Raw genomic sequence first — 56,439 nt, 5'->3', positions numbered from 1 at the left:
GCGGCGCTGCAATGCACGGAGCGTCTGGTGCGCATTGCTCGTGAAACCGGGGCACGTATTCATGTGCTGCATATTTCAACTGCGGAAGAAATAGATTTTCTTCAGAACCACAAGGATGTGGCAACCTGTGAAGCCACCCCGCACCACCTCACATTGTCGGCGGATGAATATGCAAGGCTCGGCAATCTTATCCAGATGAACCCTCCGGTGCGTGACAAGCGTCATCGTGATGGTGTCTGGAAGGGTATTGATCAGGGTATTGTCGATGTCCTTGGTTCTGACCATGCACCGCATACATTGGAAGAAAAGCAGAAGCCTTATCCGGCATCACCCTCCGGCATGACCGGCGTTCAGACGCTGGTGCCGATCATGCTTGATCATGTCAATGCTGGCAGGCTTTCGCTGGAGCGCTTTGTCGACTTGTCGAGCCATGGCCCGAACCGTATTTTTGGTATGGCGCGTAAAGGTCGCATTGCTGTTGGTTATGATGCTGATCTTACAATCGTAGATATGAAGCGCCGTGAAACCATCACCCATGAGCAGGCAGGCTCAAAAGCAGGCTGGACACCCTATCATGGCAAGACTGTCACTGGCTGGCCGGTTGGCACTTTTGTGCGTGGCATCAAGGTCATGTGGGAAGCTGAGATCGTTAATCCGAACAAGGGTGAACCAGTTGAGTTTCTGGAAGCCTTGCCACAGCAGCGCTAACAACTCATAGATTGGCGTGATCTGTCCTATCTTTGTCCGGGAATAATCTTTCGGCCTGGATTGCCGGGAGTATTGTCTTCTTGTATAAATTTACAAGGAGCACAAAATGTCCGCCAATCACACCGCCTTGCTGGTGATCGATGTTCAGGAATCCTTTCGGCATCGACCTTATTATCGAGAAGAAGAGGTTGCCGCTTATATCGAGCGGCAGCAGGCTTTGATTGACGGTGCAAAACGCAAAGGGATTGCGGTCGCGCAAATCTTTCACGTTGAGAATGAGGGTTCATTTTCGGAAACGTCAGGTTTTGTGAAGACACTTGCGCCGATTATGATCGAGCCGGATGCTGTTTTCCGTAAGCGTCGCCATAGCGCATTGGTGGGATCAGGTCTCGATGTCTGGCTGATTTCCAACCACATCAAACGGGTTATCGTTTCAGGTATCCGCACCGAGCAATGCTGTGAGACCACCACGCGTCATGCATCTGACCTTGGCTTCGATGTTGATTATGTCGGCGAAGCGACACTGACTTTCCCCATGACTGACGTAAGTGGTCATGTGTGGAGTGCTGCTGAAATCCGTGCGCGCACCGAACTCGTGCTTGCGGATCGCTTTGCAAGGATAGCAAGCGTGGAACAGGCCCTTGCAGGCAGTGCAGATCGGAAAGCTGCATGAACCAAACTGCCGACAGCCATAAAACTGTCCGGGTCTTTGTTGTCATCCCGCCGCGCACGCTTCTGCTTGACGTGGCGGGGCCGATGGAGGTTTTGCGCAAGGCCAATCTGGAGCAAAACAGGGTGCAGTTTGAAGTGACGTTTATCGGGCCTTCCGAAACGACGCTCAGTTCTATCGGCCTGAAACTTGCCAATATTGAGCCTCTGCCTGATTACCTGCCCGATGATGCGCTGGTGGTGATATCCGGCTCGGCTGACATCCCGCTTGGGTCCGCTGTGGCTAATCGCGACGAAGATATAGTGCTTGAAACGCGAATCGTGAGCTGGATGCGCCGTACGATGCGTCCGGGTATCAAATTGGTCTCAATCTGCTCTGGTGCACTTCTGGCAGCACGCGCGGGTTTGCTTGAGGGCTATGACTGCACCACGCATCATATGGCGATTGATGAGCTGCACCGGCTCGCACCGACGGCGCGTGTATTGCAAAATCGTTTGTTTGTTGAGGATCGCGACAGGCTGACCAGTGCGGGCATTACTGCTGGCATTGATTTGATGTTGCATATTCTGGCCGGGATGGCAGGGCATGCATTGGCTTTGTCAGTGGCGCGTTATCTTGTGGTTTATCTGCGTCGCAGCGGTGGCGATCCGCAGCTTTCGCCGTGGCTTGAAGGCCGCAATCACATGCATCCTGTGGTGCATCGTGCGCAGGATGCTGTGGCTGCAAATCCGGCTGAAAATTGGTCTGTTGAGAAACTCGCAGAGGCTAGCGGGGCAAGCCCGCGTAATCTTTCACGCCTGTTCAATGAACATACAGGCATGAGCGTTACAGATTATGCCAATCGGCTGAAAATATGCCTTGCTCGCGAAATGCTGCTGAATTCAACTCTCGATATGGAGAATATTGCTGCGCGAGCAGGGTTCGCATCAGCCAGACAATTCCGCAGAGTGTGGGAGCGGATATATGACACTCCACCCAGTCACATGCGTGGATTTGCGACAGATCATATTGCCTATTGAAGAACACGGTTTTGCAGAAATGTACCGGCAATAATCTGTTCGCGCATTTTTTCAATAAGATCGAGTGCGCTGTCTTCGCCTGTCGAACGCATGAGTTCGGTCAAAGCAGTCGTAAAAGCTGCTTCAGCCAATATTTCAGGTTCTATGCCTTCGGAGATGCCATCCGCCCAGGCTTCGTTCTGGTACTCTATCGCCACGAGCTTCTTTTCGCGGGCGATCATCTCGTCCAGATCGGCTGGCATATGTTCCATAGATTTCATCCTGGCTTGCGCCCTTCTTGCTGCATCGCTTGCAGCCTGATTGTCACTTTTAAGACAGTGTTAACAGATTCAAATGGATTTGAATGAGGCAATTTCTGCCCATACGCACAAGACTGAATAATTGGTTAATTTCCATAGCGCATTATAAGTTCATTCGACAAGTTTTCTCCCTCTTTCATGTAGCGCTCAATCGCCGCAAGGGCAGATGGCGTGCAGCGGGCATAATTGTCGCTGAAGGCGCGGTATCCATGGTTGAAGCTGGAAACAAGGCGTACCCGCTCGGCTTCATCGGGCTTTTCGGCAGCAATAATGGCATCCATATGCTCCCGCCATTCATTGCTGGTTTCTCCGCAAAGGTTGCGCAGATAGTGAAGAGAGCCGAGTACCTCCGCAATTCTGAGCATCTTGCCTTCATAAGGAGAGTTTTGAGCAGAAAAGGCCGGGGAGCAAACGCTCAGCCAGATTGCTATAGCCCATATGGAGAATTGCTTTCCCTGCATTATACGCCCCTGTGAATGAAAAAAACTCCTGACCAGGAATAGGGACCAGTTCAAGGCGATATGGACTTCAGCTCTGTACTGTCTTCAATTTTTGCAACCGACCGCGCCACGTCTAGAGTACTGTCCGTTACATTTGCATGGGCCATTTCGTCGATGTTCAACCAGTGAATTGCGGCTGCATCATCGCCTGCCTGTTCCACGCCGGAAATATCAAATGCACGATAGACGGACAGGAAATAGCTTTTTGCGTAAACCTTGCCTTCAAGCGCCAGATCAACCGTAATAACGTGGCGGAGCGAACCGGCATCAAGTGCCGTTTCCTCTTTCAGTTCGCGATGAGCTGCTTCTTCCGGCGTTTCGCCCATTTCGATACTGCCGCCCGGAAATGCCAGCCAGCCTTTCCACGGCTCCTTACCGCGTTCGACCAGAAGAAAACGGCCATCGCGACGGCAGATAAGAGAAACCCCGTGTATCTGAACAGGGACAGGAATGACCGGAATTGTAACCATAGACAAGCTATGATCCGACAATCCGCATTTGGCAACACTAAAGCCCACTTGACGGTTAACGCAAAAGTCTGAACATGGCCCCATGTGTGGACGATTTTCTCTGACTGCCAGCTGCGAAGAAGTTGAAGCCTTGCTCGGTGCAATGATTGGGGAGGATTTTCCTCCACGCTACAATATTGCACCAACCCAGCCGATACTTTCTATCCTTGCAGGCGAAACACCACTACCGGGAAGCAACAGGCCTGATCGAATTGGCATGTTGGTACGCTGGGGTTTCATACCGTCATGGGTGAAAGATCCCAATGACTGGAATCTTGTTTTTAACATTCGCTCTGAAACGGCTGCTGAGAAAAACTCTTTTCGTGCTGCACTTAATCATCGGCGTGCATTGATTCCCGTATCCGGCTTTTATGAATGGCGACGAGAGGGAAAGAACAAGGTGCAGGCTTACTGGGTCAGACCGCGCAATGGCGGCATTGTCGCCCTTGGTGCACTGGTTGAAACATGGAGCAGTGCAGACGGATCGCAAATCGATACAGCGGGCATTCTGACAACAGGTGCAAACGGGCTTCTGCGTTCTATCCACGAGCGCATGCCTGTGGTGGTCAAACCTGAGGATTATGCCCGTTGGCTTGATTGTAAAAGCGTGCTCCCACGAGAAGTCGTCGATATTATGCAGCCGGTTCAGGATGATTTTTTCGAAGTCATTCCGATATCGGATAAGGTCAATAAAGTTGCCAATACTTCGCCGGATATACAAACGCGCGTAGAGCCGGTTTTGGATGTTGCCCGGCCCGGCAGAAAAAGCAAGAAGAAGGTTGATACAGATAATGATTCTGGTGATCAGCTTTCTATGTTTTGACTTTATATTCAGGAAGATGAAGTGTTATCAGCAGCTTTTTCAGGGTTTTTCCTTGGTGCATCTCTCATTATCGCGATAGGAGCACAAAACGCATTCATTCTGCGGCAGGGCTTGTTGCGGCAACATGTTTTTATTCTCTGTCTTATTTGCGCACTATCGGATGCAATTTTGATCATTGCGGGTGTTGCGGGGCTCGGAACCCTGATCGCCCAATCACCCGGGCTGATTTCATTTGTGACAATTGCAGGAGCCGCTTTCCTGTTCTGGTATGCGTCTGTTGCTTTTCGCCGTGCATTTCATCCCGAAGCAATGCAGGTGCAATCAAGTGGCAGTGTCAGCCTCAAAGCGGCAGTGGCCACTTGTCTGGCGCTGACATTTCTCAATCCGCATGTCTATCTGGATACGGTCATATTGCTGGGAAGCCTCTCGGCTCGCTATCATGATCATGCCCGTATGGCATATGGTACCGGTGCGGTCCTTGCATCATTCATATGGTTTTTTGCACTTGGTTATGGTGCGCGGCTGTTGCAGCCAATTTTTGCAAAACCGGCTGCCTGGCGTGTGCTGGACTGTATCATCGGCGCTGTTATGACGCTGATCGGTCTGAGCCTGTTAGTCCGTCTGTTTAACAGCTAGGATTGAATTGCTATTATTGTGGCGGCGGACTGCGCCGATACGTGAATTCTTGCTCATCAAGGCTGCAACCAGAACGGCTGGTCCAATTTCACGATATTGGTCAATAAGTTTTTCTTGTCGTGATTGCAGTTCATTTTTAGACATTGGTCTATCCTCTTCCAATCTACCCCCACTATTGTGTGACTGATTGGGACGGAATGAAGGCTGTTTAGGGTCAGGACCCATTAATTTGATGAGAATGGCATCTGAAATGACCAGATATGCCCAAGTATTCAAAGCGAGAGACGTGAGGACCGGGGTGGTTCCCCCGGTTGAACGGCTTGACGCAGCAGATCGTCAAGTCATTTCGATGTCCGAAGGATGTGGTCCATCCGCCCGGCCTACTTCGTCGGAAAAGCTTGAAAATGAACCACATTTCCATCGCCTTTCCTTCTCATATCCGAACGGATGGCCTCACACCATTCCCGTTAAATTGATGAGTCCTGACCCTAAGGCCGGTTCTGAGGAATCCCGGTTAATCTTGATCCATGCTGTTTAAAGTGTCGGAAATGTCACAGCGTTTTTGATGCAAGCCTCTTGACTGTAATGCTTGTCATAAGGATAAGTGATGTCATGAAAACGCCGACCACGATCATTTGTACCGGTTCGATTATTATTGGCTAGCAGCCTGCTGGCCCGGCCGTTTTCGTCTCCCCTAAAATAAGACAGGATGATAACGCCCCGGCCAGATGGCTGTGGTCTTTCGTGCCCGTCTTTTCAGATCTTTTGGGGAATTACTATGGCTGATGCGCCGCAACTTCGTCTCTACAACACTGCCAGCCGCACAAAGGAGGTGTTTACTCCTATCGATGTGGACAATGTGCGCATGTATGTCTGCGGCCCGACCGTTTATGACTATGCCCATATTGGCAATGCGCGTCCGGTCATTGTCTTTGACGTTCTTTTCCGGCTGCTTCGTCATATTTATGGGGCAGAAAAAGTCACCTATGCCCGCAACATCACGGATGTTGATGACAAGATCAACGCGCGTGCTGTTCGTGATTACCCGGACTTGCCTTTCAACGAGGCAATCCGCCGTGTCACGGAAAGCACCAATGCCCAGTTTCAGGCCGATGTGACCGCTCTTGGCAATTTGCAGCCAAGCGTGCAGCCGCGTGCGACTGAGCATCTGGATGAGATGCGTGCATTAATTGAGCGGCTCGTGCAAAAGGGCGTGGCTTATGTTGCCGACGATCATGTGCTGTTTTCCCCTTCAACGATGAATGCGCTCAAAGGTCCGCGTTATGGCTCGCTGGCACGGCGTTCACTGGATGAAATGCTGGCCGGTGCCCGTGTCGATGTGGCTTCCTATAAGCGCGATGAAATGGATTTTGTGTTGTGGAAGCCTTCCAAGGAAGGCGAGCCGGGATGGACGTCCCCTGCGGGTATCAAAACGCTCGGTCGCCCGGGTTGGCATATCGAGTGCTCTGCCATGTCGATGGCCAAATTGCTTGAGCCCTTTGGCGGGGGTCTGAAATGTGATGATCCGTTGAAGAATCAGTTTGATATTCATGGTGGCGGAATTGATCTCGTTTTTCCGCATCATGAGAACGAGATTGCACAGTCATGCTGCGCATTTGGAACCGAGCATATGGCGAGCATCTGGATGCATAACGGCTTTTTGCAGGTCGAAGGACAGAAGATGTCGAAGTCTCTTGGCAACTTCATAACCATTCGCGATGTGCTCAATGCAGGTCTTCCACAGCTTGGAGCTTGGGATGACAAGGAGGCTCGTGATCGCTGGGTTGGCCTGGTTGCGCGTTTTTCAATGCTGCAAACGCATTATCGTGAGCCGATCAACTGGACGGCACAACGTCTGGCAGAGTCTGCGGAAGAGCTGTATCGCTGGTATGGTTTGCTTCGTGATGCAGGTTTTGCCGCGCCCTCTCACCTTTCGTCGGTTGATGAAGTGGTTGAAGCATTGTCAGACGATATCAATACATGGTCTGCAATCACTGTATTGCGCAAGGCGTTCAAGGCCAAAGACATTGACGCTTTGGGTGAGGGCATGGCCTTGCTGGGCCTGCTTGATCCATATTTTGTGACAGAGCAGGATGTGCCTGTCTTTGCTAAGGCGAATGTTGATACGGCTGCCATTGAGGCATTGATTGCTCAGCGTCTGCATTTGATTGCCAATAAGAACTGGGCTGAAGCAGATCGCATCCGTGATGATCTTCTGGCGCAGGGCGTGCAATTGAAGGATGGCAAGGACCCGGATACCGGCGAACGCATCACAACATGGGATGTGGTAAGCTAGTAAGCTTATGGAGTAGGGAGGACGCCATGACGTTTGATAACAAGCCACTCTATAGCGGTGGATGCCAGTGTGGTGCGGTGCGCTTTCGGGTTGAAGGCGCACTCGGGTCGGCTTCGATCTGTCATTGCCGTATGTGCCAGAAGGCCTTTGGCAATTTCTATGCACCATTGGTCTCAGTGGGTGAAGCAAAACTCATCTGGACCCGAGACGAGCCGAAGCGTTTTCAGTCCTCCAATCACGTCAAGCGTGGGTTCTGTCCTCAATGCGGAACTCCGCTCACCTATGAAGCACCGGATGGTGTGGCGCTTTCCATAGGTGCTTTCGATGCACCGGAGGAAATTGAGCCGACAGTGCAATGGGGTGTCGAAGTCAAGCTTCCCTATGTCGATGACCTCGCAAAACTGCCCGGTTTCGAGACCGAACGAGATCCGGAAAGTATTGAGTTTGTAAGAACCATGGTGTCCTATCAGCACCCCGACCACGATACTGAAAACTGAAAATCGATAAATTATAACGGCATACACCCACCGACAGGCAGGCAAAATGGCACGCGAACGCATCTATATCTACGACACGACGTTGCGGGATGGACAACAAACCCCGGGCGTTGATTTCTCTGTCGAAGACAAAAAAGCGATTGTCATTTTGCTTGAAGAACTGGGTGTAGACTATGTTGAAGGCGGTTATCCGGGTGCTAATCCAACCGATACCGCATTCTTTCAAAAGCGACAGACGTCTCATGCAAAATTTGCAGCCTTTGGCATGACAAAACGTGCTGGCGTCTCGGCTTCAAATGATCCGGGACTGACAGCACTTTTGCAGGCGTCAAGTGATGCAGTCTGTTTTGTTGCCAAAAGCTGGGACTATCATGTGCGGGTAGCACTTGGTTGCAGCAATGAAGAAAATCTGGAATCCATTACCGCTTCTGTGACAGCTGTTTGTGGGGCTGGACGTGAAGCGCTGGTCGATTGTGAACATTTTTTCGACGGATATAAAGCCAATCCGGATTATGCATTGGCCTGTGTAAAAGCTGCCTACGAAGCCGGTGCACGCTGGGTTGTGTTGTGCGATACCAATGGCGGCACGCAGCCATCTGAAGTTGAAGCGATTATCGCCGCGGTCAAGGCCGTGGTTCCCGGTGAAAACCTTGGTATTCATGCCCATAATGATACCGAACAGGCAGTTGCGGTTACGCTTGCTGCAATTGATGCCGGTGTGCGCCATATTCAGGGAACGTTGAACGGAATTGGCGAACGATGCGGCAATGCAAACCTTGTCTCTCTTATTCCGACACTGGCTTTGAAGCCTTATTGGTCTGACCGTTTTGAACTTGGTATAAAGCCGGATGCGCTGAAAGCCATTACCCGCATCTCACGTGCTTTTGATGATATTCTCAACCGTTCGCCCACAGAGCAGGCGCCTTACACAGGTACATCCGCTTTTGCGACCAAGGCAGGCATTCACGCCTCGGCACTGCTTAAAGACCCACAGACCTATGAGCACGTCCCGCCGGAAACGGTTGGCAATCGTCGTCGTGTCATGGTGTCGGATCAGGGAGGCAAATCGAACTTCATCGCTGAACTGGAACGCCGCGGTATTCGGGTCGCCAAAAATGATGCCCGGCTTGATGCGCTGATTTCGTTGGTGAAAGAGCGTGAAGCGGAAGGCTATGCCTATGAAGGGGCGGATGCGAGTTTTGAGCTTATGGCGAGAGCGATGCTCAATCCGCAGCCGGAATTCTTCAAGGTCGATTCTTTTCGCTGCCTTGTCGAGCGCCGCTTCGATGCCAATGGCTCATTAAGAACTGTGTCTGAAGCCGTGGTGAAGGTCGAAGTTGATGGCGAGATGCATATGTCAGTTGCAGAAGGGCAGGGACCGGTCAATGCTCTTGATATTGCGCTGCGCAAGGATCTGGGGCGTTATCAGGATGAGATCGAGGATCTTGAACTGCTGGATTTCAAGGTGCGTATTCTCAATGGCGGGACCGCGGCAATTACCCGTGTTTTGATCGAATCGGGTGATGCAACCGGCGCACGCTGGCGTACGGTCGGCGTTTCCGACAATATCATCGACGCATCGTTTCAGGCTTTGATGGATTCAGTCAATTACAAGCTGATGAAGAATCGTTCCCTTGCGGGACTTGTGGCTGCTGAATAAGCGTCTTCATTCACGCAGATTGATGCTTTGATCAGTTTAATTGAATGGATTTTATGGATTGATCGGCGCATAGCAGTCTTATCAGCTCGGAAAAATCATTCTCTTTTCCGAATGATTTTTTGATGCGGAGATAAAAATGACCGAGCAAACCTTATCTGGAAGCCAGCTTTCAGACGGAAGTCGTGGCTTTTTAATGGCTATGGGTGCTTATGGTCTTTGGGCTGTTTTGCCTTTTTATCTCAAGGCTTTATCGCATTTACCCGCACTTGAAATCGTTGCGCATCGCGTGATCTGGTCGGTGCCGGTTGCAGCTGTTTTGCTGGTGCTTATCGGGCAGTTTCGCTCGGTTCTCAACGCTTTGCGCAAGCCGCGCATGTTGGCGATGGCAGCACTGACTGCGGCACTGATAACAATCAACTGGTCCGTTTATGTGTGGGCAGTTGCCCATGATCAGATTATCGGCGCAGCCCTTGGCTATTATATAAATCCGCTATTCAACGTGGTGCTGGGCGGTCTGTTTCTAGGCGAACGGTTGACGAAAGTGCAATATGTTGCGGTCGGCTTTGCTTTTACAGCAGTTCTCGTGCTGACATTCAATGCCGGCGGCCTGCCATGGGTGTCTCTGGTTCTGCCGGTAACATTCGGCCTCTATGGGTTTTTCCGCAAATCATTGCCTATGCCGCCTTTGCAGGGGTTCACGCTTGAAGTTGTTATTCTTTCGGTGCCTGCGATCGGTTACGTTATCTGGTTGCTGGTGAATGGTCAGGACCATTTTTTCTCAGGTGCGGCGTCGGATATTTCACTGCTCCTGCTTGCAGGACCTTTCACCGCCATTCCGCTCATTCTCTATGCGGGAGGTGCCAAGCTTTTGCGTTATACAACGCTGGGGCTTATGCAGTATTTAACACCGACATTGCTGTTCATTTTTGCAATTTTCATTTTCCATGAGCCATTTTCACATGCGCAACTGGTGGCTTTTGTGCTGATCTGGGCAGGCCTGATCATCTATACATGGTCGTCTTTGTCGGCACATCGCAAGGCACGCAGCAACAGCTGATCAATTTAACTTGAGCCATTGTCTTGCAATTTTTGCTGAATTGCGGCCACAGAAGCCATAATTTAGCCGTGCTCTAACCCTGTGGTCCTTTTGTCATTTCAGGAGTTATTTGGAGCCGTTCGCTGCATGCTGTTTCGCACTGCCCGCAGAGATAAGCAGATTCATATTATTGCATCACCAGATTTTTTGACCCGGTCTGATGCTTCATATAATGGTAGTTCTGCTGTTTACACACAGCTTGCGCCGCTTTCTCAGCGTGTAATCAAGCCATTGGCATGCGTGCGTTTTTCAATCCATACGCACCGACGCGCCTGCATTGCGCTGGCATCAGTCCTTCTTCTGGCAGGTGGGGCAATGGCATTGATGACGGCTGGTCTTGTGCGTCATGGCCATGCATCCCAGCCGGAGATGATTAATCCTGCCACACTTGTTCATAGCCATGCGGCCATGAAAGAAGCGCGGCTGGTTCCTCTGGCTGATCTTGATGAAAACCGGCGCGTTGCCAGACGTATTGACATTGCCGAGGGCACGGATGAGGGAGAAGCGGCACTCTTTACCTATCAGCATGTCATTCTTGATCTAAAGAAAGACAAAAGGGGGCATGGCGCGTTCAATCCTGCGCAGCAACATGCCAAAAGCGCTAGCCCGAATATCGCTGACGGGCCTGATGACATATCTGCATTGGCAAATCAAAAAGGTGTGCCGCTCAATGTAAGTTTTGCGAAGCCAGCAGATGTGCCGCATCAGAAAATGCATGAAATTGTACTTGCTCCCCAATCGCGTGAAAAGCTGAGCGTGCTTATGCAGGCCGCAAATATTGTTGCGCAGGATGCGCAAAATCTGGAACAGGCATTGGGGCGCAAAGACCTCGTTCCCGGTGACAATCTGATGCTGCTTCTGGATCAGGTTTCTGACAGGCCTGCGCATGTGTCTGTGGCTCGGTTCAGGCACGGTGGCGCGAGTGATTCCGTTTACGGACGAACAGATGACGGCGTTTTTCATGCCAATAATAATCAGAGATTGTTTGCGCGTCTGTCTCATGAAGCTATGCTTTCGACATCCCGTCAGCCTGTTAAAATGCAGACTGACGGGTCTGTTCAGTCGCGTCTTTTAGCTGCCGGAGCACCGCGACTGGTTGCCGATGAAGTCAGGAAACTCGCAATTGCAAATAATATACCATTTCAAAATGCAGCGAATGGAATTGATAAAATCGACCTTTTGTTCCGTAAAAGCGTAGATTCTGATCCCGAACTGATATTTGTAGAATTCACCAGAAATGGTCAGGCCAAGCGATTGTACCGGCATGAGGTTGAAGGAAGCGCGGACTATTTCAACGAGGATGGCTCCTCGATGACCAAATATCTCATGCATAAACCGCTGCCGAATGGCCGTTTGAATGATGGATTTGGCTGGCGTATTCATCCGGTTCTGCATGTGCGCAAACATCATAACGGCGTCGATTATGATGCGCCGATTGGATCGCCCATTGTGGCTGCGGGTGATGGTGTTGTGGAGCTGATTTCATCGCAAAAGGGCTATGGAAAATATGTGCGTATCCGTCATCAGGGCGGCTATAGTACGACCTATGCGCATCTTTCAGCTGAGGCAAAGGGCTTGAAAGTGGGTCAGCATGTAAAGCAGGGCCAAACCATAGCCTATGTCGGATCAACCGGCTATTCGACCGGCCCGCACCTCTATTACGAGCTTAAAGTCGGTGATCACTATGTCGACCCGCTCAAGGCACAGCTCAATGCAGGGGAAAAGCTGACAGGCTCATCCATGACCAGTTTTCGATCAGAAATGGATCACGTGGATAAGGTTTTTAAACAGATGAATTTGACGCCGATAATCAGCGACGCCAAAGACAAGTTAAATCACACCGGTCGGTAAGCATTAGCCATTGCGACGAATTCTTCAACGCTCAGTGTTTCAGCGCGTCGACTGCCATCAATACCGGTCTTCTCCAGCAATTCTGCACCACCAACGGGTTTCAGGCTCTGGCGCAGCATTTTGCGGCGCTGCCCGAAAGCTGCATGGGTGATTTGGCCCAAAGCATCAGCACAGCAGGGGAGCGGCTCTTCACGGGGCGTGATATGGACGACCGAAGACATCACCTTTGGAGGAGGTGTAAAAGCCTGCGGGGGCACATTAAAGGCAATCATCGAATGCGTGCGCCAGCCTGCGAGAACGCCAAGACGTCCATAATGGTCCGTGCCCGGTGCAGCAACGATGCGTTCGGCAACTTCACGCTGGAACATCAATGTCATGGACGAATAAAAAGGTGGCCATGGCTCGCTTAGAAGCCAGTTGAGCAGCAATTGCGTGCCAACATTATAGGGCAGGTTGGCGACGATCTTTGGTTTTGGCCCTTCGGGAAATAATGCTTTGAAATCCTGTTCCAGCGCATCACCGGAAATGATACGCAGGCGTCCCGGATAATGGGCTTCGATCTCGGCAAGCGCAGCAAGACAGCGCTCATCGCGTTCAATCGCGGTAACATAAGCGCCCTGAGCAAGCAAAGCGCGTGTCAGACCGCCCGGACCGGGGCCGACTTCGATAACTGGCTGATCCTGTAAATTGCCTGCCTGTCGTGCAATTTTGGATGTCAGATTAAGATCAAACAGAAAATTCTGTCCGAGGGATTTTTTCGGCATCAGATCGTGCCGTTTTATTACCTCACGCAGTGGCGGAAGATTGTCGATGCTCATGATTTCCGCTTTGCTTCATTTATTGCGAGTTGTCGCGCCAGACGGATCGAGGCAATGAGGCTATCCGGGCGGGCAGTCCCCTTTCCGGCTATATCAAAGGCCGTTCCATGATCCGGTGATGTACGGATGAAGGGAAGGCCCAGCGTGACATTGACTGTTTCGTCAAAAGCAAGGGCTTTGGCCGGAATAAGTGCCTGATCGTGATACATGCATATGGCAACATCATAGCTCACCCGTGCCGGTGCATGGAACATGGTGTCGGCTGGCAACGGTCCCCAGGCATTGATGCCTTCGCGCTGCAATTGTTCAACTGCAGGCCGGATAATCGCATCATCTTCCTTGCCCAGTGCTCCACCTTCACCTGCATGCGGATTGAGGCCGGAAATCGCCAGTCGAGGAGCGCTGATGCCAAAGCGATCTGTCAGCTCCTGCGCTGTGATATATGCCACTTCCAGAATATCATCCTTGGTCAATAAGCGTGGCACATCAGCAAGCGGAATATGAATGGTAACCGGAACAGCCCGGAGTTCTGGACCAGCCAGCATCATCACCGGAATGACCGTGCGCCCAAGATGTTTGCTTGCGAGTTCTGCGAGAAATTCCGTGTGGCCGGGATGTGTGAAGCCTGCATCATAAAGCGGTTTCTTGGCAATCGGGCAGGTGACAATGGCAGATGCCTCACCATTCAATGACAGTGCTGCCGCGCGTTCAATTGCTTCAATTACGCCAGCTGCATTTTCTGGCAAAGGTTTTCCCGGACTTTCCTTATGTTTGTTTTCAAGCGGCAAAACCGGAAGATGTGTATCAAACTTATCAATGGCTTCGGCTGGTGTATTGATCAATGCAACCGGCACATCGAGGCCAAGATGCTGCGCACGGGCAGAAAGCTGTTCAGGATCAGCAATTACCAAAAATTCAGGCAGGTTGAGCTTATTGCGCTGATGCCATGCGCTTAAAGCAATATCAGGTCCTACACCTGAAGGGTCGCCAATACTGATGGCGAGCGGAGGAACTGAATGAGCGATCATGAGGGTTTTCTCGGTTGATGAAATAAGGGGGGCCAAAGCCCCCTTTAATTACCCGGTCTGCGCAATGCTGAAAAGTACCAATCAAAATCCTAGCGATTGATGATGGTGGCTTTTTTGCGTAGCTCTTCGACATATTTTTTGTTCAACTCGTCTGCTTTCTTTTCCTGTCCGGCCGCAGAATCTGCACCTTCCATGGAGAAAACAAGTTGTGCAACGCGATCATCCGACACTTTGCGGGTTCCACATACAGTGAGAATTTCAACGCCTTTTTCAGTGTCATGCGGAGGTGTCGCGCGCATAGGGCTGGTTGCCTTGACATCCTTTGCCCACTCTCCGGGGAGTTGCTGTTCTATAACACGACCCAGATCACGAACAGTGACGTCAATCATACCCTTGGTCAATTGACGGGTGGCATCGCAGCCTTGAATGCGCGAGCGCAGAGCATTTGCTTCCTGACGTCGTTTTGCCAATAATGCCGGTGAGCGCTTTGCACTTGGCACAACAAAGATAACCTGTTGCAAATGATATTCGGTTGCTACAGGTTTTTTACCACCATCTTTGAGCATGCGCTGTACCGCATCTTGTTCACTGACCATACCGGTGGCGCGGAAGCGTGCGCTTACAAGGCGACCCCATCCCATCTGGACCATGATATATTTCTTGAAATGGTCAGGAGTTATGCCTGCCTGGTTCATGAGCTGGTTGAGCTGGGCGACGCTCATATTGTTGCGCGTGGCAAAGCCTGCATAGGCTTCATCGACTTCCTTGTCGGAAATATTAATCCCGCGCGTCTTCATTTCGATGCGCTTGAGCATCTCGTCTGTCAGTTCTTGACGAGCAATCTGATTAAGATTGCCGCTCTTGCGCTGCAGCTTCAGAAAGTTGGCGCGGCGCTGAATATCACCATTGGTGATCGCGTTGCCTGAAACAATAATTTTAGCTTCTACAGAATTTGGAGCGGCGAGGGCTGGACTCAGACTCGCAGCCGTTCCAAGCGCCGTAAAGCAAACAGCAGCGCCCATCATGGAGGCGAAAAGAGGTCTAGCAAACATCATCTTTCTTTCCCGATTCATTCAGCTCGGCAATGCGGAGCTTCGCCGGATGTGCCCAATTGTTTCAAGCTGCGATATATTTGTCAGCACAAGACAATTCTTATCGGCAGCCAATCACATTCTGATGACTGTATAGAGTAGGCAGTGCGGCGAAACAATGACCCTTGAGCATTTTACAAGATATCACAAGAATGTATTTGATCTTGCTATCTTAGAACGACTGCGATCCGCTGCCAATATCTCCAAGTGTTCGGAATGATATATTGAAGCCAACACTATGGGTCGCTTTGTCTTCTCCTGGATTACGGGTTTGCACATAAGCCATTGAATATGTGAAGCACTCATCATCATAAGCAAGGCCGGAAGATGCACGAACCAACGTATTGGAAACAAGATCATAAGTTCCTGAGCCGAATGTGCGCCAGTTTTCATTGAGCTTGAACGATGCCGAACCACCGACTTCCTGACGTAGCTCAGAATAGCCATAAGCTGGCTGTGGTGCGATATAGGCATAACGAGCCGAGACACTAAGCCGGGACCAGTTTTGTTGTGCTTCGAGTTCACCGCGTTTAATTGCAAAATCGTCTTTATCAAAACGTCCGCGTGCAGCCAGTGCCAGCCCTGTCGAATTTGACGTGCCGATCATACCAACATAGTCAGAGCGTGAATCTTCCAGACCTGAATCTTCACCGACATTGACAAAATCGCTCGTGCCAAATGAATTCAATCCACCAAGCTGGAATGACTGGCCGCCAAGTGCATAGAGGTTCCAGTCGCTATTGTCGAAGCTGCCGGAATAGCGCAGGCCGAAATTGGCGCGTGTGCCACCTTCAACGCGATCATAGCCCGAGAACTTGTCGCGAGAGAACAGGTTTGTCGCATCAAATACGAAACTTTGGGCGTCCTCATTTGGCAGTTCACCCGCATAGGGTTCATTGTTGCGCATATAAATCTGGGCAACAGGTTCAAGAATATGCGTGGAGCTTGTCGTTGAAAACAGGATTGGCCAACGCAGTTCGAGCCCGGCAGTTGCCATGATTCGAAGGGCTTCAGACTTGACGACAGCATCGTGGAAGCCGGCAATAGCTGGATCAAAGTTTGTGTTTACATTAATCGCATCGGCACGCAGCGCCAACAAAGGCGTAATCACGAGACCGGCAGGCGTGATGAAGGTACGCTTCCATTCGGCTTCGCCCGTCAGTCGTGTATTCGTACCGCTGAAACCTGGAATGCGTGGATAAGGCTGAGCAACAAATCGTTCAAGGTTGGCGTCATAGACCTGCGATGCAGTGTGGTTCGCATTCTTACGATAAAGCGCCTGTAAATTAGCGGTGAAGTTCAGCTCACCGCCATAAACAGAATCCGGCGCCGTATATGAATAATCAAGGCTTGGGAAAACCCAGGGCTGCTTTGAGTACATTTCATTTTCATTGCCCGGAAGATATGATTCCTGAACATTGAAACGATAGAAATTCAGATCAAAATAATTACGGTTTTTAATACCACGCAAGTAGATATTGGAAACCTGCGTCTGGCTGCCATAACCGCTTATATCGTATGTACGACTGAAGTTTCGGTCGGTCTGGGCCATGATATCCCAGCCGAATTTCCAACGCGAATTGATATCGAAATCGCCCTTCGACGCAACCATTGCACGATTTTTTTTCTCGTGATCAATTGTATCCGCATCGAATTCACCCGGCTTCATCTGATGAATACCGGCGACTTGAAGATTATAGGTTCCATTTTCCAGACGATGACGCCACTCAGCCTGCGTCAGAAAACCCTGTTTCGTATAAGCTGTAGTTGAAAGTGTCAGGTCGTAATTTGGAGCCAGTGCCCAGAAATAGGAGTTCTTGATGCCAAAACCAAGATCGTCTTTGTAGGCAAAGCCCGGAAACAAAAAGCCGCTCTTGCGCTTGACTGTTGGATCAGCCATCTCGAAGGCTGGAAAATAGGCCAAAGGCATGCCGAACAGTTCAAACTTGCCGCGTTCAAAGCGGACAGTTTTGGTAGCGCTGTTCCAGATGATTTTTCGGGCTTTGATCTGCCAAAGAACAGGCTTGTCTGGGTCTTTTTCGCAAGCTTGACACGCAGTATAGACACCATTGTTGAATGTGGTGATTTCACCATTGCTGCGTTCGGCACTCTCGGCAGCAAAACGGGTATTATCAGTGGTTTCAACGCGCAGGCCATTTACAAAGCCATCGCGGAAACTATCCGTTACATCAAGATGATCGGAATAGATTTTATTACCGTCACGTTCAACGATCTCAACATTGCCGGTCGCAGTCATGCGACGGGTCTGCTGATTATAGGTTACCTGATCCGCAACAAGGCGATTACCGTCATACTCGATGCGAACTTTACCCTGAGCGGTAACGATATTCACATCGCGATCATAGACCAGCTCGTCTGCTTGCAGGAGCATGCGTGCATTTGGATCGCTCTGGTAGTTGGCCTGCAAAACATCCTGCGCCTGTGCCTGCAAAGGAAGGACTGCGACTGAAATAAAAGGTATAGCAAGGGCGCACACCAAAGCTGTCCCGCGTGAAAGACGCGTGAATCTATGGGGCAAAACCATGCGGGCGTTACTCGAACCCACTAACCATCCTCCTTATGCAACAAAAAGGAGACACCAAAAAATGTCGCAATAACCACTGGAACCCATGCCGCAACGAAGGGCGGAACGAATCCCGCATTTCCGAATGCCTTCACCAGGACCGAAACGACATAAAGCATGAAGCCGGCAACAACGCCACCCAGAATCATTGCCCCGGACTGACCAAATCGCACAAATTTCAGAGATACTGTTGCAGCAATGAGAGTCATGGCCATTAAAAGTGCAGGCAATGCCAGAAGTGATTGGTATTGCATGTCAAATGCATTGGCCGAATAGCCGAAAGAGCGTGCAACTTCGATCTTGTGTCGTAATTGTGTGAATGGGATTGTATCAGGAGAGGCTAGCTTTTCTTCCACATATTCTGGAAGAAGCTGTGTTGGAACCTTGATGTTCGCCAGCTTTTGCGGCTCTTCTCCACGAGAAAATCGTGTAACATCGCTCAATTCCCAATAGCCATTCATGAGCTTGGCGGTACGAGCATCAAGACGGTCTCTGATCTTCTTTTTCTCATCAAACTGAATAAAGGTAGCATCAACCAGCGTTGCTCCGCGGTCAAGAATGCTTTTAGCGCCGATAATTGTTTCACCATCATCGGTTTTTTGTCGAAGCCATGGATCGCGAAGCGCAGAAACATCCGTAACCTTACCGTTTTTCCATGTAGAGGCGATTTCCTCAGCCTTGGAAAATCCATAAGCGGAAAGCGGGTTGAGAATGAAAATGGTTGCGAGGCCAAACAGAAAGGCGCCTAGACAGGCTGGCAGCAGAAACTGCCATGCCGAAACCCCAACAGAACGCGCGACGACAAGCTCATATTTACGATTAAGTGAGATCAGTGTTGCCATTGCAGAGAACAGCGCCACAAATGGTATCATCTGCTGCATTATGAAAGGAACGCGCATCGCGGAGAGGGCAAGCGCTATCCACACTGAATAGTCGGGCAAATTGGCAAGCTTGCTGGCATTTTCAGTGAAATCGAGCAGCAGGGCGAGTGCGAAAATTCCCAGCAGGAAATAGAATGTGATCTGCACATAGCGCACAAAGAAATAGCGTCCGAGTGTCCAGCCAATCATGCGCGACCTCCTGTATCTCTGCGCAATCGTCCGAGAAAACGATTATAGGCAGTCGAAGCATGCTTCCTGAAACGGTCGAAGACATCAAGAATCTGGTCATTCCATTTGTCTGGAATCCCGATTCGGCGCCCGGTGACAAGCGCAAATCCCGTAACCAATATTACTCCAAGCGGTACCAGATACATCATAACAATGTAGGTTTCATCTTTATCCGCACGGTCGGCAGAAAAATACCCTGCCCAATAGACAAGAAGTGCTGTGCTTATCGCCGAGAAGGATGCTGAAACACGTGCTTCACGATGAGACCGGGAGTCACCCGCATAAGCGAGAGCAATCATGGCAAAAACAATAGGATAAAGCCATTCTGACAAACGCCGGTGCAGTTCAGCCTTGTAGCGTAAAGGTCGTGTCTGCAAAATTGGATCATTCGGATCTGGATTGAGCAGATAAGACAGTGGCCGGTCTTTGGCATATATGACATAGTCATCACCGGCGGATGTGAACTGGCTCAGATCAAATGCATATGAATTAAATTTGATGATCGAAACAGTACCGTCGGAAACATCGCGACGTTGAACTTCCCCATCCTTCATCAACAACATGTCACCGGCCGGTGTGCTGGCAATATTTCCATCGGCGGCATAGTAAATCAGATCAATTGCCGGATCGCGGGAATCAGCAATAAAAAGACCACCGATACTGCCATCTGCCCGGCGCTCTGCGATCTGGATATAAAGATTATCCGTGAGCTTGCGAAAATTACCCTCCTGCACCACGACATTGAGCAGATCTGCGCTTGCATTGGCAATCATGGCTCGCATGTTCATGCGTGCATAAGGGTCTACATAGTTTGCAACCAGAAAAGAAACGACCGAAATAATCGCTGCAAGCATCAATATGGGACGCATGACTGCGCTGCGGGGAGCGCCCGAAGCATTGATGACGACCAGTTCTGAATCCTGATTCATCGTCGAGAGCGTTTGCGTTATCGCAATGATCAGCGCAAAGGGCATCACGAGGGGGATCGCTGACGGGATAAGCAGTGAACTGAACTGGATGATTGTCTGGATCGATTGGCCGCTTGTGGTTAGAAAATCAACGCGCTGAAGTACCTGAACGGTCCACGTAATGCCGACGGCAGCGCCAAGTACTGCAAGGAACATAACCGTTACGCGGCGAAGGATGTATAACTCTATCAGTTTCATAAGTGGAGTGTACATCCCGGTTTCGTTGAGGGAGCCTGTTTCGGCTGAATCAGTGCTCGCGAATGAAAATGCAGATTAGTAGTCTTTGGCTAATAATAGCCGAATAAATTAGGTTAACAGCTTACTAAATATTCGCGTTGGATACCAGCACCTGCCCGATAGATAAGCGACTACTAAATGAGAGAAGCTTTGACCATGAGACAGATAGTTTCAGATGAAAAATCTGCATGAGCTTGCCATTGTTAACACAAAACTGATTTTGATAGTGCTCCGCTCTTGCCGTTTTGCCACATTCGTCTCACATGAGTAAGGAAAAGTCGCGACACAATCGTGTCATCTCATAATCAGACTTGTTTGGAGTTGTTATGCCAAAACGTCCCTCTATTTCCTTTAGTGAATTTTCAGCGCCGCAAAAAGGCGTCAGCATTGTACTGGTGGCCAAGGGTGGAGGCTTTTCGGAAGAGGCGGGACAGGCCGTTGGTGGGGCGGAAAAAATAACCCGGATCATCGAAGTTTCCGGCTTTTCCGGTGCTTTAGGCAAAACTGCTGAAGCAATTGAGACTTCTGACAGTGGCATCGACAAGATTGTTCTGGTTGGCACTGGTGAGCCGGGCGAACTTGGTAATGATGACTGGATCAGGATTGGCGGCGCGGCATTTTCGCGAATCGGTAAATCTGAACGGGCCACGGTAACGCTCGCTTTGCCGGAAACGACCATCGCTGGTGATGAAGCCGCTGATGTGGCGCTTGGTATGATTCTCCGTTCTTATGAATTCAAGCGTTACAAGACCCGCAAGAATGAAGAAAATGGTGAGCCCAAACACGCCGCCAAAGTCCAGATTCACGTGGCCGACACCCATAGCGCCAAGAAAGCTTTTGAAGTTGCCGAAGCTGTTGCTGATGGCGTGATTAAAGCCCGCGATCTGGTTAATGAACCTGCCAATATACTGGGCCCGGTCGAATTTGCTGAAGAGGCAGAAAAGCTCCAGAAGCTTGGCGTAAAGGTTGAAGTTCTCGGCGAAAAAGAAATGAAGAAGCTTGGCATGGGCTCACTTCTTGGCGTTTCGCAAGGTTCGCCTCGTCCGCCTCGTCTTGTCATTATGGAATGGCAGGGAGCAAAGGCCAAGGAAAAGCCGGTTGCTTTTGTCGGTAAGGGCGTGGTCTTCGATACGGGTGGCATCTCGATCAAGCCCGCTGCCGGAATGGAAGACATGAAAGGCGATATGGGGGGAGCTGCGGCAGTGACTGGCCTGATGCGCACCCTTGCAGGCCGCAAGGCCAAGGTTAACGCCATTGGCGTGATCGGCTTGGTGGAAAACATGCCCGATGGCAACGCACAGCGTCCGGGCGATATTGTTACCTCAATGTCCGGCCAGACGATTGAAGTGATCAATACGGATGCCGAAGGCCGTCTCGTGCTGGCAGATGCGCTTTATTATACCAATGATCGTTTCAAACCGCAGTTTATCATTAATCTTGCCACGCTGACTGGGGCTATTCTCGTGGCGCTCGGCACCCATCATGCTGGCCTGTTCTCCAATGATGATGAACTGGCAGACCAGCTTTATGAGGCGGGTCAGTCGACTGGTGAAAAGCTGTGGCGTATGCCGCTCGGCAAGGAATACGATAAAATGATCGATTCCAAATTTGCCGATATGAAGAATAGCTCTGGCCGTTATGCAGGCTCGATTACGGCAGCACAATTCCTCAAGCGCTTTGTTGGCGATACCCCTTGGGCGCATCTTGATGTTGCCGGAACGGCCATGGGATCACCAACCAATGAATATAGTCAGACATGGGCTTCGGGTTATGGTGTCCGTCTTCTGGACCGTCTCGTTCGCGATAATTTCGAGAGCTGAAACTGATTCAGAAACAATACATTGTGGCGAAGAGGTGAATCACTTTCTTCGCCACGCTGGTTGAGTTAAAGAAAGCATATGGCTGAAATCCTCTTTTATCATCTGACGGAATCGACACTGGATGAGGCTCTGCCGGGACTTGTGGAGCGTTCAATCTCGCGCGGCTGGCGTGTGACTATTCAGGCGGTAACGGAGGAAAGACGTGATTCTCTGGACAATCTTCTGTGGACGTTTTCGGATACATCTTTTGTGGCCCACGGTGCTGATACGGAACCATATCCCGAACATCAGCCGGTTTTGCTGACCACATCTCAAGCCAATCTGAATGCGGCAACGGTCCGCTTTCTCGTTGAGGGGGCGGCACTTGATGATGCTGGCCAATATGACCGGCTGGTTGTCATGTTTGACGGTCATAATCAGGAACAACTGGAACACGCCCGTGCGCAATGGAAGGCTTTCAAAACGGAGAACCATGATTTGACCTATTGGCAACAGAATCAAGATCGCCGCTGGGAGCGTAAAGCCTGATGCGTGCCATTTTTGTTGCTATGATCATTGCTGGTTTCAGCTTGGCACTTGGCTATCCGTGGTATATGCGCCATTTTACAGGCGATGAAATTGGCCGCTGGTCGCTGCTTGAAAGCCGTCAGACTGATTTCATCACGCAGGAAATCAAACTTGATGCCAGTGATGCACCCGTGCGCATATTTCTCGATGCCACACCATTGCCGGGTTACATTCCAGCCGAACGCCGTTCAGCGATAACTCTGGCTGTCAGTCGCGATGGTTTTCCTGTTCTCTCACAGGGAATGGATTTTGCTTCCAACAGCAGCTCGATTAATACAGATCGTCCACAGGATGGCACTGTGTTGCGGCAGAGTGCGGGCGATATTGATCCTGTATTGTCCGGAACATATGCCTTTCGTGCTGTTCGGGGCAATACGGATGGGCTGCAACTCTCAAAGCTTGATCTTGTACTCAGGCGCGGAGCAGAAGAAGCAGACGAGACCTATACGACAATTGGTCTCGTGATTGGCGTGCTTGGCGTTTATGCCCTGATGCGCACACGCATTCGTCGCCCTGAGGTTTAGTCAGCCACCTGAGGTTTACTTGATCATTGCCTCTTCATATTTGGAAGACATTTCCAGCCATTGGTCTTCAGCTCTCGCAAGCGCTGATTTGGCGTCACTCATTTCTTTATTGATACGGATCGCTTTTTGCGGTTCCTTTTCATAAAGAGCGGGGTCTTCCAGTTGCATCATGAAACCTTGAATCTGTTTCTGCAGTTTTTGCATCAAGCTCTCGGTTTCTTTGATCTTTTTGAGCAAAGGCGCAAAGGTTTCACGCTTCTGGGCAGCAAGCTTGCGCTGTTCTGCCTTGTTGATCTTCGGGCCTTCATCGCGTTCTGAAGTCTGATCACCCTTGGCGTCATTAAGAACAATCTGACGATATTCATCAAGATCACCGTCGAAGGCTTTCACACCGCCCTCGCGCACAAGCCAAAGCCGTTCCATCGTTGCTTCGATCAGGTGACGATCATGCGCAATCAGGATGACTGCGCCGTTGAATGCGTTGAGAGCGTGAACCAATTCTTCCCGGCTATCAATATCAAGATGGTTGGTTGGCTCGTCGAGGATCAGCAGGTTCGGGCCGTGAAAGGTCGCTAGCCCCATCAGAAGACGTGCCTTTTCGCCACCAGAAAGATCTCTGGCAGGGGGCAGCATTTTTTCGGTCGAAAGTCCCATCTGGGCAACGCGTGCGCGAGTTTTTGCTTCCAGCTCACCCGGCATGAGTTTGCGCACATGCTCGATAGCATTGTCTTCGGGAATCAGATCATCCATCTGATGCTGCGCAAAAAATGCCACTTTCAGATTGGGTGAAAGCGTTAATGTGCCTTTTTCGGGCTGCAACCGTCCGGCAATAAGCTTGGCGAGTGTCGATTTACCGTTACCGTTTGAACCGAGCAACGCAATGCGATCATCATTGTCAATGCGCAGCGTGACATTGCGCAGCACAGGTTTGCCCGGCACATAGCCCACATCTGCATTATCGAGCGCGATGATTGGTGAGGCGGCTTTCTTTTCTGCATCTGGAAAGCGGAACGGCTGCACATTGCTTTCGACGTAAAGATCTATGGGTTTAAGCCTCTCCAGCGCCTTCATACGCGATTGCGCCTGTCTGGCCTTTGACGCCTTGGCACGGAAACGCTCCACAAAAGCTTCCATGTGCTTGCGATGTGCTTCTTGTTTCACATGCGCTTTTTGCTGAAGCTCCAGCATTTCATGGCGCTGCCGCTCGAACTGATCGTAATTACCGCGCCAGAAGCTGATTTTCTTCTGGTCAAGATGCATGATCGACGAGGTGGCTGAGTTCAGGAGGTCACGATCATGACTGATGATGATGACTGTGTGCGGATAGCGCTTTACATAATCAACAAGCCACAACACACCTTCAAGATCGAGATAGTTGGTCGGCTCGTCAAGCAGTAGCAGATCCGGTTCAGAGAAAAGTACAGCGGCAAGCGCCACACGCATTCGCCAGCCACCGGAGAAGGCGGACGCCGGACGGCGTTGCGCTTCCGTGTTGAAGCCGAGGCCTGACAGGATCGCACCTGCACGCGCCTCTGCCGAATGTGCATTGATATCGGCAAGTCGCGTATGAATTTCTGCAATGCGATGCGGATCACGCGCAGTTTCGGCTTCCTCAAGAAGACTGCTGCGCTCCTTATCCGCTTTAAGGACGATTTCGATCAGTGCATCTTCCGTACCGGGAGCTTCCTGTGCCACCTGACCAATGCGCGTATTTTTAGGCAGCGAGATATTGCCAGTCTCGGGCGCAAGGTCTCCGGTGATAACGCGAAAAAGCGTGGATTTTCCAGTGCCGTTACGGCCAACAAAACCCGTCTTCGATCCCGCTGGCAGTGTGACACTGGCGTGGTCGATCAGGAGGCGTCCGGCGATGCGTACAGAGATATCGTCAAGAATAAGCATGGTGATAAGGCTTTTGCACGGCTTCCAATATTTGCGCAAGTATCAACTGATTGAATATCAGGCGAAGCGGCGTCCTGTTTCACTGCGCTGAAAGCGAATGAGATCAAGCGATGGCGCATCTGCACCCAAACGGGTAAGTGCTGCATGTATTTGTCCGCGATGATGCGTCTGATGGTTGAACAGATGCGCAAGGGCAGGTGCAAGACGCTGGCTGATCGTTCGTACATTGGTGGCTGTCATATAGGTGAAGCGTCCGGCAAGCTGTATGGCGTTCAAGCTTTCGACATAGTTGCAGATGCGTTCATCTTCAGCATTGCGCATCTCGCGCAGCTTTATAAAATCATCGGTGATAATGCTATCAAGCTGGCCCGGCTGGTCGCCTTCGCCGGTAAAGCGCTTCATCCATATACGATCTGCGACAAGCAGATGATTGAAAGTGCCATGGATCGAGCCGAAGAAAAGGCCGAGATTTATTCTGTAATCGACATCGCTCAGATCGGCAGCCGCGCAATAAAGCAGCCCATTGGCCCAGTGATTATAATGAGCGAGCATTTGAAAGTGCTGTTCCATGAGACCCCGCATCTGAATCGAATTTGCATTTATGAAGTCAATTTTTTGTCGTCTCAAGATGATAAGAGGTCTGAGCTGGGAAGCTACCCCTTGGCAATTGAGGCTATCAACGCTATAGAGCCTCACTTTCCAAATTTTCCATCATACCCAAATTTCCATCATACAAGGTGTCAAATGGCAATCGAACGTACTTTCTCCATGATCAAGCCTGATGCGACCCGCCGCAACCTGACCGGTGCCATCACCGCCAAGCTCGAAGAAGCTGGTCTGCGCGTCGTTGCTTCCAAGCGCGTCTGGATGAGCCTGCGTGAAGCAGAAGGCTTCTACGCTGTTCACAAAGAGCGTCCTTTCTTTGGTGAACTGACTGAATTCATGTCGTCCGGCCCAACCATCGTTCAGGTTCTTGAAGGCGAAAACGCAATTGCCAAGAACCGTGAAGTCATGGGCGCAACCAACCCTGAAAATGCAGAACCAGGCACGATTCGTAAAGAATTCGCCCTGTCGATCGGCGAAAATTCGGTTCACGGTTCGGATGCACCTGAAACTGCTGCTGAAGAAATCGCTTACTGGTTTTCAGGTACAGAAATCGTCGGCTAATTGCTGGCAGATCAATTGAAAAAGCCCGGTCGAAAGGCCGGGCTTTTTTGTGTTCAACACTGGAAATTATTAGAGCATGATCCGACCTTCGTTCATCGAGGATCGATAAGATTATGCTTAAGGTAGAAAGAGTTAGAGCGCCGATCTGATTCAATCGGATCGAAACGCGCTCTAAAGACTTTGAGAAAGCCTTGCCAACTCGTCTCCACTTTCATCGATCAGGACGAGCTTTCCTGCATCCAGTTTATATGAGCGTGTTTTACCCAGAGCATCGAGAAATTTGCGTTCCTGATTCATGAGCGCAGGTGGGCATTGCATATAGGTCGAGCCGATCTCACCGAAAGAAATATTGCTTCCGGAGATTGTTGCCTTGCTCATAAAACGGTTGCAGCCGCCTGAACCACTCACACTGCCGTCGGAATCCACCAGCAAAGTGGTTTGCGCGGTATCAACGACACCGCCACCTTGAATATCTTCTGCAAGCCAGTCTTTGCCTTCAATGCCGATAGCAACTGCTTCATCCGCACTTTTGCGAACCATGACGACTTTGAGTTCAATGGGTTCAGTAGGGCTTTTAGGATCAATCGTATAACGTTGATCCGTTACAAACCAAAGCGTATCGCCTGCAACAATACGCGCCTGAAGTGCATAGCTATGACCGGGTTCTATCATGTTCGTGTCATAATTGATCGCGAACATGATCGGCGATCCTTGAGCGGCTTCTATGCGCGTTTCACCAATGATTTTCGATGGTGCGTCTGCAAGCGAGACATCGCTTAGCTGGACGATCAGTCGCGCTTCTGGTGGCAGGGCGATTCTTTCGCGATAGATAACTTTTCCGCTGATTGTTTTTTCAGCGGCAATGCTCGCTGTTGGCATTGATGTCGTCACAAACAGAGCCGCTGCACCGATTGCGCCTATTCCTGCAGTGAGTGCTGCTACAATTGAAAGAGTTTTCGTCAGTTCTTTTAGCATTGCTAATCCGAAACTTTCGTTCCCCCAAACTTTGTTGTTCCGCATTTTGGGCAGCGCTGACAATCCGGTGATTGTTGCAGCGGCTGTTGCCCAAATATGTAAACATTCATCTTGTAAACAATAAGCGCGGCTTCGTGTGAAAATTGTGGCAGCGCGATAATGCACTCTCCAAAATACCCTATATTTTAGGGGGTTAAATAGTTAATTCCAAATTAAATAGAGCAGATAAAATATTTTATCTTAAAAAGAGTTCGTCTGCTGCACGAAGGCCAGTTACTATATTGCTTAGCTTTTTTTCCAGCGCTCACGGCTTTGGTGGTCTTCGGCTTTTGATTCGATCCAGCTACCGGCATTGCCGTCCAGTAAATGCTCGCGTTTCCAGAACGGCGCATCCGTTTTCATGAAATCCATAAGGAATGACGCTGCTTCAAATGCAGCGTGACGATGAACCGATGCCGTGGCAACAAGAATGATTTTTTCGCCGGGTCTGATCATTCCATAGCGATGAATGATCGTGATGCCTGAAAGTGGCCATCGCTTGCTTGCTTGTGCGGCAATGCGACGAATTTCAGCCTCCACCATGCCAGGATAATGTTCCAGTTCAAGGGCTGAAAGTTTTCCGCCTTCATCACGGCACAGCCCGGTGAAGCTGACGATAGCGCCTATATCTTTGCGTCCTTCGCCAAGTCTGCCAATTTCTTCTGCAATGTCGAAATCTGCGCTCTGGACACGAATGAACAGGGGGCACTGGTTGAGCCCATTCATTTCAGCCGCCTGTCATAGGCGGGAAGAGCGCAACTTCATCACCGTCTTTGACGAATTCATTATGTTCTGCATGTTCCTGATTAATGGCTGCACGAATGAGCGTCTGGTGTTCAAACAGATTTTCGTATTCTTCGCCAAGCGTTTTCAGATGCGCGATGAGTTGATCGACGCTGATGATATCACAATCCAGCTCAATGGTTTCCTCACCTTTGCCGATCTTTTCGCGCACCCAGGCGAAGTAAACGAGTTTGACGCGCATAATATCAGTCCATGACGTGCTTGAGGCCGGCGCGGAAATAATCCCACCCGGTATAGAGCGTCAGAATTGCGGAAATCCAGAGCAGGATGATGCCGATTTCAGTTGTAAATGGCAGAATCTTTTCACCCGCAGGCCCAGCCAGCAGAAATGCCAAAGCAACCATTTGTGCTGTGGTTTTCCATTTTGCCAGTCGTGAAACCGGGACGCTGACTTTGAGTTCTGCGAGATATTCACGAAGGCCCGATACCAGAATTTCGCGGCAAAGAATGATGATTGCAGCCCAGAGCGTCCAGCCTGCAATGGTACCATCGGCTGCAAGCAACAGAAGACAGGCAGAAACCAGCAGTTTATCTGCAATCGGATCAAGCATACGTCCAATTGTGGAAGTTTGCTGCCATATGCGTGCAAGATAACCATCGAAGAAGTCCGTGATGCTGGCAATGGCGAAAATTATCAGTGCAGCCCATCGGGATGTATCGCTCGATTGAAGGCGACCCTCCACAAAAAAACATAAAACGACAAGCGGAACAGCAATGATCCGCGCGTAAGTCAGTATGTTTGGCAAGGAGAGAGTGTGATTTTTCCGCATAGTACCGCCGCATTTGTTATATGTGCACCACATCAGGGATGATCAAGAAAATCAACACCTGCTCATGTGTTCTTTTTGGACGTAATGACGCTTCTCGATAATTAGTGACCTAAACCCGGACAAAATTACGTCAACGGTCATGAAAATGATCGTGAATGGTTTTTGCAATAGCCTCTGAAATCCCGTCAATCTGCATAAGATCCTCCACAGCAGCCCGCGATACTGCTTTTGCAGTGCCAAAATGATGCAGCAAGGCCCGTTTTCGTGTGGGACCGATTCCCGAAATTTCATCCAGCGGATTGGCGATCATGTTCTTTTTTCGCCTTGCACGATGCGTGCCAATGGCAAAACGGTGTGCTTCATCGCGCATACGCTGAATGAAGTAGAGAACCGGGTCGCGTGGAGGCAGAGTAAAGGGGCGTTTGCCCTCGACGAAAAAGCGTTCACGCCCTGCTTCACGATCTGCGCCCTTGGCAATACCAATGGATGTGACAAGGTGATTGATGCCAAGTTCATTGAGAATCTGCCGCACCGCGCCAACCTGTCCTTGACCGCCATCGATAAGAATAACGTCCGGCCATGCAGGGAAGGTGTCATTATCTTCTGTGGCAGAAACTGGATTTTCCGTATCCGAGGCTGGTTCGGGCGTGTTGTTTTCTTTGACCAGTCGCGAGAAGCGGCGTTCGATAACTTCACGCATCATACCAAAGTCATCACCGGGTGTGATGTCGGTCGATTTGATATTGAATTTGCGATACTGGTTCTTCACAAAACCTTCTGGTCCCGCCACAATCATGCCGCCCACCGCATTTGTGCCCATGATATGCGAGTTATCATAAACCTCGATGCGACGCGGAATCCTTGGCAGTTCAAAAGCCTCTGCGAGTCCTTTGAGCAGGCGGGCTTGAGATGATGTTTCAGCCAAACGGCGCCCAAGCGCTTCGCGGGCATTGGTCAAGGCGTGATCAGTCAGTTCCTTCTTTTCTCCACGTTGCGGTACATTGACATGCACACGGTGCCCCGCTCGCGAAGAAAGCGCCTCACCAAGCAGTTCCTGATCCTCGACGCTTTCTGAAAGAAGGATGAGTTTGGGGCAGGGCTTGTCGTCATAGAATTGCGACAGGAAGGCTCCAAGAACTTCAGCCGCCCCGAGTGAACTGTCTGCTTTGGGGAAATAGGCCCGATTGCCCCAGTTCTGCCCGGTACGGAAGAAGAAAACCTGAATACAGGTCATGCCGCCATCCTGATAAATGGCGAAGACATCGGCTTCTTCGACTGTTTGCGGATTGATACCCTGATGTGACTGAACATGCGAGAGCGCTGTAAGACGATCCCGATAGACGGCAGCATGTTCAAAATCGAGATCATTTGAAGCTGATTGCATGGCTGCTTTCAGATGATCTTTTACCTTCTGGCTTTTCCCGGAAAGGAAGGCTTTTGCCTCGCTTACAAGCTCGGCATAACCTTCGTCGCTGATCTCATATGTGCATGGTCCGGAACAGCGCTTGATTTGATAAAGCAGGCAGGGACGGGTGCGGCTTTCAAAAACTGAATCCGTACAGGTACGCAACAGGAATGCACGCTGAAGGGCATTGATTGTCCGCGTGACTGCCCCGCCGGAAGCAAATGGCCCGAAATATTCTCCCTTGCGTGTGCGTGCACCGCGATGTTTGAAAATGCCCGGAGCACGATGTCCGCCGCTCAACAGAATATAAGGGAATGATTTGTCATCACGCAGCAGAACGTTAAAGCGTGGGCGCAAACGCTTGATAAGATTCGCTTCAAGCAACAGCGCTTCGGTTTCGGTGCGGGTGACAACAAATTCCATCGTTGTCGTTTCACCGATCATGCGTGTTATACGGTTTGAATGACCAATGCCGCGAGCATAACTTGAAACACGCTTTTTCAGACTGCGTGCCTTGCCGACATAAAGCACATCGCCAGCGCTGTTGAACATGCGGTAAACGCCGGGATTGTTTGGCAGATGCTTGACGAAGGCGCTGATGATATCGGCCCCGCTAAGGCCAGTGGTATCGGGAAGACCATCTGACGAATCCCACTGAATGGAAGCGGCAGCCGAGGCATCAGGCGCTGTTAGCTCAACTGGATCATCATCTGTTTCAGCAGCATCATCGATGACAATATCCGTCAAATCCTGCTCATCATATGATGGCAGGTGCGACATGGAATTATCATTGGCTCTGCGTGGTCCGGTCATTCTTTGATTCCTGCTATATCCGGCGTTTCCCACGCCAGATGCTGGCCACCATCAAGGGCAATCATCTGGCCTGTTACAGAGCGGCTGTTCCAGAAATAGCGAATAGTACGGCCAAATTCGGACAGATCAGGTGCCCGCTCTAAAGGCAGGCGGCTGACTTGCAAATTAAAGTCTTCCAGCTTTTGTCGTTCGCTCGGCAATGTCGGGCCGGGGGCAATAGCATTCACACGAATTCGGGGTGCGAGTGCTTGTGCAAGGGTCTTTGTGGCGTTCCAGAGCGCTGTTTTTGAAAGCGTGTAAGAGAAGAATTGCGGGTTGAGTTTCCATACCCGCTGGTCAATGACGTTGATGATGAGACCCTCCATCGTATCCGGCAGGGCGTTTGCCATCTCTTCTGCGAGGATCACCGGTGTTTTAAGATGGATTGCAAAATGGCGATCCCACAGTTTCATATCAAGGGCACCAACACGGTCATCTTCAAATAGCGATGCATTGTTTACAAGCAGCCGAATCGGGCCGAGCTGTGATGCAGCTTGCGCCAGCAATCTACGGACATCGTTTTCATCTGCCAGATCAGCCTTTACAATACTGGCTTTCCCGCCGTTTGCGTTGATTTGTGCTGCCAGTTCTTCACCTTCATGAATAGAACGATGACAGTGTATAGCCACCGGAAAGCCGTATGCTGCCAGATCCTGAACAATCGCCTTTCCTATACGCCGGGCACCACCCGTCACCAGCACAGGAGAATTTGAAAGCGGTATGGTTTGCGGATTTTCCAACAGGGTAAACACTTTCTTATCGTCATTTATCACTCTGATTCATGCCAGTTTGCCGGAAAAATGCAGCGGAAAATAGAGCATTTGATCGTCATTGCTGACAAAAAACCAGTAAATTCAGTGGTTTCAGCTTCGCAGCATTCTTTCCATTCTGAAATCTGGAAGGACTGCCCTTTCATATAGGTGTGTCATCAGGGCGTTGCCAGAATGCAACATCGCAATTTTGCCACCTTCTTGTCAGGTTCTCTCCACAGAAGGGGGCAGATCGTGCCGCAATTATCCACGATATGTCAGCCCTGTCAGCGTGGCATGAGCGGTTTACTCCCCAAATGCTGCTCACCCGATAAGGGACCGCGCTAAAGATAATTTATTGAAGGAGAATGCAATGCGCACTCTTAAGTCTCTCGTAATCGCCTCGGCTGCGCTGCTGCCGTTCTCTGCAACTGCTTTTGCAGCAGATGCGATCATGGAACAGCCTCCTGTTCCAGCTCCGGTTGAAATGGCTCCACAGTACAGCTGGGCTGGTGGTTACACCGGTCTGTATCTTGGCTATGGCTGGAACAAGTCGAAGAACGAAGTTCCTGGCGGTAACATCACTGTAAAGCCTGACGATTGGAAGGGTGGTGCTTATGCTGGCTGGAACTTCCAGCAGGATCAGTTTGTATACGGTGTTGAAGGTGATGCAGGTTATTCTGCAGCCAAGAAGTCCCGTGATGGTCTGCAGGTCAAGCAGGGCTTTGAAGGCTCGCTTCGTGGCCGCCTTGGTTACGACATGAACCCTGTTATGCCTTACATCACCGCTGGTGTTGCCGGTTCGCAGATCAAGCTTTCGGGCAACAATGATGATGCAAGCAAGTTCCGTGTGGGCTGGACTGCCGGTGTTGGTATGGAAGCAAAGCTGACCGAAAACATCCTCGGTCGTCTTGAATATCGTTACACACAGTTTGGTAACAAGAACTACGATCTTGGCGGCCAGACCGTTCGTGACAAGCTCGATACACAGGATATCCGCGTCGGTATCGGCTACAAGTTCTAATTACAGCGTAATTAAACTGAAAAACCGGGCAGGAAACTGCCCGGTTTTTTATTTCATCCCTTTGTTAGAAACTCTGTTAACTCCGGGTGCAGCTCTTCAAATCGCTTCATCCAGCGCTTGAGCTTGGGGCGGCCACGCTCCCATTTGCCTTCAAAGCGCAGATTAAGATAGCTGAGCACCGCTGCAACGGCCAGATGACCGCCATGAATTTTGCTGGCAAGGCGCGGTGGATTTTCATTCAAAAGATCAAGTGCGCGTTCTGCTTTTCGCCACTGTAAATCGAGCCAGGGCTGATACACTTTTTCTTCAGGGCGCATACGGCGCTCATAAACATGCGCCAGAAGAACATCGGCCAGTCCATCGGCAAGTGCTTCATAGCGCTCTGCATCGGTGCGTTTTTCCGCATTGCGCGGGAAGATCCTGTTTCCAGAAACCCGGTTGAGATATTGCATGATAGCACGGCTGTCGAAAACCGCTTTGCCATCATCATTGATGAGGGTTGGAATTTTCCCAAGCGGATTGGCATTGATCAGATTTTCAGGTTCCTCTGACGTCGTGACAACCACGCTTTCAAATGGAATTTCCGCATAGGCTGCGGCCATGCGCACCTTCGCACTATAGGGCGAGGCGGGCGAATAAAGGATCTGGGTCATCATTGTTCCTGAGGTTTGAAATTATCGTGTCGCTGGCATCATGACGGAACGGCTACGACACATATTCGCGTCGACCTGTTCACAGGTGCGAAATTTAAGATCTTTGCTCATACAGATACGAACTTCCTGAAGATAATTGTTCTTGCAGGATATTGATATGCCGCCCGGTTTCATTCCCGGATTGGCTGCGACGAATGCCTTTTCCACCAATTTTGGATCAACGCGTCTGCCCGAAGCCAGATTACGCAGACTTGGTGGAATGTTCACCCGTTCAAAGGCCTGGCGAATAGTTGCAAAATAATCATTCTGGGACAGGCCAGAGCAGCTGCCATGTTTTCGCCATTGATGCGCAACCAGACCGGTTGAAGGCATAATGTCGGAAACGCTTGAAACAATCTGGCGAGGGACAAAACTGCCGCGACTGCGCGTATTATCAAACTGACAATTGGCAGGGTAGCCCCATTCGTTTTGCGGCCACAGACCATGAACGACAAAGCCAAAAGGGCGATTGGTTCCGCATTGCTGCCTGTTGGCTCGTGGACCTTCTATGGCACAATAACTCGGCGACCACGAAAGTGACAGCACATAGAAATCAAAATTGCCGGGGCGGCTATTGCCCCGATCCTGTGCCATCACAGCTTGTGCTGCAAGGGAAGTAGCAAGAAGGGCGGTTAAGACCGCCGCTATTTTACGCAACATTGTGAATATCAACGAAGAACGCGGCAGCTTGCGTCGAATACATACCAGCGGTCGAAGCCCTCGACGCAGAATTCGACATTGTTGCCAACGCCTGCAAAGCCCTGACCTTCTTCAATCATATACCAGACCGGGCGGTATTGGCCATTGCTCAGAACCGCTGTTGCCTGACAATAAGTGCGTTCGATCTGGGCCGGATTGTTCTTTGGTTCATAGCGCGTCAGACGCACATCGCTCATTGCCGAAATGCCCACCTGTGGAAGATGAGGCACATGGTGAACCTGATATCTGAAATCGGCAACCACCCGGCGCAGAACGCTCTGCTGGTTGCAAAGGCCGGCATCAGCAATAGCGGCCGGAGCGGATGTGAGATAATCGGCAGCGCTTGCTGGCATGGAAGCGAATGTCAGGGCAAGGGCCGACGCAGCCAGCAGAGCTGCCTGAGAAAACTGTCCGATGCGATCCAACTTGCGTTGCATATCTCTATCCTGTCTCACAATTCGAGCATAAGCTCATTTATTGAATTTGTTGGCTGTAGTTTCATTCAGCAATTGGTTACGGTCAAGAGTGATCCGTCTCGCTGCGTATCCATTCGATGCTGAAATTGCCCCCATTTTTTTCGCTTAGCAACCCGGTAAGGCAGGGAAACAGGATTTGCACCTCACTTTCGAGTGTATAGGGCGGATTGACGATAATCATTCCGGTTCCATCAAGGCGTGGCTCGGATGATGGAGCACGAATCGCAAGTTCAATTTGCATGATCTTGGGAATTTCAGTTTCCCGCAGCCGTTTTACGAAACGTGCGGTTTCCTTGTGGTCCTTGATCGGATACCACAGTGCATAAGTGCCGCCAGAAAACCGCTTATGTGCTTTTGCAAGACCATCGACAAGGCGATCAAATTCGCCTGCGATTTCAAATGGCGGGTCAACCAGCACCAGTCCGCGTTTTTCCTTGGGCGGCATATGCGCCCCGAGTGAAAGCCAGCCATCAAGCTCGATGACACGTGCCTGATAGTCACCTTCAAAAAGCTTTGAGAGCTTTTTAGCATCCTGAGGATGCAGCTCTATTGCCGAAAGACGATCCTGTTTGCGCAAAAGATGACGTGTGATCAAAGGTGATCCGGGATAATGCCGTAACCCGCCTTTGGGATTAACCGCACGAACAGCGTCAAGATAGGGTTGCAGAAGTTCGATAGCATCCTGAGGAATTTCGTCATGCTCGACGGCATCGAAAACGCGGCGAATACCACCGCTCCACTCGCCGGTTTTGCCGGCTTCTGTACCATGCAGATCATAAAGCCCGATACCTGCATGGGTATCGATCACACGAAAGGCCTGATCCTTGCGCTTGAGATATTCAATGATGCGGGAAAGAATGACGTGTTTGACAACATCGGCAAAGTTTCCGGCGTGATAGGCGTGACGATAATTCATATATGCGCTTGTTTCATGCCTCTGCGCTTTCGGCAATATCTCCGGCTCATTAAATATGACATATAGATTGGGTAATTTTCTTTGTCTGAGTCGAGTTTCCTATGTCAGGTAGTGTTCTGCTGATCGTCCTTTGTGGCGCGTTTTTTCACGCGAGCTGGAACGCTATCGTTAAGGGAGGCAGTGACAAATTCTTTGCAGCCGCTTGCGTCGTTGGAGCTGCGGGGCTGATAGCAGTGTTTTTCCTCCCGTTTCTGCCACTGCCGCATCCGTCAAGCTGGATATTTATTGGTCTGTCGACAATCACGCAGATATTCTACATGTCACTTGTCGCAGCCGCTTATAAATCGGGCGATATGAGTGAAGCCTATCCGATCATGCGCGGCACACCGCCCTTGCTGGTGGCCATTGTCAGTGCACCGCTGATCGGTGAGGCGATGGGTTGGCGCAGCTGGCTGGGTATTGTCCTGATTTGTGCAGGCGTGCTTGCCATGGCGCTGGAAGCGCGGCGGCGCAATGGCGGAACATCAAGCAAAACTGCGCTACTGGCGCTCGCTAATGCCGGTTTCATAGCGGCCTATACCATTATTGACGGTGTCGGTGTGCGGGCATCAGGCAACGTTCTGTCTTATACGCTTTGGCTGTTTTTGATAAATGCATTTCCACTCGGTTGCTGGGCGCTTTATCGCGAGCCGGATCGGTTTTTGCATTATATTCGTAACCACTGGCGCCCGTCTTTGATCGGTGGCATAGGCACGATACTGTCTTACGGCCTTGCATTATGGGCTATGACCATGGCGCCAATCGCTGTTGTTGCTGCTCTCAGAGAGACGGCAATATTGTTTGGAATTCTGATTTCTGCGTTTATTCTCAAAGAGAAAGTGGGCTTGCCACGTTGTATGGCTGCGGGTTTAATCGTTCTGGGTGCGATTACTTTGCGTCTTTCATAAAAATCTATTTCGTCGCAGCTTGGCAAAAACGTCAGAAATTCGTTTCTGACGCATCGCGCTTGAGTTAAAAAAGAAAAATGAGCCAGCCATCCCCCAGATCAAACATCACCATTGGACACTCCGCCTGTCCGCATGATTGCCCTTCCACCTGTGCGCTCGACATTGAATTGTTGGATGAGCGCACGATCGGTCGTGTGCGCGGTGCAAAAGACAACAGCTATACCGCAGGTGTGATTTGCGCCAAGGTAGCCCGTTATGCCGAGCGGGTTCATCACCCGGATCGGTTAAAGTATCCGCTTGTTCGCGCTGGTCGCAAGGGAGATGGCGAATGGAAACAGGCATCCTGGGATTTAGCACTTGATCTGATTGCCGAACGCTTTCTCAAGGCTGAAAAGCAATATGGCAGCGAAAGCGTGTGGCCATATTATTATGCCGGTACAATGGGGCTGGTGCAGCGGGATTCGATCAATCGCCTGCGTTTCGCCAAACGCTATTCAAACCAGTTCGACAGCTTCTGCACCAATATGGCATGGACCGGGTATTTTGCTGGAACAGGCAGTTTGACTGGCCCGGATCCACGTGAAATGGCAAAGGCCGATGTGGTCATCATATGGGGTACGAATGCCGCCGCCACGCAGGTCAATGTGATGACCCATGCGGTGCGCGCACGTAAAGATCGTGGTGCAAAGATTGTCGTGATCGACATCTATGCCAATGCGACGGTGCGTCAGGCGGATATGGGCATTGTGCTCAAACCCGGCACGGATGGCGCTTTTGCCTGTGCCGTGATGCATGTGCTGTTTCGTGATGGTCTTGCCGATTGGGATTATCTTGATCGCTATACCGACGATCCAAAGGGACTTGAGGCGCATCTTGCGACACGCACACCACAGTGGGCCGCTGAAATCACCGGTTTGAATGTTGAAGAAATCGAAGCCTTTGCGCATCTGGTAGGCAAGACGAAACGCAGTTATTTCCGGCTGGGCTATGGCTTTACCCGGCAACGCAATGGTGCCGTAAATATGCATGCAGCCGCGTCAATCGCCTGTGTGACAGGCGCATTCCAATATGAGGGTGGCGGCGCATTTCATTCCAATGCTGGCATTTTCAAAATGGACAAGCGCGAGATTGAGGGCAGCGCCTTGCAGGATAAAAGCCTGCGTTTTCTCGATCAGTCGAAGATAGGCCGTATTCTGACCAATGACAGCGAGGCGCTTTATGGTGGTCCGCCGGTTATGGCGATGCTGATTCAGAATACCAATCCCATGAATGTGACGCCGGAACAGCGACTGGTCCGGCAAGGTTTTTCCCGTGAGGATCTGTTTGTTGCCGTGCATGAGCAGTTCATGACGGATACAGCTAAAATGGCAGATGTCCTGCTGCCTGCCACAACCTTTGTCGAACATGACGATATTTATCGTGGCGGCGGCCAGCAGCATGTGGTGCTGGGGCCAAAACTGATCGAACCACTTGCAGATGCGCGTCCAAATATCTTTGTGATCAACGAACTGGCAAAGCGTCTGGGTGTTGCGCATCTGCCGGGCTTTAATGTCGATGAGCGCACATTGATTGACAATATGAATGCCAATAGTGATCTCCCGCATTTTGACGAACTCAAGGAAAAGCGCTTTGTCGATATGCAGCCGCCTTTTGAAGATGCACATTATATCCATGGCTTCAAATGGCCGGACGGTAAATTTCGCTTCCGCCCCGACTGGACGGGCAGCCCGTCACCCAATAAGCCACCGCAAGTCATGGGGCTGCAAGGCCCACATCATTCCATGCCTGAATTCCCCGATTACTGGAATGTGATTGAGGCGGTTGATAGCGAGCATCCGTTCCGGCTGGCAACGTCTCCGGCTCATAATTTCCTGAACTCGTCTTTTGCAGAAACACCAACCTCTATGACGAAAGAAGTCCGGCCAGAACTTCTTATTCACCCCGATGATGCGGCTCAACTCGATATTGCCGATGGCGAGCGCATTGAGATTGGCAATCATCGTGGTGAAGTTGTACTTCACGCCGTGCTACGGGCTGGTCAAAAGCGCGGGGTTGTCGTGTCGGAAGGAATTTTCCCGAACTCGTCTTTTGAGCGCGGTGAGGGCATCAATACGCTGACTGGCGCTGAGTCTGCTGCGCCTTATGGCGGTCTGGCAGTTCATGACACCAAGATCTGGATCAGAAAGATCTCATAAAATAAAAAACCGCGCTTGATGTGAGTAAGCGCGGTTCTTGATTGCATCAGCGGGATCAGCCTGCGTAGTTCAGCTTAAGCTTTGAGAGGCCAACTGCCGCGTTGAGACCTTTTTGTCCCTGTAGGGAAATCGGCTGCAATGAAATCGTTTTCCATGAACCGCCGGTCAGAATATTGGTGCCGGCGCCAATACCTATTGCGGCATTTGCAGATGCGCCAACATAACGGCCTTTGAGTGCGCCTTCAGGACGGACGGTTGGAGCCCATACAGCCCATGCAAGCTGTCCGCCATTAACAAAGCCGACATCAACGCCGAGCTTGGTGATGTTGCCGGTATAGCGTTCAACTGGTCCGTGACCACGCACAGGCTTGAACACGCAATCCACATCTTGCTGACTACCGATGATCACACCGATTGCAGGTGAAAGCTCACAGGTGAGTGTGCCCACCTCTGAACGCGGCTGCGTGCGGGCTGCCGAAGGGGAAGCCACATAATCAGCAGCAATCGCGGGAGCTGTCATCGCAATGGCAGAACCAAAAGCCATGGCTGACAGAAAGGAAGTCGAGAAACGGAGAGACATGATTTTGTCCTCTAGAATAAACATATACTGAAAGAGACGCTGATGCGACTCTCAAGGGCTGCCGAAGCAGCTCTTCTTACGAACCTCAATTAGGGCATTTTCACGAGAGTTAAAGATTAATTAACAAAAAAATAAGGGTGTGATTAATTTATCGCTTTATTATCAGGCAGAAATCATGCGCTGATTATCATCGCTTCACGCGATAGTCCTGTTTCTGAATCATTGCTGGCAAATTTGCGCAGTGCGAGCGCGTAAACCTGATGCTCGGCTTTCAGGACACGTGCAGCAAGCGTGCTTTCCGTGTCGCCATCCATAATGGGCACGGCAGCCTGTGCCAAAATCGGGCCTTCATCCATGCCTTCCGTTACCAGATGCACGGTGCAACCGGCGAGCTTCATGCCAGCATCAAGCGCACGCTGATGCGTGTGCAGCCCCGGGAACAGCGGCAGCAAGGAAGGGTGGATATTGAGGATACGCCCCGCATATGGCGCAATAAACTTAGCTGACAGCAGCCGCATATAACCTGCAAGGCAGATAATATCTGGCTGCACTACCGCAAGCGCTTCAAGGATTGCATCTTCATGGGCATCCTTTGAAGTGTAGTCCTTGCGAGCGAAAACCTGCGTTGTGATGCCCGCAGCCTGTGCTTTGGCGAGACCGCCTGCATCCGCCTTGTCAGAAAAAACTGAGACGATTTCAGCCGGAAAACCGGGTGCCTGAGCTGCGCGGATCAGCGCCTCCATATTGGAGCCGCTGCCCGAGATGAAAATGGCGACCCGTTTACGGCTCATAGTTTCAGCATGCCCTGATAAACAACGCCTTCGCCTTCACGTTTGACCATGCGGCCTAAGCTGACAGCCTGTTCGCCTTCTCTGGCCAGTTCTGCAATCACGTCATCAACCTTGCCCGGCGAGACAACAACGATCATACCGATGCCACAGTTGAAGGTGCGCAGCATTTCGAGGGGCTCGACACCACCGGTCTTTGCAAGCCATGAGAATACGGCTGGTACATCAATGGCATCGAGATTGATTTCTGCCGCAAGACCTTCCGGCAGAACGCGCGGAATATTGTCCGGGAACCCGCCGCCGGTGATATGTGCCAAAGCCTTGATGCCGTCAGACGCTTTGATTGCTGCAAGCAATGGCTTCACATAGATACGGGTTGGGGTGAGCAGGGCTTCGCCAAGGGTTTTCCCCGGAGCGAATGGCGCATCGGATTTCCAGCCAAGACCGGAGATTTCAACAATGCGACGCACCAGTGAGAACCCGTTGGAGTGAACGCCTGACGATGAAAGACCGAGAATGATATCACCTTCGCAAACATCACCCTGTGGCAGCAGACGATTGCGCTCGGCTGCGCCGACGGCAAAACCTGCGAGATCATAATCACCATCGCGATACATGCCTGGCATTTCAGCGGTTTCACCACCGATCAGTGCGCAGCCTGCCTGAAGGCAACCTTCCGCAATACCGGAAACGATAGCGACACCTTGATCAGGTGAGAGTTTGCCGGTTGCAAAATAGTCGAGAAAGAAAAGCGGCTCCGCTCCCTGAACAATGAGATCGTTCACGCACATGGCGACAAGGTCAATGCCGACCGTGTCATGCTTGTCAGCATCGATTGCGATTTTGAGCTTGGTTCCAACACCGTCATTGGCCGCAACCAGTACAGGATCGCTAAAGCCTGCGGCCTTCAGATCAAACAGACCGCCAAAGCCGCCAATTTCACCATCAGCACCCGGGCGCCGTGTTGAACGGACAAGCGGCTTGATCTTGTCGACCATCAGGTTGCCAGCATCAATATCGACACCAGCCTCCGCATAGGTCAGTCCATTTTTTTGGGCGGGGGTATTTTCCGTGGTCATCACCTGCTCCTGAAACTGGCCTGAATAGAGGCTTTGCCCCTGTCATTCGTCGCTGTCTGGGAATAATGATGGGCGCAATGACATGAGATTGCCTGTCCTGCAAGGCCATTGGGCCGGAAAAGCGCAAAACATCGCAGGAATCTTTCAAAATTCTGCCAGCATGTGTGTAATTGCTGTCGTTACACGCTGAGCGTATCGCTGATAAATATTGCAATCTTTTGGCGCTAGTGGTTTGTTTCCAACATTTGCATCCTGTCACTCCACCCATGCGGGCAAATGTTGGAAACCAAAAACCACTAGCCAAGTATATGTTTCTAGTGGATTTTACGAATTTGACATTTGCACAGGCAGTGAGGGTAACCGGGATTCAAATGTTAAATTCAATCCACTAGCCTAACTATCTCTATTTTACTGGCTTATGAGAATAGTAACAACGCCTGATTATAGCCTGACCAAGGGCTTTTGCAGAGAATGGATCGCGATGACCAGGAAACCAGTGCTACGACGTGAGACGACCAGCAAGACGCTGCAGCAGGCTGACGCAGTGGCGCGGGATGGTGATATTCATGTCAATGTTGAAGTCGGTGGCCTGACGGGATCCGTTGTGCGTCGTCAGGCGATATTCTGGACATGCGCCGTTGTCGTTTTCATTCTGTTTTTAGTTATCTTCAGCCCTGTTCTTCTGCCCTTTGTAGCAGGCATGGCACTGGCCTATTTTCTGGATCCTGTTGCAGATCGTCTGGAGCGGTTTGGTCTGTCACGGCTGGCTGCAACAATCGTTATTCTGTTGATCTTTTTGATGATCCTTGTGCTTGGGCTGATGATCATCATCCCGATTCTTGCAACTCAGCTTGCAGACTTCATTTCAAAATTGCCGGATTATATATCGCAGCTTCAGGCACTTCTTGCCAATGAGAATTCGCAATGGCTCAAGCACTATATCGGTATAGACAGCTCCGTCATTCAGGAAAACCTTAGCGCACTGCTGCAACAAGGGGCCGGTTTCCTGTCCACATTGCTTCAGTCCCTGTGGAATTCGGGGAAATCTCTCATTGATATTGCGGGGCTTTTCATCGTTACGCCAGTGGTTGCGTTCTATATGCTGCTTGACTGGGACCGCATGGTTGATCGTATCGATTCATGGGTGCCGCGCAGGCAGCTTCATACCGTGCGCACAATCGCCCGTGATATGGATTCAGCCGTGGCCGGATTTGTCCGGGGGCAGGGTACTTTGTGCCTCATTCTCGGTACCTATTATGCCATTGGCCTGACCCTGACCGGGCTTAATTTTGGTCTGCTGATTGGCTTTTTTGCAGGGCTTATCAGCTTTATTCCCTATATTGGTTCGTTTGTGGGGCTGACATTGGCAATCGGCGTTGCATTGGTCCAGTTCTGGCCTGATTGGGTTATGGTTGTTGTCGTTGCGGCCGTGTTTTTCTTTGGCCAGTTTGTGGAGGGAAATATCCTGCAGCCAAAGCTTGTCGGCTCATCCGTAGGTCTGCATCCTGTCTGGCTGATGTTTGCTCTGTTCGCGTTCGGTTCCCTGTTTGGCTTCACCGGAATGCTGGTCGCAGTGCCTGCTGCGGCGGCAGTCGGGGTGCTTGTGCGTTTTGCGCTTAATCGCTATCTGCATTCTCCGATGTACGATCCGGCATTTAAATCTTCGCATCCCGATGCGGGGCCGGTGATCGAAGCTGGCGAAAATGCAGGCAAAGAAAAATGAAGTCAGACCGTAACCCGGTTGAGAATACAGGAGAAAGCGATGAGTGACGCACCGCGTCAGATTCCGCTCGCTCTTGAGCATCAGCCCGGTTATCACCGTGAAGATATTATGGTTACACAGTCAAACCGTGCCGCGGTGGATCTCATTGACCGTTGGCCAAACTGGGTTGCGCCTGTGGTGATTTTGGCAGGTCCAACGGGTGCAGGAAAAACCCATCTGGCTGAGGTCTGGCGTGCTGCAACCGGTGCATTACTGGCAGATCCGAAAACCATCAGCGATCAGCTTATTACCAGTGCTGCCGAATATCCGGTTCTGATTGATAATATTGGTGATGAGCAATTTAATGAAACGGGCTTGTTTCACCTCATCAACAGTGTTCGTCAGAATGCAGCACTTGGTCCGGGACCATCATTATTGATGACCTCGCGCCTACTGCCTGCAAACTGGAACGTTAAACTGCCAGACCTTGCTTCGCGTCTCAAGGCTGCGACCGTGGTGGAAATTGCAGAGCCAGACGACATGCTGCTTGGCGGCGTTATTCATAAACTTTTTGCTGACCGGCAGATCAGTGTCGAGCCGCATGTGGTAAGCTATCTGGTCAGTCGCATTGAGCGCTCGCTTTTGTCGGCAATCCAGATCGTGGATCGTCTTGATCGCGTTGCCATGGAACAAAAGAGCCGGATAACCCGCACACTTGCTGCTCAGGTTTTATCAGAAATCGGTCATGGTGAAGAATGAAGATAGCTGTCATTAGATAGCTTTATGAACTGCTGTACGGCGATAAGATCGCCGTACAGAAATGGCAAAAGCCGTACAGAATTAATTCTTGTGCCCAACTGCTATTGACGGCTCTATGCGCACTTTCTGAGCTACGGGTGCAGCTTGTGTCTGTGGTTTTCTTGCAATTGACCCGGTTGTTATCATCTGTGCGCTGTCAGGCTTGTTGCGACCACCGAGCAATTGATCTTCGTGCACCCAGCCTATGATATTGGTGGTAGGCACGGCTACCTTATGCCATTTTCCTGTTTTGCCATAGGAGCGCATTTCACGCCCTTTTTCGACTGCTCCAATGGCTGGTGAGCGATTCCAGGCGTTCTTGTGAATGGTGAGCTTGGTTTTCGCATAGACTACTGATGGGGAATAGCCAGGCGAATTGGTGCCACGAGGTGGCATTGGTAATGGCCGGGGCGATGCCAATGGCGGCGCCACTTTTTGCGTCGGTATAGGGGCCTTTGATGACTGTATAGCGGCCTGCTTTTGAGGCTTGGCCAGAGCGGGCACAATAGGCGCAGGCACAATCGGTGCAGCCGGGCGCGGAATAGGTCCAACAGCTCCAGCATAATCCTTGGCAGAAGTTTTTTTGTCGATTGCTGCTTTTTCTGTAGATGGTCTGGTGTGCAACTTGGGGGGCGCAGAGATGGTAGTTTGGGGAGAGGGGCGCTGGAAGAGCGCTGTCAAAGCCGCTTGTGGGCTTTTATGCTGAGTGGTTGCCCATAGGCTGAACGCACCCAATCCCAGAATAGCACCAAGTGCCAGTATGGGTGCTGATGAACCTGCATTGCCCTTGCTTCTGGTTGAGCGCCCCGCAGAACGCCCCGTAGAACGCTTTGCAGAGCGGGAACTCCGTTTCCGTGCTGCCATCTTACATGTCCCCTGTCCGAATCACGACAAGAAGACCTTAGCCGGTCTTCCTTCGCATTTGGTTACTATAGGCTATATCAGACAGAGCGGGTGAGGCCGCCATCCACGCGCAGATTCTGGCCGGTAATATAGGCAGCTCCTTCCGATGCCAGAAATGAAACGGTTGCAGCGATTTCTTCGCTTTTGCCATATCGCTGAAGGGGCACACTCTCACGACGTTCTTGCGTTGCAGGCAGACTGTCGATCCAGCCCGGAAGCACATTATTCATTCGGATATTGTCTGCTGCATAAGTGTCTGCAAAGACTTTGGTGAATGAAGCCAGTCCCGCCCGGAACACAGCCGAAGTCGGGAACATGGAACTTGGTTCAAATGCCCATGCGGTGGAAATATTGATAATTGTACCTGATTTTTGCTTTTGCATGAATGGCACAACCAGACGACTTGGACGCACAACGTTCAGAAAATAAGTATCAAGCCCCTTATGCCAATCTTGATCGGTAATATCGAGAATTGGTGCACGGGGACCGTGACCGGCACTATTGACCAATGTGTCAATTCGTCCCCATTTGTCGATTGCCAGGTCAACCAGCCGTTTCAGATCTTCATTGGACTGGTTCGAACCGGTCACGCCAAGACCGCCCAGTTCTTTTGCAAGAGCTTCACCTTTGCCCGAGGACGAAAGAATTGCGATGGAAAAACCGTCTGCAGCCAGTCGACGAGCGCAAGCCGCTCCCATACCGCTGCCGCCAGCTGTAATAATTGCTACTTTTTGTTCCGACATTGTTTGATCCTGTGGGGATAGATTGTTTCGATCTGTCGAAGATAGTGGGCAGGTTTGAAACTCAAAATGAATTTTCTTGAATATAAGATTCTAAGGCATTGTTCAGGTAATAAAAAACGCCGCTACAGCGGCGTTTTTAAATGAAATCTTATGAAAAACTATTCCTGCGAGGATGATTTTTCGCCTGAGGTTGCTGCATCGGAAACAGCTGTCCTACGTTCTTCATTGGCTTCTTTTTGCTGCACAGCATTACGAATTGCGGCCCACTCGTTTTCGTGGCGACGATAAAGTGCATCTGAAGTCTGGATGTCCATTCGATCCTCCATTGGCTTGTCAGGCAAATAACATAGAGCGTTGAGAATCGTTGCATCACAATCGGTAAGCATTTGAAATCTTAATCGATTTATATGTTTACAACCGATTTAGACACACAAGTTTCTGCCGCTTGCGCATATTTTTTATAGTGAAAAATTAGTTTTCCTGAATGGAAACTCCCTCTTCGCCAATTTTCAACTCAATGCCGGAGGGCTTCGTTTCTTCCTGATAGGTATAAATTGCGAAGCCTGCGACGATAACAATAAGAGCGCCGATAATCAGATAAAGACTGTTGCGATTCACTCTGGAACTCCTGAAATTTTAATGATGCTCATAAACGCCTGAGAAAATTATTGGTTCCTGAAATGTCAGCAAGGCGCTTTCACTGGCTGCGACATTCATAATCTCGCTATGAATAAAATTTGAGAAAATTGCTTTTAGCGCTTGCTTTATATTCATTGATTATCTAGGGAAGGGCCGCTTGCAAAGCATCGGAGCGTAGCGCAGCCTGGTAGCGCACCTGATTTGGGATCAGGGGGTCGGAGGTTCGAATCCTCTCGCTCCGACCATTTTCTTCCAGATAAATTATTAAGTAACAATGTCGCAGTCAGATGCTGTGCTGTGTATTTTTATCGCGTTGACATGGCGTGATGTGTAAACTAATGCCTTGTTGAAATGAATGTCCTTCGCAGGGCGAAAGAGCATAGATCAAGGTTCTTCAAATGGTTGCACGTATTTACCGTCCAGCTAAGACAGCGATGCAGTCTGGTAAAGCCAAAACGGATAAATGGTTTCTGGAATATGAACCGGAAAGCGCTCGCAAGGTCGAGCCGCTTATGGGCTATACTTCTTCCGGTGATATGAAGAGTCAAATTCGCTTGTCTTTTGACAGCCGCGAAGATGCAATTGAATATGCAACCCGTAATGGTATCGCTTATCGCGTAATTGAACCGCATGAAGTAAAGCGTCGTAAAGTATCCTATTCGGATAATTTTAGCTTCTATCGCTCACAGCCTTGGACGCATTAACACTATTGCCCGGCTTTTATGCTAAAGCCGGGTTCTGATGGTGAGGTCCCGTAGCTCAGCTGGATAGAGCACCGGCCTTCTAAGCCGTAGGTCGCAGGTTCGAATCCTGCCGGGATCGCCATTGTTTTCAATGGCTTTGCTATTATTGTTATCGGCATGGTTTACAGGTTTTTTGTGAGCGGTTTACAGAATTGTTCACTTTTTGCCCTGTTCAAGCTTCAAAATCACAGCATCGTTTGTCTCTTCATCGTGTGCCAGATAGTGCGCTTCAAGCACTCTCGCCACATCCTTTATCGAGTGACCGGAACCCTTCGGTATGAAGGTGAACGTCTTGATAGCTAGAGGTGTATCCAGAATCTGCAAAATACGATGAAATCAATCATTCGCATTGATCCAAGCCCTGATAATAGCGAGGGACTTTGACCAATGTTTTCGATGTACCGAGCATCCAGATTGAGAAAATCCTCAATTTCAGGTTCCCATCCTTCTGGCGCCGAGAAACCATATCCGTTTGCATGCCATAGGGCATTCCTGATCCTGGTATGAATCGCGGTACTGTGATAGAAGGATCGAAGGTCTTTTTTTTGGTGCGATTATAGCTGATCCACCCAAAAAGAAACCCCGGCAAACCGAGGTTTCATTGTTTGTACTTCAGTATGAACGTTTACGACCTGATAAGCCTACCAGCCCATATAAGAATACAGGCACCCACAAAGCCAGAAACAAGGTAGCCAAGCCAGCCGCCGAACGACACACCAAGCAGGCCGAACAAGAAACTGGCAACGGCAGCGCCGATAATTCCAAGAATGATATTCAGGAAGATGCCTGTATTACTATTCATGAAGTTCGAGGCAATCCATCCAGCTAAGCCGCCTATGATAATTGCAGCTATCCAACCAATCCCTGCTTCGTCCATATTGTTCTCCATTCAAATAACCATATGTTGAAATAGGGCGGTAAATCTTCTTGGCAAGGTGTGCGTGTTTAGGCTTGCGACTAAAGAAAAATCCCGTAGGGCGGGGCTGATTTTAACGCTATGTTTTGAAATAGTAGGTGTGGACCTCAAACCAAAGTCGCCGCGCTAGTTTTTTTGTAGTGAATTCCCATTCACTCTCCAAATGTCCAATTGCTTGTGATAATCGCTTTGCAGCCTGCAGTTCGGTGCATCTAAATTGCACGAGATGAAGTTTATCGAAACGATCATCTGTTTTTGATCTGCCAGCGATGCGTTTCATGTCGCGGTCAATTGCCAGCAAAACAGCTTCATTTTTCAAATCCGTTTCACAGACATGGATACATGAGCGACTTTTAAGAAGCTGTTCTCCGCAGCACAAAGTCGAGCGAAATAAGCTTCAATTAAATAGAAACTCACAGGCCCTGCAATCGCGGGGCCTTTCTTTTACCTAGAAGGAAAATCCACCATGAATATGCATCTTGGCGATAACGATCATCTTCTTGTAAAAAGACAGAGAGATTGACGGTGGACTAATTAAGATAGGGGAGAGGGGCTGGTCATACAATGCGCATTGTTTTCAAAGTAAAATCCGAAACTACGCTTATATCCTCTATGGAATTTATTTTGATTTATAATGATGCACAATAACAGCGATAGCGAGGCCTGCGAGACCGATCGCAATGACGCCTTGCAAGATAAATCCCCAGCTCATCATAGCAGTTCCCCTGAGTGCATATCGCACATGAAATCAGAATGAATTTAATTAGCTGGTTCTTTATCGTATTTCGGCAGCAAGTAAAACTGACAAATGAAATCCCCTTTCGCTATTAAGGGTTAATCGTGATTTTCTAATCTTCGGGTCCGAAATATTTGGTTTTCAAGGCAGCGAGAGTTTCATTCTCTTCTAGGCTAATGATCGCAATGGAAGCAGGCTTTTCGAGATTGCTGTCGCGTGGAAAAGCAAAGCCATATTTATCTGGACTGAATATATTGCCCACTAATTCAACAGGCTCAGCTGGGTGCTTATGAAGATAATATTCAAGAACTGGACTATCACCAACAACTGCTGAAATTTCGTCATTGGTCAGCGCTTCAACAGCTTCTGGTAAATGATCAAATGAGACGGTAGAGATTGATCGTGCCATAAGAACTTGCTGCGCAACACTACCGGCACGCACGCCGACCGTCTTGTTCTGTAAGTCGGCCAGATTGTTGATTCTATTAGTAATATGAGTAACCGTCATAACGCTTGTCACCGATGAGGTTACATAGGCTACCACAGCAATACCAAATACCAGCCAGAATGCCTGCCATATTCGCCCGGCCCAGCCGAAGAGATTTTTACGTGAGCTTTTACCGGATGTTGCAAGAGAAACGACCTGATAAAAGCTTTCCGCCAGCCCATCTGCCCAACGGCGTGGAAAATGTTCATCAAACCGGCGGTCAAAAATTGTAAGAGCAAGAGTTACGATGAGGATAACTATGCCAATCCATGCATATGTTGCCAGATGTCCCGCATCTTCCAGTCCAGCGATGAGGTCGGCCCAACCTTTTTGGGCCTCGGTGTGAATCATGATCCGCAGCCCGGCATCGAACCATGGATGCGTAAAATCTACAATTTCAGCACGTTTTTCCGTGATTGTAAGATTGGTTACGGCTACATCGATCTGGTTTTCAGAAACGGCTTTTACAAGCTCGGTATAGTTTGGGTATTCGATAAATTTGGAAACCAATCCGAGACGCGCCGCTACGTCATTCCAGAGATCAATGGCCATGCCGCTAAACCTGACGCCTTCGTCGATTACGAAAGGTTCGCTGACATAGATGCCTACTTTTACTTGTCGCAGAGATACGTCTTGCGCATTTGCCGGGATCAGGGAGAGCATCAGAACAAATGATGCAACAAGGATTTTCAGAACATTGGGAAACTGAATTCCGATAGACTTATAAAACCGCACTGTCCCAAGCCATTTTTCATTGCCGATAGCACTCAGTATAAATGTTTCTCGTTATGAGGGAAGACGGCAATCTCATATAGTTGTTCGCAATTTATGAATTAATATCAAGTAATTAATAATATAAATCCATCGCAGACATAGCAAGTTGCGATGGATTTTGGTTGGGTACTCCGGGACATTGATCTCAGATCATTGCAAAGCCTTTTTCAAGATCAGCAATCAGATCTTCCACGTCTTCAAGGCCTATTTGTAAACGAATGACTGGACCCGGGTAGTCATGCTTTGCAACAGTTCGATCATTTAATCCAACTTCATTTGCGAGGCTTTGATAACCTCCCCAGGAATAACCCAGGCCAAAAATTTCAAGTGCATTTAAAAATGCATGTGCTTGTTTGCGGGCTCCGTTTTTCATCACGAAAGCGAAGACACCCGACGAGCCTTTGAAGTCACGCTTCCAGAGTTCATGCCCGGGATGGCTTTCAAGGGCGGGGTGCAGGACGCGATCAACAGCTGGGTGCGTTTCGAGCCAATGGGCGACTTCCAATGCACTTTTACGGTGATGTTCAAGACGGATACCCATTGTGCGCAGACCACGAAGAACCTGATAAGCATCGTCAGGGGCAGGGCAGAGACCAAGCGTGCCATGGGTTTCAAGAAGTTGTGGCCAGCATTTTTCATTGGCCGATATCGTTCCGAAAAGAATATCTGAATGGCCGGAAGGATATTTGGTGGAAGCTTGGATGCTGATATCCACGCCGAAATCCAGCGGTTTGAAATAAAGTGGCGTAGCCCAGGTATTATCCATCATCACAATGGCATTAGCCTCGTGTGCGGCTTTAACAATTGCAGGAATATCCTGAATTTCAAATGTGTTTGAACCGGGTGATTCTGTAAACACCACTTTGGTATTGGGGCGGATCAGTGCTTTGATGCCTGCGCCGATTTCCGAATCATAATATTCGACCTCAATGCCCATACGCTTGAGAATCGTATCAGCAAAATGCCTTGTTGGATTATAGATTGTGTCGATAAACAGCGCATGATCACCGGGCGATAGAAAACCCAGCAAAGGTATCGTCACGGCAGCCAGACCAGACGGAACACATACGGTCCCTGCCGAGCCTTCCAGTGCGTCGATTGCCTTACACAGTGCTTCACTGGTTGGTGTGCCACGTGTGCCATAGGTGTATTTCTGATTGCCGGTAGCCATTGTCTGGGCATCCGGGAAAAGTACTGTTGACGCGCGTATAACGGGTGGATTGACGAAGCCATGGTAATCGCGTGGTTCGTAGCCATCATGGGTCAGGCGCGTGTTGATGCCCAACTTTTCTGTTTTATCCTGCTTGTTAGTCACGAAATTGCCTCCAGGCCATGTTGCATGCTGATCCACCAGATATCTATGGGATAAGGCCGGTAAGTTGCGGATGCAATATGCAGCTTTGTAACAGTGATAATGAAAAACCAGAGAAAGTGTATTTCCGGTATGCCTGATTTGAATGAGCGTAAGGCCATTAATACGTTTTTTTACCCGGTCCGCGCGGCATTGGAATTGGTAAAAGCACTCGCAAAGCCTGCTTCACCGGGGGCGCCGTGCAGCTGGACAATGGAAATGACGGCGATGATAGTGCTGATGCCGTTCATTCTGCTTGTTCTGCATCTGTGGGACGCGCCAATCATTCGTGCCGCGATAAACAGTGATTTCGCCATTATGGAGGTTCTTCGCAGGACTACCGATTTGATTCGCACAATTGTCTGGTTAGGCGTGGCGATCATTGTCTGGTTGGTAACGGCTTTTCTGTTATCTCCTTCTATGCGTTCTGGTGCACATGAGACACTCGTCCGCTTACATAGCTGGGCGACGCTGATACTCGTCTCAATCATTGTGGGCAGCTTTCCAACTGAAATCGGCAAGCTGGTAATTGGGCGTGCACGTCCGTTGCTGCTGGATGAGCTTGGTTCGGCTTATTTTGCACCTTTTCGGGGGCAGCATTCCTTTGAGAGTTTTCCATCCGGGCATTCAATGATGGCTGGCATTATGCTTGTATCGCTGTGGATATTTCTTCCTCGTTGGCGGGGCGTGACGGTGCCTGTTTGTTTGCTTTTTGTCATCAGCAGGCTTGCCGCAGGTGCGCATTATCCGACCGATGTCGTAGCGGGACTAGCGATTGGCTTTATCGCGACATGCTGGACAGCGCGCTTTATGGCTACGCGAAATATTATTTTTTCACTCGATGGTGATAAGTTGATGCCACGGGTGTGAAACCATGAAAATTAAAGCATATTTAACGAGATGATTGATCTGTATTTTGAAATAAGTTATTGATATTTAAATGTATTTTATGTTTCTATATTTTTCGGGTGACGCTGATATATCGGGTTGGCAGCATTACCCGAAAATAGGGAAATGATGTAAAATTTTGTATGAAAGCAGCCTGTTTTTTTGATGTTGACCTATTTCACTAAGCGTTAATCGCTTGACCAAATCCAAATTTTCGCCTTCGATAGGGCGGTGAAGGCGACGGGCATCGTTCACCTAAAATCAGAAAGCCGATAAAGGCTTCGGGTAAGCGGTAGTCTGCGTAATGCATTGGTTGATGGATGAGTATTCTCTCATTTTTCAATTGTGCGCTAAAAATAAAGCAACAGAGACGTGCGCAATTGTAGATTGCGACGATCTCCAGGGAACATAAAAAGGTTGCAGGCCAGATGAAAAAATCTGTTTTAACAGGGCTATTGGGTGTGGCGGCGCTGTTTGGCGCAGCTTCGGGAGCGTCAGCCGATACGCTTTCCGACGTAAAGAACAAGGGGTTCCTGCAGTGTGGCGTTAATACCGGTTTGATCGGTTTTGCTTCTCCGGATGACAAGGGCGAGTGGTCTGGATTCGATGTTGATTATTGCCGTGCCATTGCTGCGGCGATTTTTGGTGATCCGACCAAGGTGAAGTTTACACCATTGAATGCGAAAGAACGTTTTACTGCGCTACAATCCGGCGAAGTTGATGTTCTGGTTCGTAATACGACTGCGACCATCAGCCGGGATACATCGCTTGGTCTCGATTTCCCCGGCATCAATTACTATGATGGTCAGGGCTTCATGATTAATTCAAAGAAGCTTTCAGGCATCAATTCAGCTCTTCAGCTCTCGGGCGCGTCTATTTGCGTTCAGGCAGGCACGACAACTGAATTGAACATGGCCGATTATTTCCGTTCCAATAAGATGGAATATAATCCAGTCGTTTTCGAAAAGGTTGAAGAAGCAAATACAGCTTATGATTCGGGTCGTTGCGATGCCTATACGACTGACCAGTCGGGTCTTTATTCAACCCGCCTGAAGCTGGCAAATCCTGACGATCATATCGTTTTGCCGGAAATCATTTCCAAAGAGCCTCTTGGACCAGCAGTCCGTCAGGGTGATTCCAAATGGGCTGATGTTGTTCGCTGGACCCATTACGCACTGCTTAATGGTGAAGAGTTCGGCATTACCCAGGCTAATGTCGAAGAGATGAAGAACTCCGATAATCCGGAAATCAAGCGTCTTCTTGGCACTGAAGCTGACACGAAGATCGGTACTGATCTCGGGCTGACGAATGACTGGGTTGTCAACATCATCAAGGGTGTTGGTAACTATGGTGAGTTGTTTGATCGCAATCTTGGTGCGGGTAGCCCTCTCAAAATCGCTCGTGGCTTGAATGCCGAGTGGAACAAGGGCGGTCTGCAATACGGTATGCCGATCCGCTAAAGGCCGTACTTGGTTGCATTATATCGGGCGGGGGCAGCAATGCGCCCGCCGGATTTGTCAGCTTTGGATTTGCAGCCGATCTATGCACGACCGGCACAGATAGGGTCCTGCAATCCGCCTGGATGCTCGTATTTGATATTTTAATTAGCGCTTCGCACCAGATGGGTAGAGACGCAGTCCTCGGTATTTTTATGCAACGGCTCTGAAATGTTTTTCGATGAGTGCGGAATCGACAGCTATTTCGCAGCCGATGCAATGACCGAGAGAAAACAGAGAACATATGGCTTCTTATTCTGCAACGCAACAACGTCGAAGTGGCAGTGGCACATCACTTCTTTATGATCCGCGGATTCGCGGTATTTTTTATCAGGTCGTGGTGTTTGTTGCCGTTATCGGCTTGATTTATTGGATCGTGGGCAACACGGTCACTAATCTTCAGCGGGCCAATATCGCTTCCGGCTTTGGCTTCCTAAACGGGCGGGCAGGTTTCGATATCAGCCAGACGCTCATTCCTTATACAAGCGATTCAACCTATGGCCGCGCCCTTCTGGTTGGTTTGCTTAACACGCTTTATGTTGCGGCATTGGGCGTTATTCTAGCATCCGTTATTGGCTTCATGGTTGGTATCGGACGCTTGTCGCGCAACTGGCTTATCAGCAAAATCTGTATGGTCTATGTGGAAGTGTTCCGCAATATTCCCCCCTTGCTGGTGATCTTTTTTTGGTATTTCGGCGTGCTCTCGGTTTTGCCACAAGCGCGCGAAAGCCTGTCGCTGCCGCTTGGCGCTTATCTGAATAATCGCGGTTTTTTCATGCCTTCGCCTGTATGGGGTGAGGGGGCATGGTTGCTTGGAGTTGCCTTGCTTGTTGGCATTGTGGCTTCATTTTTTGTGGCAAGATGGGCAAAGCGTCGCCAGATGCTGACAGGTCAGCCATTTCACACTGCCCGTGCTGCTGCCGCATTGATTATCGGTCTTCCTGTTTTGGCGCTGGTTGCGACTGGCTTCCCGGTTTCCTTTGATTATCCGAAACTTGGAACGTTTAATCTGACAGGTGGCGCACAGGTTAAGCCAGAATTTCTGGCGCTGTTGCTGGCCTTGTCGTTTTATACCGCATCTTTTATTGCCGAAACGGTTCGTGCAGGTGTTCTGGGTGTGAGCAAAGGGCAGACAGAAGCGGCTTATGCGGTGGGACTGCGTCCGGGACAGACGATGCGTTTGATCGTTGTGCCACAGGCATTGCGCATTATCATCCCGCCATTATCCAGCCAGTATCTCAATCTGATCAAGAACTCTTCGCTCGCCATTGCGATTGGCTACCCGGATCTGGTTGCCGTTGGTGGTACAATACTTAACCAGACCGGTCAGGCCGTTGAAGTTGTTGCGATCTGGATGGTGATTTACCTTGGCATAAGCTTGATCGTTTCCGGATTGATGAACTGGTTTAATGCCAGGATTGCACTGGTGGAGAGATGACAATGGAAAATTCTGATCTCCAATATGTTCGCACACAAATGGCCGATAGCGAAACACCGCCGCGTTCGGTACAAGGCTTGTCGCATTGGCTGCGTGTCAATCTTTTTGCCACGCCGGTTGATGCTGCACTGACCATTTTTGGTCTGGCTATTGTGGCCTGGTTCCTGCCTCCAATGATCCAGTGGCTGTTTGTAAACGCAGCCTGGACAGGCGCAGATCGCACGGCATGTCTTACCGTTGCTCAGGGTGGTATACAGCCTGATGGCTGGTCAGGTGCTTGCTGGGCTTTTGTAAATGCTAAATATCAGCAGTTCATCTATGGTCGTTATCCGCTTGGTGAACGCTGGCGCGTTGATTTGACAGCCGCTCTGTTTGTCATTTTGCTTATACCGCTTATGATTCCAAAAATACCTCACAAGGCGTTAAACGCGGTTCTGTTTTTCGTTGCGTTTCCAATCATCGCGTATTTTCTACTGGTTGGTGGCTCGCTGGGGCTGCGTTATGTGGAAACATCGCTTTGGGGCGGCCTTCTTGTAACGCTGGTCTTGTCTTTTGTTGGCATTGCTGTGTCGCTACCCTTGGGTATTGTTCTGGCATTGGGGCGGCGTTCCAAGCTGCCGGTAATCAAAACACTGTCAATCATCTTCATTGAAACGGTACGTGGTGTTCCATTGGTCACAGTGCTGTTCATGGCCAGTGTGATGCTACCGCTTTTCCTCCCGCCGGGTGTCACATTTGACAAGCTTCTTCGGGCATTGATCGGCGTGGCGCTTTTTGCATCTGCCTATATGGCGGAGGTGGTCCGCGGTGGTTTGCAAGCTATTCCGCGTGGTCAGTATGAAGGAGCGGATGCACTGGGCCTTGGCTATTGGCAGAAGACAAACCTGATCATCTTGCCGCAGGCTTTGAAGCTGGTGATACCGGGCATTGTGAACACATTCATTGGTCTGTTTAAAGACACCAGCCTTGTTTATATCATCGGTATGTTTGATCTGCTTGGCATTGTCCGACAGAATTTCTCCGATGCAAACTGGGCTTCTCCACAGACACCTGCAACTGGATTGGTCTTTGCGGGCTTTGTTTTCTGGATTTTCTGTTTCGCCATGTCGCGATACTCTATATTCATGGAACGACGGCTCGACACGGGTCATAAACGATAAAAAAACAAGGGAATAATTCAAATGAGTGCACAAAGCGCCCTCCCGAAATCTGAGTCTGGTGTCGAAATCGACCGTTCAAAACTGGAAGTCTCGAAGACAGAAGTCGCCATCGAGATAAAGAATATGCACAAGTGGTATGGTGAGTTCCACGTTTTGCGCGACATCAATCTGAAAGTCATGCGTGGTGAACGTATTGTTGTTGCCGGCCCATCGGGTTCCGGAAAATCGACCATGATCCGCTGCATCAACCGGCTGGAAGAACACCAGAAAGGTCAGATCATCGTTGATGGTATTGAACT

General features: G+C 50.0%; 58 protein-coding genes and 2 tRNA genes (1 of these 60 only partly in view). 27 read left to right on the top strand and 33 right to left on the bottom strand.

Features of this window, described 5'->3' with window-relative positions:
* From FHY56_RS04875 to FHY56_RS04865, 3 genes are all read left to right on the top strand, one after another.
* Nucleotides 1-708: the 3' portion of a dihydroorotase gene (locus FHY56_RS04875; protein WP_235889425.1), read on the top strand. 630 nt of this gene lie to the left of the window's left edge; 708 of the gene's 1,338 nt are visible here — the last part of the coding sequence; its start codon lies beyond the left edge, outside the window; it ends in the stop codon at nt 706-708.
* Between the two features lie 106 nt (nt 709-814).
* Nucleotides 815-1,381, top strand: coding sequence for an isochorismatase family protein (locus FHY56_RS04870; RefSeq protein WP_140904059.1), 567 nt, complete (start codon nt 815-817; stop codon nt 1,379-1,381).
* Nucleotides 1,378-2,397 carry a GlxA family transcriptional regulator gene (locus FHY56_RS04865; RefSeq protein WP_140904058.1) on the top strand — a complete coding sequence of 340 codons (1,020 nt, stop codon included), beginning with the start codon at nt 1,378-1,380 and terminating at the stop codon, nt 2,395-2,397. The genes FHY56_RS04870 and FHY56_RS04865 overlap by 4 nt, the downstream gene beginning before the upstream one ends.
* Here the strand turns inward: FHY56_RS04865 and FHY56_RS04860 are convergent.
* The 3 genes from FHY56_RS04860 to FHY56_RS04850 all read right to left on the bottom strand — a co-directional run bounded on the left by FHY56_RS04860 (nt 2,391) and on the right by FHY56_RS04850 (nt 3,666).
* Nucleotides 2,391-2,648, bottom strand: coding sequence for a hypothetical protein (locus FHY56_RS04860; RefSeq protein WP_193556764.1), 258 nt, complete (start codon nt 2,646-2,648; stop codon nt 2,391-2,393). The two genes, FHY56_RS04865 and FHY56_RS04860, sit on opposite strands and share 7 nt — an antisense overlap.
* 134 nt (nt 2,649-2,782) lie before the next feature.
* Nucleotides 2,783-3,121 (bottom strand): TIGR02301 family protein, encoded by a 339-nt coding sequence (locus tag FHY56_RS04855; protein ID WP_235889434.1) that lies wholly within the window; start codon nt 3,119-3,121, stop codon nt 2,783-2,785.
* Between the two features lie 86 nt (nt 3,122-3,207).
* Nucleotides 3,208-3,666: an NUDIX hydrolase gene (locus FHY56_RS04850; RefSeq protein ID WP_140904356.1), complete on the bottom strand. Its 459-nt coding sequence runs from the start codon at nt 3,664-3,666 to the stop codon at nt 3,208-3,210.
* Nucleotides 3,667-3,748: 82 nt separating this feature from the next.
* Here FHY56_RS04850 and FHY56_RS04845 point away from each other — a divergent pair, with 82 nt between their 5' ends.
* Both FHY56_RS04845 and FHY56_RS04840 read left to right on the top strand, forming a co-directional pair.
* Complete coding sequence (locus FHY56_RS04845; RefSeq protein ID WP_140904055.1) at nt 3,749-4,528, top strand: SOS response-associated peptidase; 780 nt, start codon at nt 3,749-3,751, stop codon at nt 4,526-4,528.
* A 21-nt stretch (nt 4,529-4,549) separates the two neighbouring features.
* Complete coding sequence (locus FHY56_RS04840) at nt 4,550-5,164, top strand: LysE/ArgO family amino acid transporter (protein ID WP_140904054.1); 615 nt, start codon at nt 4,550-4,552, stop codon at nt 5,162-5,164.
* Here FHY56_RS04840 and FHY56_RS04835 read toward each other — a convergent pair.
* Nucleotides 5,141-5,308 carry a hydrolase gene (locus FHY56_RS04835; protein ID WP_140904053.1) on the bottom strand — a complete coding sequence of 56 codons (168 nt, stop codon included), beginning with the start codon at nt 5,306-5,308 and terminating at the stop codon, nt 5,141-5,143. The genes FHY56_RS04840 and FHY56_RS04835 overlap by 24 nt on opposite strands.
* A 634-nt stretch (nt 5,309-5,942) precedes the next feature.
* Between FHY56_RS04835 and cysS the strand changes: the two genes are divergently transcribed.
* The 5 genes from cysS to FHY56_RS04810 all read left to right on the top strand — a co-directional run bounded on the left by cysS (nt 5,943) and on the right by FHY56_RS04810 (nt 12,564).
* Nucleotides 5,943-7,460 carry a cysteine--tRNA ligase gene (gene cysS, locus FHY56_RS04830; RefSeq protein ID WP_140904052.1) on the top strand — a complete coding sequence of 506 codons (1,518 nt, stop codon included), beginning with the start codon at nt 5,943-5,945 and terminating at the stop codon, nt 7,458-7,460.
* Between the two features lie 26 nt (nt 7,461-7,486).
* Nucleotides 7,487-7,957: a GFA family protein gene (locus FHY56_RS04825; protein ID WP_140904051.1), complete on the top strand. Its 471-nt coding sequence runs from the start codon at nt 7,487-7,489 to the stop codon at nt 7,955-7,957.
* 46 nt (nt 7,958-8,003) lie between these two features.
* Nucleotides 8,004-9,617: a citramalate synthase gene (gene cimA / locus FHY56_RS04820; RefSeq protein ID WP_140904050.1), complete on the top strand. Its 1,614-nt coding sequence runs from the start codon at nt 8,004-8,006 to the stop codon at nt 9,615-9,617.
* Nucleotides 9,618-9,753: 136 nt separating this feature from the next.
* A complete protein-coding gene (gene rarD / locus FHY56_RS04815; protein WP_140904049.1) occupies nt 9,754-10,674 on the top strand; it encodes an EamA family transporter RarD in 921 nt (306 codons plus the stop codon).
* Between the two features lie 126 nt (nt 10,675-10,800).
* The gene (locus FHY56_RS04810) at nt 10,801-12,564 is read left to right on the top strand and encodes a M23 family metallopeptidase (protein WP_140904048.1); all 1,764 of its coding nucleotides are present in this window, start codon (nt 10,801-10,803) and stop codon (nt 12,562-12,564) included.
* On the opposite strand, the gene rsmA is transcribed toward FHY56_RS04810, so the two are convergent.
* From rsmA to lptF, 6 genes are all read right to left on the bottom strand, one after another.
* Complete coding sequence (rsmA, locus tag FHY56_RS04805) at nt 12,549-13,382, bottom strand: 16S rRNA (adenine(1518)-N(6)/adenine(1519)-N(6))-dimethyltransferase RsmA (protein WP_140904047.1); 834 nt, start codon at nt 13,380-13,382, stop codon at nt 12,549-12,551. The two genes, FHY56_RS04810 and rsmA, sit on opposite strands and share 16 nt — an antisense overlap.
* Nucleotides 13,379-14,410, bottom strand: a complete 1,032-nt coding sequence (gene pdxA, locus FHY56_RS04800; RefSeq protein WP_140904046.1) for a 4-hydroxythreonine-4-phosphate dehydrogenase PdxA — start codon at nt 14,408-14,410, stop codon at nt 13,379-13,381. The genes rsmA and pdxA overlap by 4 nt, the downstream gene beginning before the upstream one ends.
* Before the next feature lie 89 nt (nt 14,411-14,499).
* Nucleotides 14,500-15,465, bottom strand: coding sequence for a SurA N-terminal domain-containing protein (locus FHY56_RS04795; RefSeq protein ID WP_140904045.1), 966 nt, complete (start codon nt 15,463-15,465; stop codon nt 14,500-14,502).
* Between the two features lie 208 nt (nt 15,466-15,673).
* Nucleotides 15,674-18,046 (bottom strand): LPS-assembly protein LptD, encoded by a 2,373-nt coding sequence (locus FHY56_RS04790; protein WP_140904355.1) that lies wholly within the window; start codon nt 18,044-18,046, stop codon nt 15,674-15,676.
* Nucleotides 18,047-18,066: 20 nt separating this feature from the next.
* Entirely contained in the window at nt 18,067-19,155 is a 1,089-nt protein-coding gene (lptG, locus tag FHY56_RS04785; protein ID WP_140904044.1) for an LPS export ABC transporter permease LptG, read from the bottom strand.
* Entirely contained in the window at nt 19,152-20,360 is a 1,209-nt protein-coding gene (lptF, locus tag FHY56_RS04780; RefSeq protein WP_140904043.1) for an LPS export ABC transporter permease LptF, read from the bottom strand. Before lptF ends, lptG begins: the two co-directional genes overlap by 4 nt.
* Nucleotides 20,361-20,725: 365 nt before the next feature.
* Here lptF and FHY56_RS04775 point away from each other — a divergent pair, with 365 nt between their 5' ends.
* The 3 genes from FHY56_RS04775 to bspB all read left to right on the top strand — a co-directional run bounded on the left by FHY56_RS04775 (nt 20,726) and on the right by bspB (nt 23,310).
* Nucleotides 20,726-22,219, top strand: coding sequence for a leucyl aminopeptidase (locus tag FHY56_RS04775; protein WP_140904042.1), 1,494 nt, complete (start codon nt 20,726-20,728; stop codon nt 22,217-22,219).
* 78 nt (nt 22,220-22,297) lie between these two features.
* Nucleotides 22,298-22,747, top strand: a complete 450-nt coding sequence (locus tag FHY56_RS04770) for a DNA polymerase III subunit chi (RefSeq protein ID WP_140904041.1) — start codon at nt 22,298-22,300, stop codon at nt 22,745-22,747.
* On the top strand, nt 22,747-23,310 hold the full coding sequence (gene bspB / locus FHY56_RS04765; protein WP_140904040.1) for a type IV secretion system effector BspB: 564 nt from the start codon (nt 22,747-22,749) through the stop codon (nt 23,308-23,310). Before FHY56_RS04770 ends, bspB begins: the two co-directional genes overlap by 1 nt.
* Nucleotides 23,311-23,325: 15 nt before the next feature.
* On the opposite strand, the gene FHY56_RS04760 is transcribed toward bspB, so the two are convergent.
* Together FHY56_RS04760 and FHY56_RS04755 are read right to left on the bottom strand one after the other, a co-directional pair.
* The gene (locus tag FHY56_RS04760; RefSeq protein WP_140904039.1) at nt 23,326-25,209 is read right to left on the bottom strand and encodes an ABC-F family ATP-binding cassette domain-containing protein; all 1,884 of its coding nucleotides are present in this window, start codon (nt 25,207-25,209) and stop codon (nt 23,326-23,328) included.
* Nucleotides 25,210-25,266: 57 nt separating this feature from the next.
* Nucleotides 25,267-25,779: a DinB family protein gene (locus FHY56_RS04755; protein WP_140904038.1), complete on the bottom strand. Its 513-nt coding sequence runs from the start codon at nt 25,777-25,779 to the stop codon at nt 25,267-25,269.
* A gap of 174 nt (nt 25,780-25,953) precedes the next feature.
* Here FHY56_RS04755 and ndk point away from each other — a divergent pair, with 174 nt between their 5' ends.
* Nucleotides 25,954-26,376: a nucleoside-diphosphate kinase gene (gene ndk, locus FHY56_RS04750; RefSeq protein WP_140904037.1), complete on the top strand. Its 423-nt coding sequence runs from the start codon at nt 25,954-25,956 to the stop codon at nt 26,374-26,376.
* Nucleotides 26,377-26,547: 171 nt separating this feature from the next.
* On the opposite strand, the gene FHY56_RS04745 is transcribed toward ndk, so the two are convergent.
* From FHY56_RS04745 to FHY56_RS04720, 6 genes are all read right to left on the bottom strand, one after another.
* Complete coding sequence (locus FHY56_RS04745; protein ID WP_140904036.1) at nt 26,548-27,351, bottom strand: META domain-containing protein; 804 nt, start codon at nt 27,349-27,351, stop codon at nt 26,548-26,550.
* A 285-nt stretch (nt 27,352-27,636) separates the two neighbouring features.
* Nucleotides 27,637-28,116, bottom strand: a complete 480-nt coding sequence (locus FHY56_RS04740) for a molybdenum cofactor biosynthesis protein MoaE (RefSeq protein ID WP_140904035.1) — start codon at nt 28,114-28,116, stop codon at nt 27,637-27,639.
* A 1-nt stretch (nt 28,117) separates the two neighbouring features.
* Complete coding sequence (moaD, locus tag FHY56_RS04735) at nt 28,118-28,375, bottom strand: molybdopterin converting factor subunit 1 (RefSeq protein WP_140904034.1); 258 nt, start codon at nt 28,373-28,375, stop codon at nt 28,118-28,120.
* A 4-nt stretch (nt 28,376-28,379) separates the two neighbouring features.
* Nucleotides 28,380-28,964 carry a CDP-diacylglycerol--glycerol-3-phosphate 3-phosphatidyltransferase gene (gene pgsA / locus FHY56_RS04730; RefSeq protein ID WP_140904033.1) on the bottom strand — a complete coding sequence of 195 codons (585 nt, stop codon included), beginning with the start codon at nt 28,962-28,964 and terminating at the stop codon, nt 28,380-28,382.
* Between the two features lie 130 nt (nt 28,965-29,094).
* Nucleotides 29,095-31,182, bottom strand: a complete 2,088-nt coding sequence (gene uvrC, locus FHY56_RS04725) for an excinuclease ABC subunit UvrC (RefSeq protein WP_140904032.1) — start codon at nt 31,180-31,182, stop codon at nt 29,095-29,097.
* Nucleotides 31,179-31,991 (bottom strand): SDR family oxidoreductase, encoded by an 813-nt coding sequence (locus tag FHY56_RS04720; protein ID WP_376889669.1) that lies wholly within the window; start codon nt 31,989-31,991, stop codon nt 31,179-31,181. The genes uvrC and FHY56_RS04720 overlap by 4 nt, the downstream gene beginning before the upstream one ends.
* A gap of 352 nt (nt 31,992-32,343) precedes the next feature.
* On the opposite strand from FHY56_RS04720, the gene omp25 reads away from it, so the two are divergent.
* Nucleotides 32,344-32,994, top strand: coding sequence for an outer membrane protein Omp25 (gene omp25 / locus FHY56_RS04715; protein ID WP_140904030.1), 651 nt, complete (start codon nt 32,344-32,346; stop codon nt 32,992-32,994).
* A 53-nt stretch (nt 32,995-33,047) separates the two neighbouring features.
* Here the strand turns inward: omp25 and FHY56_RS04710 are convergent, their stop codons facing one another.
* The 4 genes from FHY56_RS04710 to FHY56_RS04695 all read right to left on the bottom strand — a co-directional run bounded on the left by FHY56_RS04710 (nt 33,048) and on the right by FHY56_RS04695 (nt 35,777).
* Nucleotides 33,048-33,647 (bottom strand): glutathione S-transferase, encoded by a 600-nt coding sequence (locus FHY56_RS04710; RefSeq protein WP_140904354.1) that lies wholly within the window; start codon nt 33,645-33,647, stop codon nt 33,048-33,050.
* A 21-nt stretch (nt 33,648-33,668) separates the two neighbouring features.
* Nucleotides 33,669-34,346 (bottom strand): ribonuclease T2 family protein, encoded by a 678-nt coding sequence (locus FHY56_RS04705; RefSeq protein WP_140904029.1) that lies wholly within the window; start codon nt 34,344-34,346, stop codon nt 33,669-33,671.
* Between the two features lie 8 nt (nt 34,347-34,354).
* Nucleotides 34,355-34,822, bottom strand: coding sequence for a phage portal protein (locus FHY56_RS04700; protein ID WP_140904028.1), 468 nt, complete (start codon nt 34,820-34,822; stop codon nt 34,355-34,357).
* 82 nt (nt 34,823-34,904) lie between these two features.
* Nucleotides 34,905-35,777: a 23S rRNA (adenine(2030)-N(6))-methyltransferase RlmJ gene (locus FHY56_RS04695; RefSeq protein WP_140904027.1), complete on the bottom strand. Its 873-nt coding sequence runs from the start codon at nt 35,775-35,777 to the stop codon at nt 34,905-34,907.
* A gap of 101 nt (nt 35,778-35,878) precedes the next feature.
* Here FHY56_RS04695 and FHY56_RS04690 point away from each other — a divergent pair, with 101 nt between their 5' ends.
* Together FHY56_RS04690 and FHY56_RS04685 are read left to right on the top strand one after the other, a co-directional pair.
* On the top strand, nt 35,879-36,724 hold the full coding sequence (locus tag FHY56_RS04690; RefSeq protein ID WP_140904026.1) for a DMT family transporter: 846 nt from the start codon (nt 35,879-35,881) through the stop codon (nt 36,722-36,724).
* 77 nt (nt 36,725-36,801) lie between these two features.
* The gene (locus FHY56_RS04685) at nt 36,802-38,919 is read left to right on the top strand and encodes a molybdopterin oxidoreductase family protein (protein WP_140904025.1); all 2,118 of its coding nucleotides are present in this window, start codon (nt 36,802-36,804) and stop codon (nt 38,917-38,919) included.
* Nucleotides 38,920-38,974: 55 nt separating this feature from the next.
* On the opposite strand, the gene FHY56_RS04680 is transcribed toward FHY56_RS04685, so the two are convergent.
* The 3 genes from FHY56_RS04680 to purM all read right to left on the bottom strand — a co-directional run bounded on the left by FHY56_RS04680 (nt 38,975) and on the right by purM (nt 41,366).
* Nucleotides 38,975-39,499 (bottom strand): DUF992 domain-containing protein, encoded by a 525-nt coding sequence (locus FHY56_RS04680; RefSeq protein WP_140904024.1) that lies wholly within the window; start codon nt 39,497-39,499, stop codon nt 38,975-38,977.
* Nucleotides 39,500-39,672: 173 nt separating this feature from the next.
* A complete protein-coding gene (gene purN / locus FHY56_RS04675; RefSeq protein WP_140904023.1) occupies nt 39,673-40,290 on the bottom strand; it encodes a phosphoribosylglycinamide formyltransferase in 618 nt (205 codons plus the stop codon).
* On the bottom strand, nt 40,287-41,366 hold the full coding sequence (gene purM / locus FHY56_RS04670) for a phosphoribosylformylglycinamidine cyclo-ligase (RefSeq protein ID WP_140904022.1): 1,080 nt from the start codon (nt 41,364-41,366) through the stop codon (nt 40,287-40,289). Before purM ends, purN begins: the two co-directional genes overlap by 4 nt.
* A gap of 481 nt (nt 41,367-41,847) precedes the next feature.
* Here purM and FHY56_RS04665 point away from each other — a divergent pair, with 481 nt between their 5' ends.
* Together FHY56_RS04665 and hdaA are read left to right on the top strand one after the other, a co-directional pair.
* The gene (locus FHY56_RS04665; protein ID WP_193556763.1) at nt 41,848-43,089 is read left to right on the top strand and encodes an AI-2E family transporter; all 1,242 of its coding nucleotides are present in this window, start codon (nt 41,848-41,850) and stop codon (nt 43,087-43,089) included.
* Nucleotides 43,090-43,128: 39 nt separating this feature from the next.
* Nucleotides 43,129-43,827 (top strand): DnaA regulatory inactivator HdaA, encoded by a 699-nt coding sequence (hdaA, locus tag FHY56_RS04660; RefSeq protein WP_140904021.1) that lies wholly within the window; start codon nt 43,129-43,131, stop codon nt 43,825-43,827.
* Between the two features lie 81 nt (nt 43,828-43,908).
* Here the strand turns inward: hdaA and FHY56_RS04655 are convergent, their stop codons facing one another.
* The 4 genes from FHY56_RS04655 to FHY56_RS17875 all read right to left on the bottom strand — a co-directional run bounded on the left by FHY56_RS04655 (nt 43,909) and on the right by FHY56_RS17875 (nt 46,130).
* Nucleotides 43,909-44,730 (bottom strand): hypothetical protein, encoded by an 822-nt coding sequence (locus FHY56_RS04655; RefSeq protein ID WP_140904020.1) that lies wholly within the window; start codon nt 44,728-44,730, stop codon nt 43,909-43,911.
* 77 nt (nt 44,731-44,807) lie between these two features.
* Nucleotides 44,808-45,512, bottom strand: coding sequence for an SDR family oxidoreductase (locus FHY56_RS04645; protein WP_140904019.1), 705 nt, complete (start codon nt 45,510-45,512; stop codon nt 44,808-44,810).
* 158 nt (nt 45,513-45,670) lie between these two features.
* Entirely contained in the window at nt 45,671-45,826 is a 156-nt protein-coding gene (locus FHY56_RS17880) for a hypothetical protein (protein WP_168927587.1), read from the bottom strand.
* 157 nt (nt 45,827-45,983) lie between these two features.
* Entirely contained in the window at nt 45,984-46,130 is a 147-nt protein-coding gene (locus FHY56_RS17875; RefSeq protein WP_168927586.1) for a hypothetical protein, read from the bottom strand.
* A gap of 189 nt (nt 46,131-46,319) precedes the next feature.
* Here FHY56_RS17875 and FHY56_RS04640 point away from each other — a divergent pair.
* From FHY56_RS04640 to FHY56_RS04630, 3 genes are all read left to right on the top strand, one after another.
* A tRNA-Pro gene (locus FHY56_RS04640) sits at nt 46,320-46,396 on the top strand.
* Nucleotides 46,397-46,549: 153 nt separating this feature from the next.
* Nucleotides 46,550-46,855 carry an ETC complex I subunit gene (locus tag FHY56_RS04635; protein ID WP_140904018.1) on the top strand — a complete coding sequence of 102 codons (306 nt, stop codon included), beginning with the start codon at nt 46,550-46,552 and terminating at the stop codon, nt 46,853-46,855.
* A gap of 44 nt (nt 46,856-46,899) precedes the next feature.
* Nucleotides 46,900-46,976 (top strand) — tRNA-Arg (locus tag FHY56_RS04630).
* 543 nt (nt 46,977-47,519) lie between these two features.
* Here FHY56_RS04630 and FHY56_RS04620 read toward each other — a convergent pair.
* The 4 genes from FHY56_RS04620 to FHY56_RS04605 all read right to left on the bottom strand — a co-directional run bounded on the left by FHY56_RS04620 (nt 47,520) and on the right by FHY56_RS04605 (nt 51,122).
* A complete protein-coding gene (locus FHY56_RS04620; protein WP_140904017.1) occupies nt 47,520-47,771 on the bottom strand; it encodes a GlsB/YeaQ/YmgE family stress response membrane protein in 252 nt (83 codons plus the stop codon).
* Nucleotides 47,772-47,889: 118 nt separating this feature from the next.
* A complete protein-coding gene (locus FHY56_RS04615; protein ID WP_140904016.1) occupies nt 47,890-48,129 on the bottom strand; it encodes a hypothetical protein in 240 nt (79 codons plus the stop codon).
* A 529-nt stretch (nt 48,130-48,658) separates the two neighbouring features.
* The gene (locus FHY56_RS04610; RefSeq protein ID WP_235889424.1) at nt 48,659-49,768 is read right to left on the bottom strand and encodes a transporter substrate-binding domain-containing protein; all 1,110 of its coding nucleotides are present in this window, start codon (nt 49,766-49,768) and stop codon (nt 48,659-48,661) included.
* A 184-nt stretch (nt 49,769-49,952) separates the two neighbouring features.
* The gene (locus FHY56_RS04605) at nt 49,953-51,122 is read right to left on the bottom strand and encodes a cystathionine beta-lyase (RefSeq protein WP_140904015.1); all 1,170 of its coding nucleotides are present in this window, start codon (nt 51,120-51,122) and stop codon (nt 49,953-49,955) included.
* A gap of 129 nt (nt 51,123-51,251) precedes the next feature.
* Between FHY56_RS04605 and lpxE the strand changes: the two genes are divergently transcribed.
* The 5 genes from lpxE to FHY56_RS04580 form a co-directional block, all read left to right on the top strand.
* Nucleotides 51,252-52,028: a lipid A 1-phosphatase LpxE gene (gene lpxE, locus FHY56_RS04600; RefSeq protein ID WP_140904014.1), complete on the top strand. Its 777-nt coding sequence runs from the start codon at nt 51,252-51,254 to the stop codon at nt 52,026-52,028.
* Between the two features lie 446 nt (nt 52,029-52,474).
* The gene (locus FHY56_RS04595) at nt 52,475-53,506 is read left to right on the top strand and encodes an amino acid ABC transporter substrate-binding protein (protein WP_140904013.1); all 1,032 of its coding nucleotides are present in this window, start codon (nt 52,475-52,477) and stop codon (nt 53,504-53,506) included.
* 280 nt (nt 53,507-53,786) lie between these two features.
* Nucleotides 53,787-54,980: an amino acid ABC transporter permease gene (locus FHY56_RS04590; RefSeq protein ID WP_140904012.1), complete on the top strand. Its 1,194-nt coding sequence runs from the start codon at nt 53,787-53,789 to the stop codon at nt 54,978-54,980.
* 2 nt (nt 54,981-54,982) lie between these two features.
* Nucleotides 54,983-56,140 (top strand): amino acid ABC transporter permease, encoded by a 1,158-nt coding sequence (locus FHY56_RS04585; protein WP_140904011.1) that lies wholly within the window; start codon nt 54,983-54,985, stop codon nt 56,138-56,140.
* Between the two features lie 21 nt (nt 56,141-56,161).
* On the top strand, nt 56,162-56,439 hold a 278-nt coding region (locus tag FHY56_RS04580), incomplete at its 3' end, for an ATP-binding cassette domain-containing protein (protein ID WP_140904010.1).

This window comes from Brucella gallinifaecis (assembly GCF_006476605.1).
GTDB lineage: Bacteria > Pseudomonadota > Alphaproteobacteria > Rhizobiales > Rhizobiaceae > Brucella > Brucella gallinifaecis.
The sequence above is the reverse complement of the archived record's forward strand: the minus strand, read 5'-3'. Positions and strand labels throughout refer to the sequence as shown.

Coding starts and splice junctions, on each gene's coding strand:
- FHY56_RS04870 (WP_140904059.1), top strand. CDS start 815: ATGTCCGCCAATCACACCGCCTTGCTGGTGATCGATGTTCAGGAATCC.
- FHY56_RS04865 (WP_140904058.1), top strand. CDS start 1,378: ATGAACCAAACTGCCGACAGCCATAAAACTGTCCGGGTCTTTGTTGTC.
- FHY56_RS04860 (WP_193556764.1), bottom strand. CDS start 2,648: ATGGAACATATGCCAGCCGATCTGGACGAGATGATCGCCCGCGAAAAG.
- FHY56_RS04850 (WP_140904356.1), bottom strand. CDS start 3,666: ATGGTTACAATTCCGGTCATTCCTGTCCCTGTTCAGATACACGGGGTT.
- FHY56_RS04845 (WP_140904055.1), top strand. CDS start 3,749: ATGTGTGGACGATTTTCTCTGACTGCCAGCTGCGAAGAAGTTGAAGCC.
- FHY56_RS04835 (WP_140904053.1), bottom strand. CDS start 5,308: ATGTCTAAAAATGAACTGCAATCACGACAAGAAAAACTTATTGACCAA.
- cysS (WP_140904052.1), top strand. CDS start 5,943: ATGGCTGATGCGCCGCAACTTCGTCTCTACAACACTGCCAGCCGCACA.
- FHY56_RS04825 (WP_140904051.1), top strand. CDS start 7,487: ATGACGTTTGATAACAAGCCACTCTATAGCGGTGGATGCCAGTGTGGT.
- cimA (WP_140904050.1), top strand. CDS start 8,004: ATGGCACGCGAACGCATCTATATCTACGACACGACGTTGCGGGATGGA.
- rarD (WP_140904049.1), top strand. CDS start 9,754: ATGACCGAGCAAACCTTATCTGGAAGCCAGCTTTCAGACGGAAGTCGT.
- FHY56_RS04810 (WP_140904048.1), top strand. CDS start 10,801: ATGCTGTTTCGCACTGCCCGCAGAGATAAGCAGATTCATATTATTGCA.
- rsmA (WP_140904047.1), bottom strand. CDS start 13,382: ATGAGCATCGACAATCTTCCGCCACTGCGTGAGGTAATAAAACGGCAC.
- pdxA (WP_140904046.1), bottom strand. CDS start 14,410: ATGATCGCTCATTCAGTTCCTCCGCTCGCCATCAGTATTGGCGACCCT.
- FHY56_RS04795 (WP_140904045.1), bottom strand. CDS start 15,465: ATGATGTTTGCTAGACCTCTTTTCGCCTCCATGATGGGCGCTGCTGTT.
- FHY56_RS04790 (WP_140904355.1), bottom strand. CDS start 18,046: ATGGTTTTGCCCCATAGATTCACGCGTCTTTCACGCGGGACAGCTTTG.
- lptG (WP_140904044.1), bottom strand. CDS start 19,155: ATGATTGGCTGGACACTCGGACGCTATTTCTTTGTGCGCTATGTGCAG.
- lptF (WP_140904043.1), bottom strand. CDS start 20,360: ATGAAACTGATAGAGTTATACATCCTTCGCCGCGTAACGGTTATGTTC.
- FHY56_RS04775 (WP_140904042.1), top strand. CDS start 20,726: ATGCCAAAACGTCCCTCTATTTCCTTTAGTGAATTTTCAGCGCCGCAA.
- FHY56_RS04770 (WP_140904041.1), top strand. CDS start 22,298: ATGGCTGAAATCCTCTTTTATCATCTGACGGAATCGACACTGGATGAG.
- bspB (WP_140904040.1), top strand. CDS start 22,747: ATGCGTGCCATTTTTGTTGCTATGATCATTGCTGGTTTCAGCTTGGCA.
- FHY56_RS04760 (WP_140904039.1), bottom strand. CDS start 25,209: ATGCTTATTCTTGACGATATCTCTGTACGCATCGCCGGACGCCTCCTG.
- FHY56_RS04755 (WP_140904038.1), bottom strand. CDS start 25,779: ATGGAACAGCACTTTCAAATGCTCGCTCATTATAATCACTGGGCCAAT.
- ndk (WP_140904037.1), top strand. CDS start 25,954: ATGGCAATCGAACGTACTTTCTCCATGATCAAGCCTGATGCGACCCGC.
- FHY56_RS04745 (WP_140904036.1), bottom strand. CDS start 27,351: ATGCTAAAAGAACTGACGAAAACTCTTTCAATTGTAGCAGCACTCACT.
- FHY56_RS04740 (WP_140904035.1), bottom strand. CDS start 28,116: ATGAATGGGCTCAACCAGTGCCCCCTGTTCATTCGTGTCCAGAGCGCA.
- moaD (WP_140904034.1), bottom strand. CDS start 28,375: ATGCGCGTCAAACTCGTTTACTTCGCCTGGGTGCGCGAAAAGATCGGC.
- pgsA (WP_140904033.1), bottom strand. CDS start 28,964: ATGCGGAAAAATCACACTCTCTCCTTGCCAAACATACTGACTTACGCG.
- uvrC (WP_140904032.1), bottom strand. CDS start 31,182: ATGACCGGACCACGCAGAGCCAATGATAATTCCATGTCGCACCTGCCA.
- omp25 (WP_140904030.1), top strand. CDS start 32,344: ATGCGCACTCTTAAGTCTCTCGTAATCGCCTCGGCTGCGCTGCTGCCG.
- FHY56_RS04710 (WP_140904354.1), bottom strand. CDS start 33,647: ATGACCCAGATCCTTTATTCGCCCGCCTCGCCCTATAGTGCGAAGGTG.
- FHY56_RS04705 (WP_140904029.1), bottom strand. CDS start 34,346: ATGTTGCGTAAAATAGCGGCGGTCTTAACCGCCCTTCTTGCTACTTCC.
- FHY56_RS04700 (WP_140904028.1), bottom strand. CDS start 34,822: ATGCAACGCAAGTTGGATCGCATCGGACAGTTTTCTCAGGCAGCTCTG.
- FHY56_RS04695 (WP_140904027.1), bottom strand. CDS start 35,777: ATGAATTATCGTCACGCCTATCACGCCGGAAACTTTGCCGATGTTGTC.
- FHY56_RS04690 (WP_140904026.1), top strand. CDS start 35,879: ATGTCAGGTAGTGTTCTGCTGATCGTCCTTTGTGGCGCGTTTTTTCAC.
- FHY56_RS04685 (WP_140904025.1), top strand. CDS start 36,802: ATGAGCCAGCCATCCCCCAGATCAAACATCACCATTGGACACTCCGCC.
- FHY56_RS04680 (WP_140904024.1), bottom strand. CDS start 39,499: ATGTCTCTCCGTTTCTCGACTTCCTTTCTGTCAGCCATGGCTTTTGGT.
- purN (WP_140904023.1), bottom strand. CDS start 40,290: ATGAGCCGTAAACGGGTCGCCATTTTCATCTCGGGCAGCGGCTCCAAT.
- purM (WP_140904022.1), bottom strand. CDS start 41,366: ATGACCACGGAAAATACCCCCGCCCAAAAAAATGGACTGACCTATGCG.
- FHY56_RS04665 (WP_193556763.1), top strand. CDS start 41,848: ATGACCAGGAAACCAGTGCTACGACGTGAGACGACCAGCAAGACGCTG.
- hdaA (WP_140904021.1), top strand. CDS start 43,129: ATGAGTGACGCACCGCGTCAGATTCCGCTCGCTCTTGAGCATCAGCCC.
- FHY56_RS04655 (WP_140904020.1), bottom strand. CDS start 44,730: ATGGCAGCACGGAAACGGAGTTCCCGCTCTGCAAAGCGTTCTACGGGG.
- FHY56_RS04645 (WP_140904019.1), bottom strand. CDS start 45,512: ATGTCGGAACAAAAAGTAGCAATTATTACAGCTGGCGGCAGCGGTATG.
- FHY56_RS17880 (WP_168927587.1), bottom strand. CDS start 45,826: ATGGACATCCAGACTTCAGATGCACTTTATCGTCGCCACGAAAACGAG.
- FHY56_RS04635 (WP_140904018.1), top strand. CDS start 46,550: ATGGTTGCACGTATTTACCGTCCAGCTAAGACAGCGATGCAGTCTGGT.
- FHY56_RS04620 (WP_140904017.1), bottom strand. CDS start 47,771: ATGGACGAAGCAGGGATTGGTTGGATAGCTGCAATTATCATAGGCGGC.
- lpxE (WP_140904014.1), top strand. CDS start 51,252: ATGCCTGATTTGAATGAGCGTAAGGCCATTAATACGTTTTTTTACCCG.
- FHY56_RS04595 (WP_140904013.1), top strand. CDS start 52,475: ATGAAAAAATCTGTTTTAACAGGGCTATTGGGTGTGGCGGCGCTGTTT.
- FHY56_RS04590 (WP_140904012.1), top strand. CDS start 53,787: ATGGCTTCTTATTCTGCAACGCAACAACGTCGAAGTGGCAGTGGCACA.
- FHY56_RS04585 (WP_140904011.1), top strand. CDS start 54,983: ATGGAAAATTCTGATCTCCAATATGTTCGCACACAAATGGCCGATAGC.